The sequence below is a fragment of the Thalassospira lucentensis MCCC 1A00383 = DSM 14000 genome (assembly GCF_000421265.1).
GTDB classification, from domain to species: domain Bacteria; phylum Pseudomonadota; class Alphaproteobacteria; order Rhodospirillales; family Thalassospiraceae; genus Thalassospira; species Thalassospira lucentensis.
This window is the reverse complement of sequence record NZ_ATWN01000003.1, coordinates 1-57,671: the sequence shown is the minus strand read 5'-3', so window position 1 is coordinate 57,671 and position 57,671 is coordinate 1. Positions and strand designations below refer to the sequence as shown.

The 57,671-nt window shown below is 54.9% G+C and carries 55 protein-coding genes (1 of these 55 running past the window's edge); 21 read left to right on the top strand and 34 right to left on the bottom strand.

The window, feature by feature from the left end; all coding sequences use genetic code 11:
* Positions 1–420, top strand: the 3' portion of a protein-coding gene (locus K355_RS0107105) for a GntR family transcriptional regulator (protein ID WP_022731427.1). Its footprint begins 294 nt before the window's first position; the window shows 420 of its 714 coding nt (coding positions 295–714); its start codon lies beyond the left edge, outside the window; it ends in the stop codon at positions 418–420.
* A gap of 100 nt (positions 421–520) precedes the next feature.
* Here K355_RS0107105 and K355_RS0107100 read toward each other — a convergent pair whose 3' ends face one another.
* The gene (locus tag K355_RS0107100; protein WP_022731426.1) at positions 521–946 is read right to left on the bottom strand and encodes a nuclear transport factor 2 family protein; all 426 of its coding nucleotides are present in this window, start codon (positions 944–946) and stop codon (positions 521–523) included.
* A gap of 270 nt (positions 947–1,216) precedes the next feature.
* Here K355_RS0107100 and K355_RS0107095 point away from each other — a divergent pair, with 270 nt between their 5' ends.
* From K355_RS0107095 to K355_RS0107080, 4 genes are all read left to right on the top strand, one after another.
* Positions 1,217–2,404: an ABC transporter substrate-binding protein gene (locus tag K355_RS0107095; protein WP_022731425.1), complete on the top strand. Its 1,188-nt coding sequence runs from the start codon at positions 1,217–1,219 to the stop codon at positions 2,402–2,404.
* Positions 2,405–2,501: 97 nt separating this feature from the next.
* Positions 2,502–3,377 carry a branched-chain amino acid ABC transporter permease gene (locus tag K355_RS0107090; protein WP_022731424.1) on the top strand — a complete coding sequence of 292 codons (876 nt, stop codon included), beginning with the start codon at positions 2,502–2,504 and terminating at the stop codon, positions 3,375–3,377.
* Positions 3,377–5,932, top strand: coding sequence for a branched-chain amino acid ABC transporter ATP-binding protein/permease (locus tag K355_RS0107085; RefSeq protein WP_022731423.1), 2,556 nt, complete (start codon positions 3,377–3,379; stop codon positions 5,930–5,932). Before K355_RS0107090 ends, K355_RS0107085 begins: the two co-directional genes overlap by 1 nt.
* Before the next feature lies 1 nt (position 5,933).
* Positions 5,934–7,154: an amidohydrolase family protein gene (locus K355_RS0107080; protein ID WP_022731422.1), complete on the top strand. Its 1,221-nt coding sequence runs from the start codon at positions 5,934–5,936 to the stop codon at positions 7,152–7,154.
* On the opposite strand, the gene K355_RS0107075 is transcribed toward K355_RS0107080, so the two are convergent.
* The 7 genes from K355_RS0107075 to K355_RS0107045 all read right to left on the bottom strand — a co-directional run bounded on the left by K355_RS0107075 (position 7,155) and on the right by K355_RS0107045 (position 14,056).
* Positions 7,155–8,495 (bottom strand): sensor histidine kinase, encoded by a 1,341-nt coding sequence (locus K355_RS0107075; protein ID WP_022731421.1) that lies wholly within the window; start codon positions 8,493–8,495, stop codon positions 7,155–7,157.
* Between the two features lie 5 nt (positions 8,496–8,500).
* Positions 8,501–9,181: a response regulator transcription factor gene (locus K355_RS0107070; RefSeq protein WP_022731420.1), complete on the bottom strand. Its 681-nt coding sequence runs from the start codon at positions 9,179–9,181 to the stop codon at positions 8,501–8,503.
* A 92-nt stretch (positions 9,182–9,273) separates the two neighbouring features.
* Positions 9,274–9,888 (bottom strand): nucleotidyltransferase family protein, encoded by a 615-nt coding sequence (locus tag K355_RS0107065; protein WP_022731419.1) that lies wholly within the window; start codon positions 9,886–9,888, stop codon positions 9,274–9,276.
* Between the two features lie 13 nt (positions 9,889–9,901).
* A complete protein-coding gene (locus tag K355_RS23360; RefSeq protein WP_022731418.1) occupies positions 9,902–10,927 on the bottom strand; it encodes an XdhC family protein in 1,026 nt (341 codons plus the stop codon).
* An 86-nt stretch (positions 10,928–11,013) separates the two neighbouring features.
* Positions 11,014–13,182: a xanthine dehydrogenase family protein molybdopterin-binding subunit gene (locus tag K355_RS0107055; protein ID WP_022731417.1), complete on the bottom strand. Its 2,169-nt coding sequence runs from the start codon at positions 13,180–13,182 to the stop codon at positions 11,014–11,016.
* 3 nt (positions 13,183–13,185) lie between these two features.
* Entirely contained in the window at positions 13,186–13,647 is a 462-nt protein-coding gene (locus K355_RS0107050; RefSeq protein ID WP_022731416.1) for a (2Fe-2S)-binding protein, read from the bottom strand.
* Between the two features lie 175 nt (positions 13,648–13,822).
* Complete coding sequence (locus K355_RS0107045) at positions 13,823–14,056, bottom strand: hypothetical protein (protein ID WP_022731415.1); 234 nt, start codon at positions 14,054–14,056, stop codon at positions 13,823–13,825.
* Between the two features lie 216 nt (positions 14,057–14,272).
* Here K355_RS0107045 and K355_RS0107040 point away from each other — a divergent pair, with 216 nt between their 5' ends.
* Positions 14,273–14,710, top strand: a complete 438-nt coding sequence (locus tag K355_RS0107040; protein WP_022731414.1) for an Lrp/AsnC family transcriptional regulator — start codon at positions 14,273–14,275, stop codon at positions 14,708–14,710.
* A gap of 161 nt (positions 14,711–14,871) precedes the next feature.
* Here the strand turns inward: K355_RS0107040 and K355_RS0107035 are convergent, their stop codons facing one another.
* The 8 genes from K355_RS0107035 to K355_RS0106995 form a co-directional block, all read right to left on the bottom strand.
* The gene (locus K355_RS0107035) at positions 14,872–15,927 is read right to left on the bottom strand and encodes an ABC transporter ATP-binding protein (RefSeq protein WP_022731413.1); all 1,056 of its coding nucleotides are present in this window, start codon (positions 15,925–15,927) and stop codon (positions 14,872–14,874) included.
* A gap of 99 nt (positions 15,928–16,026) precedes the next feature.
* Positions 16,027–17,256 (bottom strand): carbohydrate ABC transporter permease, encoded by a 1,230-nt coding sequence (locus K355_RS0107030; RefSeq protein WP_022731412.1) that lies wholly within the window; start codon positions 17,254–17,256, stop codon positions 16,027–16,029.
* Positions 17,256–18,569: a carbohydrate ABC transporter permease gene (locus tag K355_RS0107025; protein WP_028791414.1), complete on the bottom strand. Its 1,314-nt coding sequence runs from the start codon at positions 18,567–18,569 to the stop codon at positions 17,256–17,258. The genes K355_RS0107030 and K355_RS0107025 overlap by 1 nt, the downstream gene beginning before the upstream one ends.
* A 72-nt stretch (positions 18,570–18,641) precedes the next feature.
* Positions 18,642–19,988, bottom strand: a complete 1,347-nt coding sequence (locus K355_RS0107020) for an ABC transporter substrate-binding protein (protein ID WP_022731409.1) — start codon at positions 19,986–19,988, stop codon at positions 18,642–18,644.
* Positions 19,985–21,109: a substrate-binding domain-containing protein gene (locus tag K355_RS23355; protein ID WP_162142286.1), complete on the bottom strand. Its 1,125-nt coding sequence runs from the start codon at positions 21,107–21,109 to the stop codon at positions 19,985–19,987. Before K355_RS23355 ends, K355_RS0107020 begins: the two co-directional genes overlap by 4 nt.
* A gap of 32 nt (positions 21,110–21,141) precedes the next feature.
* Positions 21,142–21,333, bottom strand: coding sequence for a hypothetical protein (locus K355_RS0107010; protein ID WP_022731407.1), 192 nt, complete (start codon positions 21,331–21,333; stop codon positions 21,142–21,144).
* Positions 21,334–21,610: 277 nt separating this feature from the next.
* Complete coding sequence (locus K355_RS0107000; RefSeq protein ID WP_022731405.1) at positions 21,611–22,051, bottom strand: hypothetical protein; 441 nt, start codon at positions 22,049–22,051, stop codon at positions 21,611–21,613.
* A gap of 9 nt (positions 22,052–22,060) precedes the next feature.
* A complete protein-coding gene (locus K355_RS0106995) occupies positions 22,061–22,339 on the bottom strand; it encodes an ECs_2282 family putative zinc-binding protein (RefSeq protein ID WP_022731404.1) in 279 nt (92 codons plus the stop codon).
* A gap of 307 nt (positions 22,340–22,646) precedes the next feature.
* Between K355_RS0106995 and K355_RS0106990 the strand changes: the two genes are divergently transcribed.
* Positions 22,647–23,810 (top strand): MFS transporter, encoded by a 1,164-nt coding sequence (locus K355_RS0106990; RefSeq protein WP_022731403.1) that lies wholly within the window; start codon positions 22,647–22,649, stop codon positions 23,808–23,810.
* 115 nt (positions 23,811–23,925) lie between these two features.
* On the opposite strand, the gene K355_RS0106985 is transcribed toward K355_RS0106990, so the two are convergent.
* Both K355_RS0106985 and nspC read right to left on the bottom strand, forming a co-directional pair.
* Positions 23,926–25,167 carry a saccharopine dehydrogenase family protein gene (locus K355_RS0106985; protein WP_022731402.1) on the bottom strand — a complete coding sequence of 414 codons (1,242 nt, stop codon included), beginning with the start codon at positions 25,165–25,167 and terminating at the stop codon, positions 23,926–23,928.
* Positions 25,168–25,249: 82 nt separating this feature from the next.
* The gene (gene nspC, locus K355_RS0106980) at positions 25,250–26,347 is read right to left on the bottom strand and encodes a carboxynorspermidine decarboxylase (protein WP_022731401.1); all 1,098 of its coding nucleotides are present in this window, start codon (positions 26,345–26,347) and stop codon (positions 25,250–25,252) included.
* Between the two features lie 443 nt (positions 26,348–26,790).
* Between nspC and K355_RS0106975 the strand changes: the two genes are divergently transcribed.
* Complete coding sequence (locus K355_RS0106975; protein WP_022731400.1) at positions 26,791–27,279, top strand: VOC family protein; 489 nt, start codon at positions 26,791–26,793, stop codon at positions 27,277–27,279.
* Between the two features lie 32 nt (positions 27,280–27,311).
* Here the strand turns inward: K355_RS0106975 and K355_RS0106970 are convergent, their stop codons facing one another.
* On the bottom strand, positions 27,312–28,346 hold the full coding sequence (locus K355_RS0106970; protein ID WP_022731399.1) for a LacI family DNA-binding transcriptional regulator: 1,035 nt from the start codon (positions 28,344–28,346) through the stop codon (positions 27,312–27,314).
* Positions 28,347–28,521: 175 nt separating this feature from the next.
* On the opposite strand from K355_RS0106970, the gene K355_RS0106965 reads away from it, so the two are divergent.
* The 11 genes from K355_RS0106965 (at position 28,522) to K355_RS0106910 (ending at position 40,954) form a co-directional block, all read left to right on the top strand.
* Positions 28,522–30,075, top strand: a complete 1,554-nt coding sequence (locus K355_RS0106965) for a sugar ABC transporter ATP-binding protein (protein ID WP_022731398.1) — start codon at positions 28,522–28,524, stop codon at positions 30,073–30,075.
* On the top strand, positions 30,068–31,090 hold the full coding sequence (locus K355_RS0106960; protein ID WP_022731397.1) for an ABC transporter permease: 1,023 nt from the start codon (positions 30,068–30,070) through the stop codon (positions 31,088–31,090). Before K355_RS0106965 ends, K355_RS0106960 begins: the two co-directional genes overlap by 8 nt.
* Before the next feature lie 65 nt (positions 31,091–31,155).
* Positions 31,156–32,112 carry an ABC transporter substrate-binding protein gene (locus K355_RS0106955; protein WP_022731396.1) on the top strand — a complete coding sequence of 319 codons (957 nt, stop codon included), beginning with the start codon at positions 31,156–31,158 and terminating at the stop codon, positions 32,110–32,112.
* 91 nt (positions 32,113–32,203) lie between these two features.
* The gene (locus K355_RS0106950; protein ID WP_022731395.1) at positions 32,204–33,259 is read left to right on the top strand and encodes a sugar phosphate isomerase/epimerase family protein; all 1,056 of its coding nucleotides are present in this window, start codon (positions 32,204–32,206) and stop codon (positions 33,257–33,259) included.
* Between the two features lie 70 nt (positions 33,260–33,329).
* Positions 33,330–34,493 carry a Gfo/Idh/MocA family protein gene (locus K355_RS0106945; RefSeq protein ID WP_022731394.1) on the top strand — a complete coding sequence of 388 codons (1,164 nt, stop codon included), beginning with the start codon at positions 33,330–33,332 and terminating at the stop codon, positions 34,491–34,493.
* 432 nt (positions 34,494–34,925) lie between these two features.
* Positions 34,926–35,891: a 2-hydroxyacid dehydrogenase gene (locus K355_RS0106935; protein WP_022731392.1), complete on the top strand. Its 966-nt coding sequence runs from the start codon at positions 34,926–34,928 to the stop codon at positions 35,889–35,891.
* Between the two features lie 199 nt (positions 35,892–36,090).
* Positions 36,091–37,254: a TRAP transporter substrate-binding protein gene (locus K355_RS0106930; protein ID WP_022731391.1), complete on the top strand. Its 1,164-nt coding sequence runs from the start codon at positions 36,091–36,093 to the stop codon at positions 37,252–37,254.
* A 96-nt stretch (positions 37,255–37,350) separates the two neighbouring features.
* A complete protein-coding gene (locus tag K355_RS0106925; RefSeq protein WP_028791409.1) occupies positions 37,351–37,929 on the top strand; it encodes a TRAP transporter small permease subunit in 579 nt (192 codons plus the stop codon).
* Positions 37,930–37,983: 54 nt separating this feature from the next.
* The gene (locus tag K355_RS0106920) at positions 37,984–39,405 is read left to right on the top strand and encodes a TRAP transporter large permease (protein ID WP_022731389.1); all 1,422 of its coding nucleotides are present in this window, start codon (positions 37,984–37,986) and stop codon (positions 39,403–39,405) included.
* Positions 39,406–39,416: 11 nt separating this feature from the next.
* Positions 39,417–40,769 carry an amidase gene (locus K355_RS0106915; protein ID WP_022731388.1) on the top strand — a complete coding sequence of 451 codons (1,353 nt, stop codon included), beginning with the start codon at positions 39,417–39,419 and terminating at the stop codon, positions 40,767–40,769.
* A complete protein-coding gene (locus K355_RS0106910; protein ID WP_022731387.1) occupies positions 40,769–40,954 on the top strand; it encodes a hypothetical protein in 186 nt (61 codons plus the stop codon). The genes K355_RS0106915 and K355_RS0106910 overlap by 1 nt, the downstream gene beginning before the upstream one ends.
* An 11-nt stretch (positions 40,955–40,965) precedes the next feature.
* Here the strand turns inward: K355_RS0106910 and K355_RS0106905 are convergent, their stop codons facing one another.
* The 7 genes from K355_RS0106905 to doeB all read right to left on the bottom strand — a co-directional run bounded on the left by K355_RS0106905 (position 40,966) and on the right by doeB (position 48,068).
* The gene (locus K355_RS0106905) at positions 40,966–42,144 is read right to left on the bottom strand and encodes a sulfotransferase family protein (protein WP_022731386.1); all 1,179 of its coding nucleotides are present in this window, start codon (positions 42,142–42,144) and stop codon (positions 40,966–40,968) included.
* On the bottom strand, positions 42,141–42,881 hold the full coding sequence (locus K355_RS0106900) for a hypothetical protein (RefSeq protein WP_022731385.1): 741 nt from the start codon (positions 42,879–42,881) through the stop codon (positions 42,141–42,143). Before K355_RS0106900 ends, K355_RS0106905 begins: the two co-directional genes overlap by 4 nt.
* 38 nt (positions 42,882–42,919) lie before the next feature.
* Positions 42,920–43,231, bottom strand: coding sequence for a hypothetical protein (locus K355_RS0106895; RefSeq protein ID WP_022731384.1), 312 nt, complete (start codon positions 43,229–43,231; stop codon positions 42,920–42,922).
* Complete coding sequence (locus tag K355_RS0106890; RefSeq protein WP_022731383.1) at positions 43,228–44,619, bottom strand: arylsulfotransferase family protein; 1,392 nt, start codon at positions 44,617–44,619, stop codon at positions 43,228–43,230. Before K355_RS0106890 ends, K355_RS0106895 begins: the two co-directional genes overlap by 4 nt.
* A 329-nt stretch (positions 44,620–44,948) precedes the next feature.
* The gene (locus K355_RS0106885; RefSeq protein WP_022731382.1) at positions 44,949–46,421 is read right to left on the bottom strand and encodes a hypothetical protein; all 1,473 of its coding nucleotides are present in this window, start codon (positions 46,419–46,421) and stop codon (positions 44,949–44,951) included.
* A 154-nt stretch (positions 46,422–46,575) separates the two neighbouring features.
* Entirely contained in the window at positions 46,576–47,067 is a 492-nt protein-coding gene (locus K355_RS0106880) for an Lrp/AsnC family transcriptional regulator (RefSeq protein ID WP_033368674.1), read from the bottom strand.
* A 2-nt stretch (positions 47,068–47,069) separates the two neighbouring features.
* Positions 47,070–48,068, bottom strand: coding sequence for a N(2)-acetyl-L-2,4-diaminobutanoate deacetylase DoeB (gene doeB, locus K355_RS0106875; protein WP_028791406.1), 999 nt, complete (start codon positions 48,066–48,068; stop codon positions 47,070–47,072).
* Between doeB and K355_RS26175 the strand changes: the two genes are divergently transcribed.
* Positions 48,067–48,192 carry a hypothetical protein gene (locus K355_RS26175; protein ID WP_258548866.1) on the top strand — a complete coding sequence of 42 codons (126 nt, stop codon included), beginning with the start codon at positions 48,067–48,069 and terminating at the stop codon, positions 48,190–48,192. The genes doeB and K355_RS26175 overlap by 2 nt on opposite strands.
* Before the next feature lie 10 nt (positions 48,193–48,202).
* Here K355_RS26175 and doeA read toward each other — a convergent pair whose 3' ends face one another.
* From doeA to ehuR, 7 genes are all read right to left on the bottom strand, one after another.
* On the bottom strand, positions 48,203–49,384 hold the full coding sequence (gene doeA / locus K355_RS0106870; RefSeq protein ID WP_022731379.1) for an ectoine hydrolase DoeA: 1,182 nt from the start codon (positions 49,382–49,384) through the stop codon (positions 48,203–48,205).
* Positions 49,385–49,442: 58 nt separating this feature from the next.
* Positions 49,443–50,435, bottom strand: coding sequence for an ectoine utilization protein EutC (eutC, locus tag K355_RS0106865; protein WP_022731378.1), 993 nt, complete (start codon positions 50,433–50,435; stop codon positions 49,443–49,445).
* 5 nt (positions 50,436–50,440) lie between these two features.
* Positions 50,441–51,430, bottom strand: a complete 990-nt coding sequence (eutB, locus tag K355_RS0106860) for a hydroxyectoine utilization dehydratase EutB (protein ID WP_022731377.1) — start codon at positions 51,428–51,430, stop codon at positions 50,441–50,443.
* Between the two features lie 12 nt (positions 51,431–51,442).
* Positions 51,443–52,231, bottom strand: coding sequence for a maleate cis-trans isomerase family protein (locus K355_RS0106855; protein WP_022731376.1), 789 nt, complete (start codon positions 52,229–52,231; stop codon positions 51,443–51,445).
* Between the two features lie 110 nt (positions 52,232–52,341).
* Complete coding sequence (locus K355_RS0106850) at positions 52,342–53,625, bottom strand: TRAP transporter large permease (RefSeq protein ID WP_022731375.1); 1,284 nt, start codon at positions 53,623–53,625, stop codon at positions 52,342–52,344.
* 13 nt (positions 53,626–53,638) lie between these two features.
* Complete coding sequence (locus K355_RS0106845; RefSeq protein WP_022731374.1) at positions 53,639–54,220, bottom strand: TRAP transporter small permease; 582 nt, start codon at positions 54,218–54,220, stop codon at positions 53,639–53,641.
* Positions 54,221–54,373: 153 nt separating this feature from the next.
* A complete protein-coding gene (gene ehuR, locus K355_RS0106840) occupies positions 54,374–55,771 on the bottom strand; it encodes a MocR-like ectoine utilization transcription factor EhuR (RefSeq protein ID WP_022731373.1) in 1,398 nt (465 codons plus the stop codon).
* Between the two features lie 216 nt (positions 55,772–55,987).
* Between ehuR and K355_RS0106835 the strand changes: the two genes are divergently transcribed.
* Positions 55,988–57,007, top strand: a complete 1,020-nt coding sequence (locus tag K355_RS0106835) for a TRAP transporter substrate-binding protein (RefSeq protein ID WP_022731372.1) — start codon at positions 55,988–55,990, stop codon at positions 57,005–57,007.
* A 348-nt stretch (positions 57,008–57,355) separates the two neighbouring features.
* Here the strand turns inward: K355_RS0106835 and K355_RS0106830 are convergent.
* On the bottom strand, positions 57,356–57,671 hold a 316-nt coding region (locus tag K355_RS0106830), incomplete at its 5' end, for an IS5/IS1182 family transposase (protein ID WP_022731371.1).

The window sequence follows — 57,671 nt, the reverse complement described above, 5'->3', positions numbered from 1 at the left end:
ATCAAGAATATGACGCCTGACATCATAGCCGAACTTGAAGGCCACCTTGCCAAGGAAGTCGAGGCCGAACACGCGGCCGAGCCAAAGTCGATCCGGCTGGCGACCGAGTTTCATATCCTGTTGGCAAAACTTGCTGGAAGCCCGGTTTTGCTGCGCTACGTCGAAGAAATCGGCTATCGCTGTGGTTTGACGCTGTCGCTGTATGCCCGGCCCCATTCGACCGATTGCGGCATTGCCGAACACCGCCAGATCATCGAAGCCCTGGCGACCGGCGATGAGGACACCGCGCGCAAACTGATGCGCCATCATCTTAATGCCGTTGCCGACCGGGCCCTTTTCACCACTGACGAGGGCGGGCCGCTTGTGTATCTTGATGCGCTTGAACCCTATGCCAAAAAGGTGCGTGACGGCGGCGCGTGATATACGCAAACCGCCGTACGCATAACCACCCGTCCGCAAGAGCAGGCGGTTATCAGGGATATCGGGGTGCCTTTGCATCCGTCTCACCAGCTAGCTGTGATTAGGCCCGAATGCCCTTGCGCACCAGAATGCGTTCGGCACTTTCATTCCAGACATCCATTTTGACGATCTTGCCGTTTTTGATCACGAACCGATCAACATACCGGTTGCCGTCAAACGCGGTGCCATCCGGCCATTCGCCGTACAGCCAGCCGGTGCTGTAAACCACGGTTTCGCCGTCTTTTTTGGCGACGTCAAACTGACCGAACTTCTTTTTCACCCATTTATAACGTGCCGCATTAAACGCGGTTGTGCCTGCCGGATGGTCGTATTTCTGACCATCGGTAAAGGTGATGACCACATCATCAGACATGAATGTCGCGGCCAGATCCGGGTCCGGCTTCATCGATGCATCCAGGAAATCGCGCACGGTTTTGGCTTCTGGCGGCAGGGTATCAAGCACGTTTTGTGCGGGTGTCTCAGTCATTTGGAAATCCTCATTCACGGCATTTGATCTGCGATGAGCATAATACGTGGGCAGAAAATTTGCATGCACTAATTTTATGCAATAATTGCATGCAATTTGCGTATACATAAGGCAATGCACAAATCTCACGCGGTCAAAAATCGCGTAACTAGCTGATTATATTGAATTCATGTTTTTGGCACGCCCCTTGCTGCAGTGCGAAGGTCATTTGGCGCGCACCGTGAAACTGCGACGACCAACTGTAAAAGTCATATAATCAGGGAGTCTCACATGCCTATTTCTTCGCCTATCCCGAAACTCACGCGCCGTGCCGCCCTTCTGGGTGCTGCGGCGGTGCTGATGTTTTCCGCCGTCTTGCCCGCCCATAACGCCCGTGCCGAAGATACCGTCAAGCTCGGCCTTGTTGCTGCGCTAAGTGGTCAATCGGCCAAGTCGGGTGAGGCGATTACGCGTGGTATTATGCTTGCGATTGACAAGATCAATGCCGACGGTGGCGTTCTTGGCAAACCGCTTGAACTTGTATCGCGTGATGATGAAGGCAACCCGGGCAAAGGTCTGGTTGCGGCACGTGAACTAGCCCAGCGCGAAGGTGTTGCTGCGATCATTGGGGGTCTTGATACGCCGGTTTCCTTTGCCATTGTACCGTTCGTTAATCAGCAGAAAATTCCGTTCATCGGCCCGTGGGCAGCAGGCACCGGGATCACCAAAAACGGTGCGGATGAAAACTATGTCTTTCGTGTTTCCGCCGTTGATGAATATGTCGACGAAGCAATCACTGAATATCTGATCGCCAATTACGGTGCCAAAAAGCCGGGCATGATCCTGATCAACAACCCGTGGGGCGAGTCCAACGAAAAGGGTTTACTGAAAGCACTTGATAAACGTGGTATGGAACATGCCGGGATTGAAAAGTTTGAATCAAACGACGTTGACGTTGTCCCGCAGTTGACCCGCCTAAAAGAAAACGGTGCAGATTCCCTGTTTGTCGTGGCCAACGTTGCCCCGACCGCACAGGTGATCAAATCGCTTGATCGCATGGGTTGGGATGTGCCGATTTCTTCGCATTGGGGCCCGGCCGGTGGTCGTTTCACCGAACTTGCCGGTAAATCTGGCGAAAAGGTCCATTTCATTCAGACCTATCTGTTTACCGATGCGGCCGATCCGATGTTTGTCAAGCTTCAGGAAAAATTCCCTGAGATCAAAACGCTGGCCGATGTTACCCCGGCAACCGGTATTGCCAATGCCTATGACGCGACCCTTTTGACGGCTGCTGCGATTGAAAAGGCAGGCTCGACCGATGGTGCGGCCATTCGCCAAGCCATGTACGAGATTTCGGGCATCAAAGGCATGATCAAAACCTATGACATGCCGTTCACGCCCGATGATCAGGACGCGCTTGGTCCCGAAGACTACACCTTCGCGCATTTCGTCGAAGGTCAGATCATTCCGATCAAATAATCGATCTTTTTTCACCCCTTGCGGTGCTTCGTGCCGCAAGGGTTTTTATCCCTTTGAACGCTGCACCTATGTGCAATCGACAAGCAGGTAACCGGCAATGACACTCTTAATCGCAGCCCTGATTACCGGCATCGGTCTTGGCAGTATGTACGGACTGGTCGCACTCGGATTTCAGATCACCTATTCGGTGTCCTCAAAAGTCAATTTCGCGCAAGGCAGCATGGTGATGCTGGGTGCCGTATTGGGGTTTGTGTTTTGTGAACAATACGGACTGCCGGTCATTGTGGGCTATCCGCTGGCGATCCTGTGTTGTGGTGTGGCCGGTATTCTGGTCGAGTTTTTCCTTGTCCGCCCATTTGCCATTCGCAATTCCGAAGCCTGGTTAATGGCAACGGTTGCGGGCGGTATCCTGCTTGATAACGTGGTGCTGTTCACCTTTGGCAATGAGCCGCGCACGTTGCCGTCAAACCTTGTCGGTGAAAGCTGGAATGTGTTTGGCACCGGGGTGTATCCCCAACAAATCCTGATCCCGATTGCCGCCATTGGTGTTGCGCTGGCCTTGCACGCACTGTTTCGTCATACCCGTCAGGGGCGCGCGCTTTTGGCTGTGGTGCAAAACCTTCAGGCCGCCAAGCTGATGGGCATTAACACCACCGTCATGGTGACCGGATCATTTGCCATTTCATCGATGCTGGCGGGCTGTGCCGGGCTTTTGATCGCGCCGCTGTTTTCCGTACATTCGGACATGGGCACATTGTTTGGTCTAAAGGCCTTTGCAGTCGCCATTCTGGGCGGCATGACATCGGCCTATGCGGTGATGCTGGCCGGATTTATCTATGGGCTGGTCGAGGCCGGTGTCACCACCTACCTCGGCTCGTCCTATACCTTCATTGTCGTGTTTGCCTTGGTGATCGCGGTCCTGACCATCAAACCAAGTGGCCTGTTTGGCCGTGCTGCGATCAAAAAGGTCTGATGATGAAAAGCCTTCCCAAATTTAAAAATCCCATCCCGAAATTGAACAAACCTGTTGCACTCGATTGCACGATCATTCTCGCCGTCATCGGTGGTCTGATCGGCGTTTCGATCACCGGCGGATATACCCAGTTCATCATTGGCCTTGTCGCCATCACCACAGTTTTATGTGTGGGTCTGAACGTTCTGTATGGTTTGACCGGCCTTGTGTCGCTTGGCCAAGTTGGCTTTTTTGCCATTGGTGCCTACGCCAGTGCGATCCTGACATTGGCCGGGGTGAATTTCTGGTTCTCGTTGATTGCCGCGACCATAATTGCCGCGATTGCGGGCTGTGTGCTGGCCATATCGGCGGTGCGGATGGCCGGGCCGTTTTTGGCGATGGTAACCATTGCCTTTGCCTTCATTGTCGAGCATGGCGCGATTGAATGGCGGTCTTTGACTGGTGGGCAAAATGGTCTGATGGGCTTTCCGATGCCCCAAATCGGGTCCTATGTCTTTGCCGAGCGTGATCTTGTGATGCTGTGCGTGATTGTCGGCGGGATTGGCTTGCTGGCGTTCCGGCGTCTGGCCGTTAGTGGCTGGGGCATGGCCATGACCAGCATGCGCGATGCCGAAATCGCCGCAAGTTCCCTTGGCTATAACGCCTTTGCGGTCAAGGCATCGGGCTTTGCCATTGCGGCTGCCATGGCCGGTCTGGCGGGTGCGTTGTACGCACCTTTGATGATGTTTATCGCGCCTTCGAACTTCCCGATCAGCCAGTCGATCCTCTATCTTTTCGCCGTCATTCTGGGCGGTGCGGGCACGGTGCTGGGGCCGCTTGTCGGGGCGTCTGTTTCGGTTCTGTTGCCAGAACTCCTGTCTGATTTTGCCGAATACCGCCTGCTGATTTTCGGTGCCCTTTTGATTGTGGTGCTTCTGATTGCACCGCGCGGGTTGGTTGGGGTTGTTCAACGCTTCATCCCGATTGCCAAACGCGGTGTGAAGGCCATTCCCTCCGCCGAGATTGAAGCGGGTCTCAAAGCATACCCAAAATCCGATGGGTTAACCGTCGATGATGTGTCGATTGCCTTTGGCGGGGTAAAGGCCGTCAACAGCGTTTCCTTTGCCGCCAAACCGGGGCAGGTAACCTCGATCATTGGTCCAAACGGGGCGGGTAAAACCACCCTTTTGAACATCATCAGCGGTTTTTACAAACCGACCGAAGGGGCGGTGCGCATCGGTGATCAGGACATCGCCGGACGCCCCACCGACTTTGCCGCACGCAGTGGCATTGCGCGCACCTATCAGGCAACCCGTCTGTTTGAAAACATGTCCGTGATCGACAATGTGATCGCGGGCCTTCCGGTCGGGCGGTTTGGCGCACCGTTTTCGGTGATTGCATCGGACAAAAACCGCAGCCACGCGGCTGGGCTGTTGGCATTTTGCGGCTATGTTGGTGATATTGATGCCCGGGCCGGTGATTTGCCGCATGTGGATCGCCGATTGGTCGAAATTGCCCGGTCACTTGCCACCAAACCCGGCGTGTTGCTGCTTGATGAACCCGCCGCTGGTTTGATGCATGCCGATAAGGTGTCACTGGCCAAACTGTTGCGGCAATTGGCCTATGCCGGGATCACGGTTGTGTTGGTCGAACATGACATGGAAATGGTCATGGGCATTTCCGACCATATTCTGGCGGTTGATGCCGGAACCCCGATCATTTTTGGCTCGCCGCAGGCGGTGCAAAACGATCCACAGGTGATCGCGGCCTATCTTGGCGATGGTGAAATGAAGGCCCGCCCGCGTCCCATTCCGTTCGAACCCGGTGCATCCCCGGTGATTGAAACCCTGCGTCTGACGGCGGGATATGGTGCCGCACCGGTTCTGCAATCGGTTGACCTAAAAGTCCAACAGGGCGAAATGGTCGCGCTTTTAGGCGCAAACGGGGCGGGTAAATCAACCTTCCTGACCGCCCTTGCCGGGCTGTTGCGCCCGGTCAAAGGCAGCATCGTTTTAAACAACGAATATATCCATACGCTGGCTCCTCATCAGATCGTCGAGCAGGGCCTGATCCTTGTCCCCGAAGGACGGCAGGTCTTCCCCGAACTGACCGTGCGCGAAAACATCGAACTGGGTGCCTATAAACAACCAAAACCGGTCAGTAAGGACGAACTCGAAGCGATCCTGAAACGCTTCCCGCGCCTGCGTGATCGCATCAACAGTCTGGCCGGGCATTTGTCGGGCGGTGAACAGCAAATGATGGCAATTGCGCGTGGATTGGTGGCAAAGCCAAAGGCACTTTTGCTTGATGAGCCATCCCTTGGTTTGGCCCCGGCCATGACCGAGGAACTCTATGCCATTCTGGGTGAGCTGCGTGATGACGGGGTGACGATCCTTCTGGTCGATCAGATGGCAACCATGGCGCTTTCCGTGGCCGATTACGCCTATGTCCTTGAACAGGGACAGGTGGTTGCCCAAGGCAAGGCGTCCGAACTTCGCCGCGATGAACGCCTGATTGCCGCCTATCTTGGCGGTGCTGAACAAACCACACAAGAACCCAAAAAGGTTGCACAGTAAGATGCTTGATTATTTGGTGAGGAACGCCTGCCTGCCCGGTGAAAATACGCTGGTTGATATTGCCGTTGGCCAAGGAAAGATTATCGAAATTGCCGCGTCACTGACCGGCGATGCCCCGTTCTTTGACGTCGCGGGCCAATTGGTCAGCACCGGCTTTGTTGAAAGCCACCTGCATCTTGATAAGGCCTGTATCCTCGATCGGGCCAAAAACAAAACTGGGACGCTGCAGGGTGCAATCAGCGCGGTGGCCAACGCCAAAAGTGGCTTTACCGAAGATGACATTTACGCCCGTGGCGCGCGTGTGCTTGAAAAGGCGGTTACCGAGGGCACAAATGCCGTGCGCACCCAAGTTGAAATTGATCCGGGTATTGGCTTGTCGGGCTTTAACGCGATTAAACGCCTAAAGGCCGACTACGTCTGGGCGATGGATATTGAAATCTGCGTCTTCCCGCAGGAAGGCCTGCTTAATTATCCGGGGACCGAAGAATTACTGCGCGAAGCCCTTGATAACGGTGCGGATTTGCTTGGCGGATGTCCCTATATGGATACCGATCCAGAAGGTCAGATTTTGCGCCTGTTTGAAATGGCGCGCGACTATGACGTTGATCTGGATTTCCATCTTGATTTCGATCTTGATGCCAGTTGGCGACATCTGGACGAGGTCGCCAGAAAATCCATCGCCTTTGGTTGGCAAGGACGGGTGATGATTGGCCATGTGACCAAATTATCCGTCCTGCCCAAGGCACAACTTGATGACACGATTGCGCTGATGCGCGATGCCGGGATTGGCTTGACGGTTTTACCGGCAACCGATCTTTTCCTGACCGGGCGCGATCATGACCATTCAGTACCACACGGGGTCGCACCGGCGCACAAACTGGCCGCACAGGGTGTGTGTTGCACGATTGCGACCAATAATGTCCTGAACCCGTTTACGCCCTATGGCGATTGTTCGCTGTCGCGCATGGCAAATCTTTATGCCAATGTCAGCCAACTTTCGACCGAGGCGGAACTTGAAACCTGCTTTGCCATGGTCGCCGATGCCCCGGCAAAATTGCTGGGCCGATCCAGCAAAATCGCGGTGGGTGAGGCCGCAAGTTTTATTGTCCTGCCTGCCAAAAGCCGCGCACAGGTCATCTCGGAAATCAGTCGTCCGATTTGGGGGATGAAGGATGGCCGGGTGACGTTTACCCATCCGGCGGCGACCATATTCCATCCGTGATCAGCTTGTCACAAGTTCCGGTTCTGGTTTGACCAGCGTATCGGGGCCGGGGTCAAAGGTCACCGACATGCCACCATTTTGAAGGTGGGTCGGCGTGCAATGCCAGTTCAGGCGTGCGCAAATACGCCGGACAAGTTGCAGGCCGATGCCCTCACCCTGCGGGGTTGCACATTCACCCGTGCAGGTCGAAATTGTGTTTTTGACGGTCAATGCCGTCCCCTTTAGCGTGATGGTCACCTGCCCCTTGGGGGTGTGTTGAAACGCATTGCGGATCAAGTTGGATATGACGATCATCAAGGCCGCCCGTGACGTGGCAATCACGGTGTCTTCGCTGTCGGGGGTAAAGCTGCATGTGACGTGCTTGCCGTCGGTCAAATAGGAAAGGTCACTGATTTCCTGTTCGATGAAGGCTGCGAAACTGATGTGTTCGGTGCTGCCGACCGGCGCGTTGTCCCGGCCCAGCCACAACAATGTTTCCAGCAGTTGCTGCATATTCCGGTTTGCCCGTTTGATCCGCGTCATCACCCGCGACTGGGTCTGGTTAAGCGGGCTTTTTTCCAGCAATTCAACATTGCCAGACACAATGGTCACAGGGGTGCGAAGCTCGTGACTGGCTTGGCGCAGGAATTCACGTTCACGCGCAACAAACTGGTCAATCTGATTGACCGACCGATGCAATTCACGCGCAACGTCATTCAGTTCTTCGAACCCGAAATCAGGGATCGGGTCGGCCAGCCGTTCGGTCGTCAAATTGTTCGCCCAGTCTTGCAGGTTTTCAGACGGCTTGGTCAGGCGTTTGCCAATGATCCACAGGAACCATGCAAAAATGCCAATAACCGCCATGGCAAACGGGATCGAAAGCAAAGCCAGATTGTGCAGGCGTTCAAAAAAGACGCTTTCGCCATCGCCGACATGATAGGTCTGCAAAATCAGGATTTCGCGACCATCGGCAAGCTGGTGGGGAAAGACCAGAAAGATCGGATTTTCCGGGTCTTTCTGGTCGGCATATTGATCCGTGTTGATATAGAAAAGTTCGTTAAGTTCAAGGTCATTGGGGCGTGCATGCGCGCGCAGCTCTGCGGGCAGTTCGTCAAACCGTTCAAAGGATTCAATGTTGAACCCCTTGGGCAACGGAGCATCCGGGTCGCGGGCAAGCTGATCGTCATATTGTTCGGCAATCAGTTGAAGCTGAAAGGCCGCGACCATCCATTTGCCATAGAGCATATAGAAATTCAGCACCGCAGTATAAAGAACCAGCGTGACCACCAATCCCAGCAAGACGTAATTGCGCACAAAGCGCGAAAAGGATCGGGTTTTGGGGGCACAACAGGTGGTGTTCATAACAGTTACTCGCGCAGGGCCACGCCCTGGCCCGGAATGGTGTGAATCAGATTTTGCTCAAACGGTTTGTCGATCCGATGGCGCAATTTGTAAAGATGCGTTTTCAGCGCATTGGTATCGGGCGGGTCTCCCTGCCACAGCGCCATCGACAAACGCGATCGGGTGACAACCCGTGGACTGTTTTGCGCAAGGACCTCCAAAATGGTCCAGCCGGTCGGCGATACATTGATATTTTGACCTGACCGGACAACCGACCGGTTTTCAAAATCAATCATCAAATCGCGCAGGGCAAACCGTTTGACCTCGCCACTGCGCCGACGTGACAGGACCCGCGTACGCAGCAAAAGTTCTTCAAGCTCAAACGGCTTAACCAGATAGTCATCCGCCCCGGCATGAAACCCTTCGACCTTGTCTTCGAGTGTATCGCGTGCGGTCAGCATCAAAACCGGGGTGTCGATGCCTTCATCGCGCAGGGCCCGGCAAATGCTGATACCATCGCGAAACGGCAACATGACATCAAGCAGGATGACGTCATATTCGCCAGTCAGCGCGCGCTGGTACGCGGTTTCCCCGTCATAGGCATGGTCGCACTCAACGCCTTCTATCGTCAGATAATCACTGATGGTGGCGGCGATATCCATGTTGTCCTCGACCAGAAGGACCATGATGTTTGCAGTTGCTTTCATTCACGTCGTCTCTTTTCCTGCGGCGGTCAAGTATGCCGCACTTCCAATCGGGGGGCTGCCCGAAACATTCATGTCGTCGCCAAATCGCTTATTTAGGTGTTCTGCGCGCGCATTGCGATCAGATCATCTTGTGTATCGATATCATCTGCCGCATTTGGCAGCTCCACACCAATCACTTCATGGTGCGCCCCATTCAGAACCTTGCGTGCGCCGGCCTGCCCATTGAGCACTGCGAGCGATTTAAAGATATGTGCCGGGAAAATCGCCGGAACACCAAATCCGTCATCATGGCGGGTGGCCACGATATTCTGACCGTCGAACGCGGCAATCAGTTTATCATAATCGGCACGGCCAAGACGGACCTGATCACACAGTGCGATCAAAACGCCATCATAAGGCCCGTGATGCTGGATTTCCGCCATACCGGCCGCGATGGAACTGCCCATGCCCGATGCCCAATTGTCATTCGTGATAATATGGGCAGGCGCGTTGATCGCAGGCGCGATTTCGTCTTGAAACGCACCCAGAACAACAAACAAATCTGCCCCGGCAATCGTGCTTAATGCCTCGATGGTGTGGCAGATCATTGGGTTGCCGTTGATATCGGCAAGCTGTTTGCGTCCGCCAAACCGTGCACTTTCACCTGCGGCAAGAAGCAGCACGGCAAGATGATGTTGCGGGGGCTCGGCCTTGGCAGATGTGTTCATCACGCTAACGATATCATTCTGCGGCACGCGCCATGGCGGGAACAGCGGAAACGGCGGGCACGGCACTTTGTTTAAACAGCCCGGCATGAATCCCCGACAGCATCGAAAGGGCAATGCTTTCTGGCAGTTGCCCGCCGATATCAAGACCGGCGGGACTGGAAATATCAAATGCCAGATCAGAACGGGTGATCCCGGCGTGTTTCAACACCTCGGCAAAGCGATGATTTGGTCCCAGCGCCGACAGATGTTTGATTGGTGTGTTTTTAACGACCGCAAGGGCATCGCCATCAATGCTGATGCTATGGGCCATCAGGATAACAGCATCGACTTTGGCCTCAAACACGTGGCGGGCAAGATCATCGTCAATCTTGCGCAAAATCGTATCTGCATGTGCGAAATGTTCGGCACGCGCATTGGCCGCACGCGGATCAACAAGTGTGGTTTGCCATCCCATTTCATGGGCGATGTTAATCACAGGGCGCGCATCAAGCCCGCCACCTATCACCAGAACATGGGGTTCAGGGCGGATCGGTGTGATCAGCCAGTCACCATCGGCGCGCTTTTCAATATGGGCGGACTGTTGTGCGGTGTCGTGTCCGGTGATATCGCCGGTTTCAAAATGCCCTGCAACGTCGCCGACTTTCTGGAAATAAAGGCCACTTTCCCGATGTGTCAAAGCGTGATGTAAATCGGACAGGCCGAGATCATTTTGGGCGGTGACAGGTTGCAACATGATGTAGACCGTGCCGCCGCAGCCCACACCAAGCTTGAACGACAGATCATCTTCGTCATTGCCATCATAGACCAGCATCACCGCCTTGCCGGTGATCATGGCCTTGCGGGCATTGCGGATAATATCGGCCTCAAGACAGCCACCACTAAGCAGGCCGAACTGCTGTCCATGACCATTGATCAGCATCATCGCCCCGGCCTTGCGGTAGGCCGAGCCGTCGGTGCGATACACCGTGCCCAGAACCCATTCGGTGGCGTCACGGTTCGCATGCCAGGCGTTTAGCATCGCAGAAAGTTGGTTGCTCATTATCTGTTCCCTTCAAGGGAAAAGGGGCTGCCCGGAGAACACAAGGGAGGGGGGGGGAAGAAATTTGGTTCTCCGGGCAGTATGCCTTACACGAAGTCGAAACCGGCTTTGGTCATGGGAAGATCCATGATCCGCTTTCCGGTTTGTGCAAAAATGGCGTTGGCGACAGCCGGTCCGGTCGGGGGAACGCCCGGTTCGCCAACACCGGTTGGTGCATTGTTTGACGGAACAATTGCGACTTCGATTTCAGGCATCTCTTCGTTGCGCAGAAGCTCATAGTCCGGGAAGTTGTATTGATCGACTTCCCCGTCGGTCAGTGTGATCTGATTGCGCAAGATGGCGCAGAGCGCAAAGCCAGCGCCGCCTTCCATCTGTGCCCGGATCACGTCGGGGTTGATGGCAACCCCGCATTCGACGGCCATGAACAGTTTGTTGACGTGCACACTGGTTTCCTCAACCGTGATATCGGCAACAACCGCAACACATGTATTAAACGAAAGGTGGCTGGCAAAGCCGCGCTTATCGCCTTTTTTCCAGCCCGATATTTTACGGACCAGTTTGATGGCTTCGATCATGCGGGCCTGATTGGCCGTACCACCATCGAGCATCGACAGACGCATCTCAATCGGGTCTTGCCCGGTTTGGGTGGCGACCATATCCATCAGGCTTTCCATGACAAACCCGGTATGGGTATGTCCCACCGAACGCCACCAGTTGATCGGAACCGGGGTTTGGAAATCGCTGAGGCCAATGCCGAAATTCGGCACGTTATACAGGCTTTCAGCAACCCCTTCGGCGGACGTTGGGTCAATGTCGTTTTGAACCATACCGGCCATCGGCGTGCCTTTGACAATGGATTTGACCGCAAGCCGGTGGTCCCAGCCGATGATTTTGCCATCGGCATCAAGACCGATTTTCGCCCGGTGGGCCGACATCGGACGGTAATAACCGCCTTTAATGTCGTCTTCGCGGCTCCAGACCAGTTTGACCGGAACCTTGCGCCCGGAAACGGCAAAGGCCATCGCGGCTTCGGTATTGTAGTCAGACGTGGCATTGGCACGACGGCCAAATGATCCACCGGCATAAAGCGTTTTGACCTCGACCTGTGACGGGTCAAGTTCAAGCACGGCGGCGACCATTGGCTGGGTAAAGGTCGGGAACTGGCAACCATCATGGACGCGAACACCATTTTCGGTGGGTTCAATCGTGCAGTTTTCCGGTTCCAGCGGCGCATGTGCGAGGAACGGGAAATCGAATTCGGCGTCAATCGTTGTGGCCGCATCGGCCAAAATCGGGGCGACGGAGGCCAAGGGGACTTCGTGATTGACGTCAAATTGCGGGGCATCAAGCATCGCCTTATGGTCGGCGATCATGGCATCGGTGCTGCGCGTTTCAGCCGCACTGAAATCCCACTCAACCGACAGCGCATCACGGGCCTGAAACGCGGCCCACGTGTTTTTGCCAAACGCCACCACACCTGCCTTGTTGGGCAGAACCTGTGCGGCGATGAAACCACCGACGTCTTTGGCACCACTATCGTCAAACGACACAACCGTGCCGCCAAATTTCGGGCTGCGCATGATCGCGGCATAAATCATGCCGGGCAGATTGACATCCATGGCAAACATCGCGGTGCCATTGGTTTTGCCGGTATTGTCCTTGCGGTGCAGTTTTTCGCTGCCAATCAGTTTGAACTGATCGGGGGTTTTGACCGTTGGTTTTTCGATCGCTTCAAGTGTTGCGGCGATGGCGACAAATTCACCGAAATGCGCAGAATTGCCACCCGATGTCAGCATGCCGTTTTCAACCGAAATGCTACTGGCGTCCACACCCCATTTCTGGGCGGCTGCACGGACCAAAAGATCACGCGCTGCTGCACCGGCTTCGCGATACTGCATGAACGAGTTGGCGATTGAGGTCGACCCACCGGTCCCCTGTGCGCCAAAGAACAGGTTTTTATACCGTTCGGTATTGGCCGGTGCGAAATCGATGGCAACCGCATCCCAGTCGGCGTCAAGTTCTTCGGCGACCAATGTGGTCAGCCCGGTGGTCGTGCCCTGACCCATTTCGAAATGTTTGATGATGACAGTCACCGTGCCATCGGCATCAATTTTAACAAACGGGTTCAAATCGGTGGCGGCGGATGCGGTGCTGCCCGCAGCCAAAACGCCCTTGGCGTTTACACCGACCAAAAGGGCGGTAGTGCCAGCAGCCGATGCTTTGAGGAAACCACGGCGTGAAACGTTGATTGTCATGACTTAGGCCTCCAGCTTTTGCGATGCGAGCTTGATGGCTTCGTTAATGCGGACATAGGTCACACACCGGCACGCATTGCCGTACATGTATTCCTTGATGTCTGCATCGGTCGGGCTGGGGTTTTCGGTCAAAAGACCGATGGCCGACATGATCTGACCGGACTGACACCAGCCACATTGCACCACATCCTTTTCACGCCAAGCGGCCTGAACGGCCTCGGCAACTTTGTCGGTTGCCCCTTCGATGGTGGTGATTTCGGTTTCAACCGCATCCTCGACAAAGGTCTGGCAAGACCGGGTCGGATAGCCATCGACATGCACCGTACAGGCGCCGCAATAGGCAACGCCGCAGCCAAATTTGGTGCCGGTAAGCTGTAGTTCGTCGCGCAGAACCCAAAGCAGCGGGGTGCCCGGTTCGGCGTCAACGGTTCGGGATTCACCATTGATCTTAAGCTGATATTGCATGACCGCCTCATCTCTCTCTTTTGGCTTGTTGGCTGATCATTGCGGGGCTGTGGGTAACCGACGGGTAACCACCCCGAAAAGAAAAAAGCCTGCCGATACAGGATATGTACCGGCAGGCTTTTCATCACATCGGCAAACAGGGTGGGGCGCCAGTTTGCCGATGGGGAATGGGTAATCAGTTGGGCAGACGACCATGTTCGCAGGCAAATTGAACGTCGCGGCGTGCAATGCCGATGTCATCAAGAATTTCGCGCGGGGCCGACCGCAGCATTTGGGTGTCGCGGGCGATCTTGTATGCGTGGGCCCATTTGCGGGGCAAAAGGACGAGCCAGCGCCAGACAGATGCGCCTGAAACCGGCGCAACATTGGTGGTGGCGACGAGGGGATCAGTCGTAACATGTGCTGGCATGATGCTGGCTCGCTAGTTTGTTTGCTAATAAGGGGTTAGAGTTTCCTCTGAACCCACAGATAAACTACGCCTGCGATATGTTGTTTGGCGCGCAAACTTCGCCATTCGGTGCGAGATTTCCGCAAAAATTTTGCAAAAACGATTTTCTTTCGCTGGCGGCTTGGGTCATCCTTGTTTACAGGGAGTTACATCATGATGAACCGGGAAGACTGAACCGTGGCGGAGCTTGATAAATTCGACCATCGCCTGCTTGAACTGTTGCAGGAAAACAGCCGTTTGACCGGCAGCGAGCTTGCCGACCGTGTCGGGCTGTCGTCCGCGGCCTGTTTGCGCCGGGTTCAGCGGTTGCGCGAAACCGGCGTGATTGAACGCGATGTTGCGATTGTGTCGCCTAAGGTTTTTGGTAAAAAGATGATGGTTATCGTGCTTTTGACCATGGAGCGCGACCGGCCGGATCGGTATATGTTGATGCGTGAGGCGTTTGCGAAAATGCCCGAAGTTGTCCAATGTCATCATGTGACGGGGGCACATGATTTTGTGTTGCGAATTCAAGTCACTGACATGGAAGAATACAGCGCATTTGTCGACCGGGTGTTTCATGAACCCTATATCAAACGCTATGAAAGTCTGGCGGTTCTGGGGTCGCTGAAGTAGCGGTTCGGGCTGTTTTTATTATTCATGTTTTTTGAATAATCATCTTTATTATTCATTTTAAGCAAATAACCAAATGGCGAACCAAGGACCCGACGACGGCCCGCCATTTGGGTGACATTTGACCGCATTTTAATTGTATGAGGATTAAAATGCGTCATCGATCAGGCCGGAATGGTTTTTTCGGCGGCATCGAACAGATGCACATTTTCCGATCCGAATGTCAGCCCGATCCTATCGCCGACAGAAGCGTCGGAATGGCCGACGATGCGCACGGTGAAAAGTCCGACGTCGGTGACATTGACATAGGCAAAGCTGTCCGAGCCGAGATGTTCCATCACATCAATCTGACCGACAAGGATGCCGTCCTTTTCCGCACACAGCGACATATGTTCGGGGCGGATGCCCATTTTGGTTGCGCCATCGGCATTGCGGGCAATATCGGACGTGTTGCCATCACCAAATGTCAGCGTACTTCCCGTGCCGGTGCAATCGACGACATTCATTTTCGGTGAGCCGATGAATTGCGCGACAAACAGGTTGCCCGGATGACGATAAAGATCAAGCGGGGAGCCGATTTGTTCGATCTGGCCTGCTTGCAGCACGACAATTTTGTCGGCCAGCGTCATGGCTTCGACCTGATCATGGGTGACATAGACCATGGTCGCACCAAGCTTTTGATGCAGACGGGCGATTTCAAGGCGCATTTCAACGCGCAAAGCGGCATCAAGGTTTGACAGCGGTTCATCAAACAAAAACGCACGCGGCTCGCGGACAATGGCGCGGCCAATCGCCACGCGTTGACGTTGCCCACCCGACAGGGCCTTGGGTTTGCGATCCAGATAATCTTCGAGTTTGAGAGTTGCAGCGGCCTCATCGACCTTGGCGGTGATGTCGGATTTGGGCATGCCCGCCACGGTCAGCGCAAAGCCCATGTTTTCGCGCACCGACTTGTGCGGATAAAGGGCATAGGACTGAAACACCATGGAAAGTTCACGTTCGGCGGGCGGTTTGCCGGTGACGTCATCGCCATCAATGATGATCTGGCCGTCGCTGGCTTCGACCAGACCGGAAATAAGGCGCAGCAAGGTGGATTTGCCACAGCCTGACGGGCCGACGAAAATCACCAACTCGCCTTCGTCGATTTGAAGGTCGATGCCTTTGATAACCTCGACACCGCCAAATGATTTACGGATGTCTTTGAGTTCGATCTGACCCATTTTATTTGGCCTCCTGATCTTTGGCGGTGGGCGTTTTTTTTATGGATGGTGTGGATGGTGCGAAATGCCGTACGGGCATTTGATGCATTGATGATCTGATCATCCCTTGACACTCCCGGCCGTCAGGCCCTGAACAAGGAAGCGTTCAAACCACAGGAAAATCGCCAAGATCGGGACCGTGGCAATCACCGCACCAGCCATAAGGTGCTGACGGGGAACTTCCGAGGAATTGAGCGAGACAACCCCGCGTGACAGGGTGAAGATGCCCGGATCATCCAGGAACATGAAGGCAAACAGGAACTCGTTCCAGGCAATCATGAAGACATAGAGCGATACCGATGCCAGTGCGGGCAGGGCGAGTGGCAAGGTGATTTTCCAGATCACGCCAAGGCGCGACAGGCCATCCATCACACCGGCTTCTTCAAGTTCGGCGGGAATGCCGCGAAAATATCCCTGAAGCATGTAAAGAGCGACGGGAACCGTGGTGGCCGGATAGACTATCAAAAGCCCAACCAGCGAGTTGCGCAGGCCAAGCTGGCTAAACACCGCATAAAGCGGGATCACCAGAACGATCATGGGTACGAGATAGATCAGCAGGATCGAGCTTGAAAGCACGGTCTGGCCGGGGAATTTCAACCGGGCGACCGCATAGGCACCCGGAATGGAAAAGGCCAGCGTGATGATCACGGTCGAGACCGAGACAATGGTCGATGTCAGAAGGAAACTGCCAAAATTGAACTGGGTAAACAGTTCGACGTAGCTGTCGGTCAGGCTGGCAAAGCCCTGTGTCAGGTCAATTGACAGATCCAGCGGGTTTAAAAACAGGTCTTGCTGGTTTTTGAGGCTGGTCATCACCATCACATAGAAGGGCAGGATGACAATCACGCTGAAAAACACAAAGCCAAGCCCCTTGAACACGCGCACAATGACAAGATCAAAGCTGTAGCGTTTGAGCATCCCCGAATGCGCATCCATCAGACACATGCGGTTGGCAAAGGTGATGGCCAGTGCAATCAGGCCAACGCCAAAGGCCTGAGTGGCAGAATTTTGGGAGAATGACAGGCTGAACGGCATGGCAAAGGACACCAGCATCATCGCAATCACCACCGCGGCAAAGGCGACAAGATATAATCCCGGTGTGCGGTTTTTAGGCGCGCGCGAGATAATGATCGCGGCATTGACCGCCCCGGCAAGCGCACCCGCCGACATGATCGGGGTGGCGGCAAGACCGGTAATCAGGGTCAGTGAGATGCCGGTAATGACAATGGCAATCACGCCCCAGATCAGGCCCGAAATCAGGGCAAGTAGAAGACCCGTACCAATACGCATTACTGATCCTCCCGATGGACGAATTTGAAGTAGAACACGGCAAAGACCAGAAGCAGGATGAAGATGGCGACGGCCACGGCCGCCCCGGCCCCAAGGTTTGAAAGGGCAAAGCCCTGTTCATAGACATCAACGGTCAGGGTCCGCGTGCCCGCAGCCCCGCCGGTCAGAAGGAAGATGTCGTCGAATTTGTTGAACGTCCAAATGAAGCGCAGCAAAAACAGGGTCGATAGAATGCCCAGAAGCTGCGGCAGGGAGATGTGCCAGAACTGTTGCAGCGGGGAGGCACCATCGACCTCGGCGGCCTCATACATGTCTGAGGAGATCGACTGCATCCGGGCGAGAATAAACAGGAACGACAGCGGGAAATACCGCCATGCTTCAAAGGCGATCACGGTGGCAAGGGCCAACGGGAATTCAATGGTCAGGCCAAAGATATCAATCGGAAGGGCGCGTTGGCCAAAGAAGTTTACCCCGGCATCGGTGACGTTCATGCGTTGCAAAATCGCATTAAACGTACCGTTAAACGGATCAAGCAGGATCACCCATGTAAAGGCGACCGCGATCACGGGGGCGACATAGGGAAACAGGAAAAGGCCGCGAATGATTGAGCGGCCCTTAAAGGGCTTGTTTAAAATCTGGGCGGCAAACAGGCCAAGCACCAGTGCGCCCAAGGTGCCAAAGACGGTATAGGCAATGGTGACCCAAAGCACGCTCCAGAATTCGCGGGAATCAAAGATGCGCGCAAAGTTATCGAGCGTGAACTGGTTGTTGGTGAGAATGTTTTCGGAAGTGCCGGTCAAGGTTGGTTCGCTGTCGCGGGGCGACACCGGATTGGCGGCAAAATCGGCATTAGCGGTGGCTTTGAGTTCAAGGCGTTGACGGTCCCCGCCTTCAAGCCGGTCGAGACGGCAGGTGACATTTTGACCGGTGATTTCACAGGCGGGGTCAATGTCGGTGACGGTGATGCCAGACGGCAGGGTATCGGTCAGCACAACGTCGTCAATCGCCCCGGTTTGCGATGAATTTCGCATGCGGTACTGAATGCGAAATTCTTCGCCCGCGACATCCATGTCGCCGCGGATACGTTCGGACACCACAGGGGTTGGCGGGCGCAAATCGGACAGTTTGACCGGCTTTACCGAAATCCAGAAATTGGCCAGCAACGGAAACAGGACAATGCCCATCACAATCAAAAAGGTCGGCGCCAGCATCCAAAGCGCAAGTTTTGCTTCGCGCCGGGCCATGGGGCCGAGTTTTGATTTTTTGGGCGGTGCTGTTGCGGATGGTGTCTGGGTGCTGTGGGACGTTGTCATCGTCTTTGGTCCGTTGTGAAAACCAGATATTCGGGGCGGCCCAAAATCAGCCCGCCCCGAATTCAAGATCGTTTATTCGACGGCGGCGATTTCTTCGTTGATCAAATCAGCCGTTGCCGATGCATCACGTTCGCCGTCGATATATTCGCGGACCAGCGTGTTGATGATCTGGCTGTTGATGATGCGCGATGCCTTGGCCAACTGGCCTTCGGCGACACCCCAACGGTTTGCCGTTTCAAGCCCCGAAACGATTTCGTGGATCACGGCCGGATCATACAGCTCGGACAGCGGTTTTTTGCGATCCACGCCAACCGGCAGGGTTGACCACATATCGACGAATTTTTCCGGTTCGTCGGCAGTACCATTGCGGACCGGGAATTTGCCTTCGGGGGCGATGGACAATGTATTGCCATAGCCCTCGTCCATCGAGAATTTGACGAATTCTTCGGCGGCATCGGTATCGGCGTCATTGGTGATGCCGAAATAGTTGATGTCCCCCCATGCGGCACCATCCGGGTTGGACGGGCCGGTCAGACGGGTGACGATGCCGGTTTTCGATGCCAGTTCGCCCGATGTCGGGTCATCGTTGATGGTAGGCGGGGCGCTGTCACGCAGGCCCGCCAGTTCATCCAGAATGAAGGGCGACCAGATGATCATCGCCGCCTGACCGGCGAAATAGACTTCGCGCGATTGTTTCCAGTACAGATCACCGGGGGGCGATGCCTTGGCGATGGATTTATAGAATTCGAGTGCTTCGACCAGCTTGGCCTTGTCAAATCCGACAGAGCCATCCTTGGCAACCGGGGTTGCGCCATTGGCCAGAAGCACATGTTCGAGCACCTGACTCATGAAGTTGTCGTCGATCTTGGTCGCGGCGACAAAGCCATACATTTCCGGCGGATTGTGCAGTTTTTCCAGCGCCTTTTGAATGTTGGCGTAGCTGTTGGGGGCCTCTAACCCGGCTTCGTCAAACAGATCCTTGCGGTATAGCACCATCTGGGTCCAGCCATCGGACGGAACGGCGGCGGTTTCACCATCAAAATCGGCCATCGACAAGGCGGCCGGGGCAAAGGTATCAGCCCCAAGATCGCGGATGACTTCGTTGTTGGCTTCGGTATCAAGGATACCAGCCTCGGACCATGGCAGGACATATTGCAGGGTCAGATAAATCACATCAGGCAAATCACCGGCGGCATAGGCGGCCGTGGCCCGTGTGCCGAGTTCGGATTCGGTGACCGGAATGACTTCGACGGCGGTGCCGGTTTTTTCCTCAAACGCCTTGGCCATTTCCTGTTGCTTGGCAAGGCGGTCTGGTTGTTCTTCGATGGTCCAGAAACGCAGCTGCGCACTTGCCATGCTGGTGGAAACCAGCAGGCCGACGGCTGCGAGAGTCAATGCACGCGTAAACCTTGTTTTCATGAGATGCCTCCCTTGGCATTGGCGACCGGCATGGATGCCGGTTTGGCACTAACTGCCAGCTTTGGCGCTGGCGGATTGGCTGATCCACGGATGGTCAGCGTTGCTTCCCACAAGATTTGGGAAAACTCGGATGCGGGCGCGTTGGCCTCTTTGGTCTCGTTGGCCTGTTCGACAACAATGCGGCCAACCGCGCGGCCGACCTGATAACTGGCCTGGCTCATGGTGGTCAGGCCGGGGTGGATGGCCTCCCCCATGGGCAGGCCATCAAAACCGATAACCGATATTTCTTCGCCAACCGTAATCCCGGCATGGGCCAGCGCATGGATCGCACCAATGGCGACCGCATCGGTGACGCACAGGATTGCGGTGGGGCGGTCGGGATGTTTGAGGAGGTCGGCAACGGCGTGCCGGGCGGCCATTTCATCGGTGATGCCGTCATGAAGGTAGCCGTCAAGAACATCGCAGCCATGGGTTTTTGCCGCGCTCAGATATCCGGACCGGCGTTGCCACGCATAGTTCAGGTCGGGATCGCCACCGAGATAGGCGATCTTGTGATGGCCCAAACCAACAAGATGGTCCATGGCATCGACAAAGGCCTTTTCATTGTCGATATCGAGCCACGCATAATCGTCGCAGTCTTCGGTGCGGCCTTGCACAACAAAGGGGATATGCGATTTGCGCAGATAGTCGATGCGCGGGTCGTGGCGCCGTGTGCGGGCAATGACAAAACCACCCACCTTGCCGGACCGGATCAGGCGGTCCATGACTTCGACCTCGTCATGGCCCTCGGGGACGGCGGCAACCAGCAAATCCCAGTCCGACAGGGCAAGCTCGGTCGCCAGCCCGTCAAGGATTTCGGCCAGAAACGGATCAATTTGATGACCATGGCGGGCGGGCAGGACAAAACCGACGGTTTCAACCACACCACGCGCCAAACGCCGGGCGGTGGTGGAGGGGCGATAACCCAGTTCATCGGCGGCCTTGCGCACGCGCGCGATGGTTTTGTCGGCAATGTCGGGATAGTTGTTCAGCGCGCGCGAAACCGTGCCCTCGGACAGGCCAAGGTGCTTTGCCAGTCTGGCAATCGACATGGTTTGCGGGCGTTGCCGAACGCGTGACACAGGGCCTCCCTTGTTTTTATTCAGATCCTTTTTCATTTCATCGCCTTTTTGACGATGTTTTTGCTGCCGAAACCGCTTTCGGGGAGGTGAAACGCTATCCGAAAGCGGTTTCGGTTGTCAAACAGTTGATTTTGAAGGGTTTGTTTTGCGGTGCGGTAGCGGGGGTGGGCTGTTCGTAAGGGTGGGGGCTTTTTCAGGGAAATTTGGCGCTCCCCGTCGGTCATGAGACGCCCTTAGCCAATGGTATTGTTTTTTGCCGCCGGATATTTTGTGCGCCGCCCTTTCCGGCGCGGGATGCGCCCATGGCGTCATTTCCTGACCACAAGGTCAGGACTCGATACCATTCATGATCAGATGCCGGAATATTGAAGAAGGGGGGACACTCCCCTTTTTGCTTTGCTTTTTGCTTTGACAGTTGCAGGCGCGAACGTCTGCGGCGCGTCGCAAGCCAACGCCCCAGTCGACGCAAAGTCGGCCCAATGGCCATGCGCAATCCCGTGGTCACAACGTCAGATAGCTGGGTTTCTCATTACTGTCCGAATGATCGTCTGCCCATTTCAGCAACACCGCATGCTTGCGCGGTGTCCGCATATGGACGTGTGCAATCAGGTCAACCGAATCGTGCTGTTCCAGCACTTCCATGGGAAATTTGTCGCGGATCTCCTGATCTGGAATCAGGCCATTGCTGTCCGGGAACTCGATCTGGACGTTCCTCGCTGCGGCCTTGCCTCGGTTAAAGATCTTTACCCGGTACTTACTGTTTCCCAGCTTGACGACTTTTGCGCCAATATCGGCCTTCTTTTCTTCCAACGCTTCTGCTTGACTTTTCTTTAAGCTATGTCGGAGTAGAGGAATCTGGCGCCAGTTGAACCAGAAGTTCATCCCTAATGACAGCGCAGCGATCAGTAGGGCAATCAGCGAGATGATGTCGCTGAATTCCATCATCATCCCCTATTTGAACTTGATGTGCTTGTTGCCGCGGAATGCCTTTTTCAGGGTATTTCGCATCTCTTTCGCGAAGTCGCGGGTAATCTCTTGGCCCATCTCCTTCACGTGCTCGTTAATGTTTTCGCCATTCTCCTCAATCAATTCGTCCCTCGTGAACCTACGGCCGCAGCCCGCGCAGTGGGCTGAATCGACGATTTCATCGCTGTTTTCGAATTCGAACTGGTCGCTACCACAGATCGGGCACAGCAACGTGACCGAGCGGTTGTACTTCTCGGCATCCATCCAATCGTCCTTCCATTCAATCCTAGTATTTCCTCTATGCCGTGGCAGGATCATAGCACAACCCAAGCTAGCGGATGAGTGCATTCTAAAGCACCTCGTCTTTATTATGGAACTTGGGCACGGCAATAACGTGATCGGACGGAAAAAGGGGACCGGAAAAAGGGGACAGTCCCCTTTTGCTTTCCTTTTGCTTTCCCGTCCCCTTTTTGCTTTTATCGTTTGAGGCATGCCTTGAAGTCGGGGTTCGTTTTTATCTGCTAAGTATCGAATTTCCTTGCCTAAAACAGGCCAAATCATATCACATGGCATGATGACACAGCAAAATGCCGAAATTAATCCGAATGCCATTGCGCAAGTAAAGGTTCTGGCCTTGCTTGGGGCGGTGTTGCTTGTCGGGGCAAACTCATTTGTTTTAAGCCCAATCTTGTCTGAGGTCGCCTTTAGCCTTGCGACCGAGACCTATCACGTGGCGTGGGCGATTTCGGCGTTTGGCGCGGCGACGGCGGTGTCAGCCCTGACCTTGGCGGGGATGATTGACCGGATGTCGGTTGGCCGTGTTTTGGGCAGTGCGGCACTTTTGTTGGCGGTCGCACAGGTTTCAAGCGGGTTGAGTGAGCATTGGATATGGCTGTGTCTGTCGCAGGCGCTGGCCGGGGTGGCGGTCGGTATTTTGTTGCCCGGATCCTATGCCACGGCAACGGCAACGGCCCCCAAGGGACGCGAAGCCGCGCGGCTGGGCGTGGTTCTGACCGGCTGGGCGTTATCGTTGGTGGTGGCGGTTCCGGCGGCGGCGTTTATTACCGAGCATGTTGGCTGGCGGATGGTTTATTTCCTGATGGCCGGATTGTCGGTGCTGGTGGCCGGTATTTTGGTGGTTTTGCTGTCAGACATACGCGGCGGGGTCAGCACGCGGACATCGCCGCTGCGGGCGCTTCGCCTGCCCGGCGTTTGGCCGCTTTTGGCGGTGATGCTGGTATATATGACTGCCTTTTACGGCAGTTTTGCCTTTTTCGGGGTTGGTATCCGCCACGCCTTTGACCTTACGGCGCAAGGAAGCGGTGTTTTCGTCCTGGCCTATGGGGTGGGATTTGGCGTGATGGGATTTGTTTTGGGCATGGTGTCGCCCAAAATCACACGCGGCTATCTGTGTTTGGTTTTGCTCGCCATCGCCACAAGCTATGGCACGTGGGGATTGACCCTGCAAAGCCAGATCAGTGCCGTGGCGGGAACCGCCATTTGGGGGATGTTAAACCAGCTTGGTCTGAATGCGCTGGTGGTGTCGTTGAACCGGCAGGCATCCGACGCACGCGGTGCGGTGATGGGGCTGAATAGTGCGGTGACCTATTCGGCGGTGTTTGCCGGGCCGATGGTCATGGGGCCGATTTATGCCGCATCTGGCTTTACGTTGGTGACGGGGGTTGGCGCGGTTTTGGTGCTGGGGGGCGTTATCGTCAGTTGGAAAACGGTCTGATCGATCTGATCGATCTGATCCATCGGGGCGACAAGCGAGATAGACCCATAAAAAGAATGGCGGGCCATATGGATTTGGCCCGCCATTTTACGTTTTAGATCAGCGCATAAACCGCTTAGCTGAAATCGAGTGCGCGGTCGCCATTGGCATCCTTGATGCGGGTCGGAAGGCCCATGCCGTTCAGAAGATTGAGGAACGGCTTGGCGGGCAGGTCTTCGACGTTGGCCATTTTTTTGACGTCCCATTCGCCCGTCGCGATCAGCATGGCGGCGGCCACCGGCGGTACGCCAGCGGTGTAGGAAATGCCTTGGCTGCCGACTTCGTTAAAGGCGTCTTTGTGATCGGCGACATTATAGATCAGGACTTCGGTTTCCTTGCCGTCCTTCGTGCCCTTGACCAGATCACCGATGCAGGTTTTGCCGGTATATTCCGGGGCCAGCGAGCTTGGGTCCGGCAGGCAGGCTTTTACGACCTTAAGCGGGATGACTTCCTGTCCCTCGGCCGTGGTCACGGGCTGTTCGGACAGAAGGCCGATGCTGTTAAGCACGGTGAAGACATTGACGTAGTGATCGCCAAATCCCATCCAGAAGCGGACGTTCGGTACGTCAAGGTTCTGCGACAGGGAATGGACTTCGTCATGGCCGGTCATGAAGGTCTGGCTTTCGCCGACCACGGGCATGTCCCAGATTTTCTTGATTTCGAACATCTTGTTGGACTGCCATTTGCTGTCCTGCCAAGAATAGACCGTGCCGGTAAATTCGCGGAAGTTGATTTCCGGGTCGAAATTGGTGGCAAAATATTTGCCGTGGCTGCCGGCATTGATGTCGATGATGTCGATCGAGTCAATTTTATCGAAGTAATCTTCGACCGCCAGTTTGGCATAGGCGTTTACAACACCCGGATCAAACCCGATGCCAAGGATCGCGGTCACGCCTGCTTTTGCGCATTCTTCGCGGCGTTTCCATTCATAGTTGGCATACCATGGCGGGGTTTCGCAGATTTTGTCCTGTTCTTCGTGGATGGCGGTATCAAGATAGGCAACGCCAGTTTTGATACAGGCCGACATGACGGGCATGTTCACGAACGGAGATCCGACATTAATGACGATCTGGCTTCCGGTTTTTTCGATCAGGGCTGCGGTCGCATCAACATCGGTGGCATCCAAGGCGTGACCTTCAAGAACGCCGGGGTTCTTAAGTGCCTTCTTTTCGTGGATGCTGTCGATGATCTGCTGACACTTCACAGCAGTGCGTGAGGCGATATGAATATCGCCCAGCACGTCGTTATGCTGTGCACATTTATGGGCAACCACCTGGGCGACGCCACCGGCACCAATAATCAGAACATTCTTTTTCATGTCGGGCCAAAAACTCCCTTGTTTGAGAGGTGGGGGCAGGTTTTGTTCTGCCCCGGTTCGCTATGAAAACAGCCCTTTCGGGTTACGAAAGGCTTGAGACGAAGTCAGTAAAGTCAAATTCGCGAATAACGCGTTCTGTACCGTCGAGTTCCCGGATGACGATGGACGGCATGCCGACCCCGTTAAACCAGTTCTTTTTGACCATGGTGTAGCCCGCGGCATCGTCAATCGAGATGCGGTCGCCGACCTTGATTTCATGTTCAAAATTAAAGTCGCCAAAAACGTCCCCGGCAAGGCAGGATTTGCCACAAATCATGTACGCATGATCGCCGGTGTTGGGCAGCACCTTGGCATTTTCGCGGTAGATCAGAAGGTCGAGCATGTGGGCTTCGATTGAGCTATCGACGATGGCCAGATTCTTGCCGTTAAACAGGGTATCAAGCACGGTGACCTCAAGCGTTGTGCTTTTGGTGATCGAGGCTTCGCCGGGCTCGAGATAGACCTGCACGCCGAATTTTTGCGCGAAGGCCCGAAGGCGCGCACAGAATTTATCGAGCGGGTAATTTTCGCCGGTAAAGTGGATGCCGCCACCCAGACTGACCCATTCAACACGCGACAAAAGCGATCCGAACTTTTGTTCGATGTTCCCCAACATGCGATCAAACAGATCGAAATCGTCATTTTCGCAGTTGTTGTGGATCATGAAGCCGGAAATTTGATCCATCACGGCTTCGACCTTGGCAACATCCCATTCGCCAAGGCGCGAAAACGGGCGGGCAGGATCGGCGAGATCAAAGCTTGAGGTCGAAACCTGCGGGTTTAGGCGCAGGCCGCGCACGATGTTTGAGGCCTTATCGCCAAAGCGGGTTAGCTGGCTGATGGAATTGAAAATGATCTTGTCGGCATTTTCGATCACCTCGCCAATTTCGCCGTCCGAATAGGCGACACTATAGGCGTGGGTTTCCTTGCCGAATTTTTCGCGGCCCAGTTTGACTTCATAAAGCGATGACGACGTGGTGCCGTCCATATAGTCGGCCATGAAATCAAATACCGACCATGTGGCAAAGCATTTGAGGGCCAGAAGCGCCTTTGCCCCGGAATGTTCGCGCACATAGGCGATCTTTTCCATGTTGCGCAAAAGCTTGGACTTGTCGATCAGGTAATATGGCGTTGCGGGCATGGGCGGCTCTCTACAACTATGTCACGGGGATGTGGGATGATTGGGGGCTTTGGCATAAAACGCCAAAGCCGGACGGTCCATCAGGCGCACCAACAAAGGTGCGATCCTCTAATGGTCGGCGAAACGCTGCGTCATCCATGATCCGGAGACGGATAAACTATGGTCATTCATCGTTTATGTCCCCCATCAAGGGCGGTGATGCCAAATGCGCGTCATTTGAATATGGGTAACAACGCGCGCGATTGCCGGTATGTTCCGCAAGGCGACCCAATAGCAGTGGGGGGCAAGGGGGTCAATACGGTAATCGGCCTATATGTACTGTGATTTCGCACATGGTTGCATGTTGTGATTTCATGACGATTTCAAAAGCAGGACATCGGATTGATTTTGGAGCGAAATTCACCATCTGTTGAGAAGGGTAAATAAGACCAACGGAGGCATACATGACAGCTGCACCAGTCAGTGTCGATCATCTTGCATTTCCAACCCGTGATCTTGCGGCGACAGACGCGTTTTACTTGAATGTCATGGGGGCAACACTTGTTCATGCGGAAAGTGGCTATAGCCCGTCATGGAAAAGCGATTACCTGCTGATCACCTATGCCTTGAGCGACGGCACGCGACTATCCTTTTATGACTGGCCGGCCGATAACGGGCCGTATGCCGATGATCCGCAGATGCCCGATGATGTGTTTCATATCGGGTTGCGGTGTCGGTCGGCGCGCGATGTGATTGCGTGGCAGAACCACCTGTTTCAGCACAAGATTGTCTATCATAACGAAGATGATGGCACGTCACGCCGCCTTTTTGTGCGCGATCCCAATGGCATCCGGTTTAAGATTTTTGCATCTGAAAGTGCCAAGTCCGACGAGGACCACGAAGGCCGCGCACGGGCGGTTTATGATGAGTGGCGTAACATCGGCAACGGTTAAGGAACCTGACGTCAGGGCCGCTCATTTGGATGTCAGCCTTGCGGGCAGGGGCCGGTACTTTGCCGGATGATCAATTCGGTCGGGACAATGACCGGATCGGTTTTGCCGGTTTTGTTCGGAGTCTTGGGATCAAGGCGATCAAGCAACAGGGTAATGGCCTGTTCGCCCAGACGGCGGCGCGGTTGGCGCACGGTGGTCAGCGGCGGGTCATAGGCCGCGGCCAGATGAATATCATCAAAGCCAAACACCGAGACGTCTTCTGGCACGCGCAGGCCAAGTTCCTTGGCGGCAACAATCACGCCGATGGCCATGCCGTCACTGGCACAAAACAGCCCGGTCGGGCGTGTTTTGGCATCGGCCAGAAGGCTGCGCCCGGCGGCAATCCCGGCATCGATTGAATAATCCCCGACAAAGGTCAGTTTGGGATCAATTGCAATGCCATGTTCGCTCAAGGCCCGGCGGTATCCGGCAGTGCGATCCACGGTCAGGATGTTGTTGTCCGGTCCGGCCACATTGGCGATCTTGCGGTGGCCATGGTTTATCAGGTGGGTGGTGGCCTCAAAGGCGGCCTGTTCATTGTCGATAATCACCGTGGGCAGACCACATCCGGGGATGCGTTCGCAGGCAATGACGACCGGCGGGGTGGCATTGGCCGGGGAATTGGCCAGCGGGGCCGGAAGACGCCCGTTCAAAAGGATCATCGCGTCGGCCTGATTGCTGCGCAGATAGGCGGCATAGGTGGCTTCGCGGTCGGGGTCGTTTTGAGTATCACCAATCAGGACATTATAGCCCGCCTTGCTCGCCCCTTGTTCAATGCCAGAGAGGATTGCTGAAAAAAACGGGTTTCCGATGTCTGGCACTAGCAAAAGAATCATGCCCGAGCGGTTCAAACGCAGGTTTCGGGCCATGACATTGGCGGTATAGCCGGTGGTCGCAATCGCGGCCTGCACTTTTTCGCGTGTGGTTTGGGAAACCACATCAGGTTTGTGCAAAGCCCGGCTGACAGTGGCAATCGATACCCCTGCGTGGCGGGCAACATCTTCAATCGTCGCGATTTTTTCGTGCATGCTTCTTCCTACTCCGCCGGTCACAGGCTGTCCAGCGGCATTCAACACGGTGGTGCGCTGGGTGATTTTGGTCACTGTTACGCAAATGTAAAGGTTTACATGAAAAATGAAAACGTTTACAGAGAAGGTAACCAACAGATGATCGCGAAAATGCGACGCTAGGGAGGATATATTCATGACGGATGCGGCCGTTCACGCCGTTGATCCCGATCAGGAGGGGTGCTCGCGCCTGTCCGGTCGGCAGATTTGCAAGTCATTCGGATCGGCACAGGTGCTTTTCGATGTTTCCATCGATCTGCATGCGGGCGAGGTCCATGCGCTTTTGGGCGAAAATGGTGCGGGCAAATCCACACTGGTTAAAATTCTTTCGGGCTATCATCAGCCAACCAGTGGCGAGTTGATCCTTGATCAGGCGCCGGTCAGTTTCGTTGATAGCGAAGTTGGCGAAGGCCATGGCGTGATCCTGATCCATCAGGAATTGAACCTTGCCGAGCAGCTTACCGTCGAAGAAAACATCTTTCTGGGCCGTGAAATCAAACGCGGCTGGTTCCTTGATAAGGCAACCATGCGCGCACAGGCGCAGGAGCTTCTGGACCAGTTGCAATGTGATGTCGATCCACGCGCACGCATTCGCGATCTTGCGGTGTCGGACCGTCAGATGGTTGAGATCGCCAAGGCGCTTTCGAAAAAGGCCGATATCCTGATTTTGGATGAGCCGACCGCGGTTTTGACGGGGCGCGAGGTTGAGATCCTGTTTGATCAGATCAGGCGCCTGCGCGAACAAGGTGTCGCGATCCTGTACATTTCCCACAAGCTTGATGAAATCAAGGCGATTGCCGACCGGGTGACGGTGCTGCGCGATGGCCGCCATATCACGACCGAAACGGTGGCCGAGCTTGAAAAGGACGATATGGCGCGACTTATGGTCGGACGCGATATCAAACAGATGTTCCCCGACCGGGTCCCCGATCACAGTGCCGAAATCGTATTGTCGGTGCGCGATGTTTCGGTGGACGGGCAGGTGCGCGACGCCAGTTTTGATCTGAGGCGCGGCGAGGTTCTTGGCTTTGCCGGGATTGTTGGCGCGGGGCGCACAGCCCTTATGGAAGCCATCATCGGGTTGCGTGAGCGCAGCAGCGGGCGCATTGAGCGCAACGGTGAGCCTGTCAAAATCAACAGTCTGCAAGATGCCAAGAAATGCGGCATTGCCTATTTGACCAAGGACCGCAAAGGCAGCGGGTTGCTGCTTAATATGGATATGCGGCCCAATTTGACGTTGCTGGCCCTTGAGAAATTCGGGCGGGTGTTCATTGACCGCAAGGCCGAGGAAGCCGCCCTTGAGACCGCCATTGAGGCGTTTGATATCCGGGCGGCTGATCGCAAATCAAAGGTCGGTGATTTTTCCGGCGGCAACCAGCAGAAATTGCTTCTGGCCAAGGTTATGGAAACCGATCCGGACATCGTGATCATCGATGAGCCGACACGCGGCATCGATATCGGCACCAAAAGCGAGATTTATCATTTCATCGGCGATCTTACCGATCGCGGAAAATCCGTCATTCTTCTGTCGTCCGAGATGCCCGAAATGCTTGGCCTGTCTGACCGTATTGCGGTGATGGCAGGGGGGCGCATTACCGGCATTCTCATGGGGGATGGCCGCAATGAGCATGAGATCATGCGGCACGCGACAGGAATCTCAGGCAAGCAGGGAGCGTCTGTTCATGAGTAGCGTTGAGCGCAACGAAGCACCGACAAAGAAGACTTCGGGCGGCTTTAGCATTGATTTTAAAGCGCTGGGCCCGTTTTTGGCGCTGGTTGGTCTGTTTGTTTTGGGGACGGCGATTAATGACGCCTTTCTGAGCGGCGGCAACCTGTCGAACATCTTCACCCGTGCGGCCTTTATCGGCATCATCGCGGTGGGGGCGACATTCGTGATTACCGCCGGCGGCATTGACCTTTCGGTCGGGTCGATGGCGGCGTTTATTTCAGGGGCCATGATTGTCGTGATGAACGGTCTGGTCGAGACACTTGGGGCCGGGGTTGAAACCGTGCTGCTGGGGGTCGTGCTCAGCGTGATCCTTGGCATCGGTGCCGGGGCGATCAACGGGCTTGTCAGCACCAAGGGCAAGATCGAAGCGTTCATTGTTACCCTTGGCACCATGGGGATTTACAGATCGCTTGTGACCTATATGGCCGACGGCGGGACCTTGTCGCTGGATTTTGATATCCGCGGTGTGTATCGCCCGGTTTATTACGGCGACATTCTGGGCATTCCCGTACCGGTTCTGGTGTTCTTTGCCGTCGCGGTGGCCGGGTATGTTTTGCTTAACATGACGCCGTTTGGCCGCAAATGTTTTGCCATTGGATCGAACGAGCAGGTCGCGCGTTATTCGGCCATCCATGTCGACCGTATCAAGACCCTGACCTATGTCATTCAGGGGCTGTGTGTGTCGATTGCGACGATCATTTATGTGCCGCGTCTGGGGTCGGCATCAAGTTCAACCGGGGTTCTGTGGGAACTTGAAGCGATTGCAGCCGTGATCATTGGCGGCACCATGCTTAAGGGTGGCTATGGCCGCATCTGGGGCACGGTTGTTGGTGCGATCATGCTGACCACGATTGGTAATATTCTGAATTTGACGGATGCGATCAGTAACTATCTGAACGGAGCAGTTCAGGGGCTGATTATCATCGTTGCCGTGTTCCTGCAACGTGGGGACTGGCGACGCAAAAAGAGCAAATAACCGGCGATCAACGTCCGGGATGAATGTGAAAATGCATCATTTTTTTTGATCAGGAGGAAGCGTTGATGAAAACGTTTACAAAATATCTGGGGGCCGCCTGTGTTCTGGGCCTTGGCCTTGTGTCTACCGGTGCGATGGCACAGGAAAAAATTAAGATCGGTGTTTCCATTCCAGCAGCGACCCATGGCTGGGCCGGTGGTCTGAACTGGCATGCCGAGCAGGCCGAAAAACGGATTGAAGCCACCTATCCGAACATCGATGTCATCGTTGTTTCGGCAAACGGCGCAACCGAGCAGGCCAACGATCTTGAAGATCTGGTGTCGGTTCAAAACATTGATGCACTTGTGGTGTTGCCGTTTGAGTCTGATCCGCTGACCGTTCCGGTTCAGCAGGTTAAAGAAGCTGGCAAGTTTGTTACCGTGGTTGACCGTGGTTTGTCCCTGCCGGGGATTGAGGACGTTTATGTTGCGGGTAATAACCCGGAACTGGGCCGTGTATCGGGTGAATACATCCGTAAACGCCTCGATGACGAAGGCAAGATCGTTATCCTGCGCGGTATTCCGACCACGGTTGATACCGAACGTGTGGATGCGTTTATCGAATCCATCGAAGGATCAAACATCGAAGTGCTTGATATGAAGCACGCCAACTGGAACCGCGATGATGGCTATGAAGTCATGCAGGACTTCCTGTCGCGTTTCCCGCAAATCGATGCTGTCTGGGCACAGGATGATGACATCGCGCTTGGCGTGATCGAAGCTGTCAAACAGGCTGACCGTACCGACGAGATGTTCATCGTTGGCGGTGCTGGCATGAAAGACATCATCAAACGCGTGATGGATGGCGACAAACTGACGCCGATTGACGTTCTGTATCCGCCGGCAATGATCGCAACCGCGATGGAACTGACCGCGCTGAAATTCACGTCCAGCATCCCGGTTGAAGGCCGTTATATCCTTGGTGCGACTGTCGTTACGCAAGAAAACGCCAAGAACTTCTATTTCCCTGACAGCCCGTTCTAAGGCTGGAACTGCAAACGGGACCGGGTGGCACGATGGTTGCCCGGTCCCGACCTTTCCCATTTAACACTGCCACAGCGCTAAGAGGTTATCGATGAAAACGCTCAAGGGACCGGCATTGTTTCTTGCGCAGTTCGCAGGTGACGACGCCCCGTTTAACAGTCTTGATTCCATCGGCAAATGGGCTGCGTCACTCGGCTACAAAGGGGTGCAGATCCCAAGCTGGGACAAACGCCTGTTTGATGTTGAACGCGCAGCACAAAGCAAGGATTACTGCGACGAGGTCAAAGGGACACTTGGCGCACATGGTGTGGAAGTAACCGAACTTTCGACCCATTTACAGGGTCAGCTTGTTGCGGTTCATCCGGCCTATGATGAAATGTTTGACGGCTTTGCCGTGCCCGAAGTACGCGGCAATCCCAAAGCCCGTCAGGAATGGGCGGTCAATCAGGTTAAAGCAGCCCTTAAGGCATCGCAAAATATGGGCATCAATGCCCACGCAACATTTTCCGGCGCACTTGCCTGGCCATATGTCTATCCATGGCCGCAACGCCCGGCCGGTTTGATTGAAACCGCGTTTGATGAATTGGCGGCACGCTGGACCCCGATCCTCAATGTTGCAGAGGAATGCGGCGTTGATGTTTGCTATGAAATTCATCCGGGCGAAGACCTGTTTGACGGGGTAACGTTTGAGATGTTCCTTGAGCGGGTGAACAACCACGCCCGCGCGAACATTTTGTATGACCCAAGCCACTTCGTGCTTCAGCAGCTTGACTACCTTGATTTCATTGACATTTATGCCGACCGTATTCGCATGTTCCATGTCAAGGATGCCGAGTTTAACCCGACCGGACGCCAAGGCGTTTATTCGGGCTATCAGGGCTGGGCAAACCGGGCGGGGCGTTTCAGGTCGCTTGGCGATGGTCAGGTTGATTTTGGGGCGATTTTCTCAAAACTGGCCGCGATTGATTTTGATGGCTGGGCCGTGCTGGAATGGGAATGTGCGCTTAAACATCCCGAAGACGGCGCACGCGAAGGGGCGGAGTTCATCAAGAACCATATCATTCGCGTGACGGAAAAGGCATTTGACGATTTTGCCGATGGTGGCACGGACGAGGCGGCCAATCGCCGTATTCTTGGACTAAGTTAAGGTCTGGTCATATGGTGTCTGATCTGGTGTGATCAGACACCAACAGGCAACACGATATTTGGAGGCAGACATGAGCAAAACGACCCCCCTTAACCGTCGCATTCGACTGGGTATGGTTGGCGGCGGCCACGGGGCATTTATCGGGGCGGTGCATCGCATTGCCGCCCGGCTTGATGATCGTTATGAACTGGTCGCAGGCGCGTTATCGTCCAAGCCAGATGTTGCCCGTGCGTCGGCCGAGGAACTGTTTATTGCAGCCGATCGTAGCTACGACAGTTTTGAGGCGATGGCAAAACAGGAAGCCGCGCGCGACGATGGCATTGATGTGTGCGCGATTGTCACGCCAAACCATGTTCATTTTCCCGCCGCCATGGCGATGCTTGATGCCGGTATTCATGTCATCTGTGACAAGCCGCTTTGCTTGACCGTGGATGAAGCCGAACAGCTTGCAGCCAAGGTCAAGGAAACCGGTCTTCTGTTTGCGCTAACCCATAATTACACCGCCTATCCGATGGTGCGCGAAGCCCGCCAGATGGTTGCCGATGGCAAGCTTGGCGATATCCGCTTGGTGCAGGTTGAATATCCGCAAGGCTGGATGGCAACCCGTGTGGAAGATACCGATAACAAACAGGCCAGTTGGCGGGCCGATCCGGCCAAGGCGGGCATGGGCGGTGCGCTGGGCGATATTGGCACCCATGCGCATAACCTTGCAAATTTCGTCTCGGGCTTGGAAATCAGCGAGCTGTGTGCCGATGTGGATGCGATTGTTGCGGGCCGCAAGCTTGACGACAATGTGCAAATCCTGATGCGCTATGCCAATGGCGCGCGCGGGATGCTGTGGGCCAGTCAGGTTGCCGTGGGCCATGAAAACGGCCTGAAATTGCGGGTTTACGGCGACAAAGGCGGGATTGAATGGGCGCAGGAGCACCCCAATCATCTGCATTTCCGCCCGCTTGACGGCCGTCCGGAATTGATGACGCGCGGTGGGGCTGGCATCGGTGCCGAGGGGCTTCGCGGTGTGCGTGTACCGCCGGGACATCCGGAAGGATATCTTGAAGGGTTTGCCAACCTTTACACCGATTTTGCCGACCAACTTGGTGCGTTTTTAAATGGCACCGCGCCAGATGCCGCATCGCTTTTGGTGCCGGGCATCCAGGAAGGTCTAAACGGCATGAAATTTGTCGAAGCCGTCGTGCGTTCCGGACGGGAAGGGGCAACGTGGGTTCGACTTTAAGGGGGCAGGTTTTCTGGGGAAACCTGTGACCACACAAGGAACTTAACCGTGTTCTTCCCGCCGACGTGTGTCGGTTGCAGGCCGTTGCTTTTATCAAGCAACGGCCTTTTTTTATGGCTCTTGGGCCGATTTAACGGCGTCTTTCGCGGTCATGGGCGGTTTTCATCGGGAACTTTGCCGATGGGACAGGGCAGGCAGATGATGCCGACTCGGGTGGATAAGGCGATCTAAGGGCTTGTTTGATCATGGTTTCCGGGCCGTGCGCGACAGCCATCTTTTGGCAAAGACGCAGGATGCCGCGTGTTGGTTTTCCACGAAGTGAAAAAGAATAGCCCTTTGATTGATCGCCTATTGATGGAATTTCCGTATAGGTGTTTGCTTGAAAAATAATAAATAAACCAGTCCTATCAGGGAAACACCGGGAGCGTTTTAATGCCCGACAAGCCAAGGCTTCTTATCACACGTAAACTAACCGATGCTGTTTTGATACGAGCCGCACGCGATTACGATGTGACTGTTAATGCCGACGACCACGTTTTTGCGACCGATGAGCTGATTGCCAAATGTCAGGATGTGGACGCGGTGCTTCCGTGTCATTCCGAGCATTTTTCTGCCGATGTGATCAGCGCATTGCCAGAACGGTTAAAAATCATCGCCAATCATTCGGTGGGGGTTGATCATGTTGATCTGGTAGCCGCCAAGGATGCCGGGGTTGTTGTGACCAATACGCCGGACGTTTTGTCCGATGCGACGGCCGAAATTGCCATGCTGTGTATGCTGGGTGCGGCACGTCGCGGGGCGGAAGGCGATGCAATGATCCGGGCCGGGAAATGGGATTTCTGGTCGCCAGCCTTTATGGTCGGGCGGCAAGTGACCGGCAAGCGGTTTGGCGTTCTTGGGATGGGACGTGTCGGGCAGGTGGCGGCCGAACGTGCGCGCGGTTTTGGAATGATAGTTCACTATCACAATCGCAAACCCGTTCCCGAGCATCTGGCCAAAGGGGCCGTGTTCCATGACACGGTCGAAGGATTGTTTGCCAATTCCGATGTGTTGTCGCTGCATTGCCCCGCCACACCGCAAACCACCGGAATCATTAACAAAGACACGATTGCATTGTTGCCTGATCGCGCGATCCTTGTGAATACGGCGCGTGGCAATCTGGTCGATGAGGCGGCCCTTGCCGATGCGCTTGAAAGTGGGAAACTGTTTGCGGCCGGGTTGGATGTGTTTTGCGATGAACCGGGTGGAAATCAACGGATTAGCGCGTTGAAAAACGTTTTCCTGTTGCCACATGTAGGTTCCGCGACCGAGGAAACGCGCGATGCGATGGGGTATCGCGCGCTTGATAATCTTGATGCTTATTTTAAGGGTCGTGAACCGGGTGACCGGGTGGCCTAACAAGGCGGGTTAACCGTCAAATATCAGTGAATTCAAAGCTTTAACAATAACAAAATGCGTGCCGGTTTTTGGTCCCGAAACGGGGAAAGCGCATCGACATGATCTTCAACAAAAAGGTCAGGGGCTTTTGAAGGCTGAATTTACCGTTCGTTTGTGGGCAATGGTTGTCGATTTATGACGGTATTTCTGGGAGGAAGTAATGAATACGAAAGATAAATCTGAAGGCAAGAAGTCCGTCGAAGTGTCGCGTCGTTCGTTCCTGACCAAGGGTGCGACCGGTGTGGTTGCCGGTGGTGCCGTAGCATCAGGGCTGTTCGCAGCCCCTGCTGTTCATGCACAGCCAGCACCGATGGTGTTGAAAATGCAGACGTCCTGGCCGTCATCTGACATCTGGATGACGTTTGCTCAACAATATGTTGATCGTGTTGAAGCCATGTCGGGTGGTCGTTTGAAAATCGACTTGCTGCCTGCTGGTGCGGTTGTTGCCGCGTTTCAGGTTCTCGACGGTGTCAATGACGGCGTGATTGATATTGCCCATTCCGTACCGGTTTACTGGTACGGCAAAAACAAGGCCGCATCGCTGTTTGGGACTGGTCCGGTGTTTGGTGGTTCTGCCACCACCATGCTGAGCTGGTACTATGCCGGGGGTGGTCAGGAGTTCTACCGCGAGCTGACCCAGGACGTTATGGGACTTGATATTGTTGGTCGTCTGGGCTTCCCGATGCCAGCACAGCCTTTCGGCTGGTTCAAGAAGCAGGTGAATGCGGTTAGCGATATCGAAGGCCTTAAGTACCGTACGGTTGGTCTGGCAGCAGACCTTCTGCAGTCTATGGGTATGTCCGTTGCCCAGCTTCCGGGCGGTGAGATTGTGCCGGCGATGGAACGTGGCGTGATTGACGCGTTCGAGTTTAACAACCCGTCGTCTGATATGCGTTTTGGCGCACAGGATGTGGCGAAAAACTACTATCTGTCGTCATACCATCAGGCATCTGAAAGCTTCGAGTTCCTGTTTAACAAAGGGCTTCTTGAAGACATGGACCCGGATCTGCAGGCCATCTTGCTGCACAGTGTTGAGGCGGCTTCGACGTCAAACACCGCCCTTGCCATGGACAACTATTCCGCCGACTTGCAGAAACTGCAAGACGAAGGCGTGGAAGTTCACCGGACGTCAAAAGACATCCTGGCAGCACAACTTGAGGCCTGGGACAAACTGATCCCGACGCTTGAAGAAGATTCGTTCATGAAACGGGTTCTTGATAGCCAGCGTGCATGGGTGGAACGTGTGACCTATTACGAACTGATGAACTCACCTGATTATCAGCTCGCATACGAACACTACTTCCCGGGCAAACTGAAACTCTGATCAACCCATAGGTTTTTCAGTGTTTAGATGACCCTGACCACCCCGTCTGCCCGGTTCGGCGGGCGGGGTGGTCAAGATGCGAACGGACAAGGTTTCATGATCAGATTTATCGAATTTGCGGACAAGCTGTCGGCGTGGTTTGGCAAGGCGTTTGGGTGGCTTATCATCCTGATGACGCTTGGCATGAGTTATGAAGTGGCTTCGCGATACCTATTTAATGCGCCGACGACCTGGTCGCTGGATGTGTCATTTATCATGTATGGCACGATGTTCATGATGGGCGGGGCCTATACCCTGTCACGCGGTGGGCATGTGCGTGGGGATTTCCTGTATCGTCTTTGGAAACCCAGAACGCAGGGCATGGTTGATCTGGTTCTTTATCTGTTTTTCTTCTTCCCCGGTGTGATCGCGCTGATCTTTTCGGGTTGGAAATATGCCGCCCGGTCCTGGGGATATGGCGAGGTCAGTGTGAACAGCCCGGCGGGCGTTCCGATCTTTCAATTCAAGGCCGTTATTGTTGCCGCGGGCATTCTTCTGTTCATTCAGGGCATCGCACAGGTGATGCGCTGCATCATGTGTATCCGTGAAGGGTACTGGCGCAATGCAGAAGACGATGTCCAGGAAACCGAAGAACTTCTGATGAAGCAGGGTGTCGCCAAAAGCGATGGGTCCTGAACTTCGGATTGACTTGGACCCCAACAGTGATTGCCCCCGAACGGAGCTGCCAAAGTGATTGACGCACATGTCGCCCTAATGATGCTGGGCATCTTTATTATCCTCGTATTTCTGGGCTTTCCGGTGGCCTTTACCCTGATGGCTTTGGGGATTGGTTTTGGATATTACGCCTATTTCGATGACGGTCGGATGTGGCGGGCCTTTAACCGACTTGCCGAAGACAGTGACACCCTGACATCCGCGATTACGTGGTTTGAAGGGGCGTTTAACAACCGAATATTCGATTTATTTATCAACCAAACCTATACGGTGATGTCCAACGAGGTCCTGACAGCGGTGCCGTTGTTCCTGTTTATGGGCTACATCGTTGAACGGTCAAACATCGTCAATCGGTTGTTTAGCACCCTGAATGTTGCCGCGCGCAATATCCCTGGATCGCTTGGGGTTGCGGCCCTTGTGACCTGTGCGTTGTTTGCAACCGCGACCGGGATTGTGGGTGCGGTTGTGACCCTGATGGGGATGCTGGCCCTGCCGGCGATGCTCAAGGCACGTTATGACAAAAGCTTTGCTGCGGGGATTATTTGTGCCGGCGGGACGCTTGGCATTCTGATCCCGCCGTCGATCATGTTGATTGTTTATGCCGCCGCATCGGGTGTTTCCATTGTGCGGCTTTATGCCGGGGCGTTGTTGCCGGGCCTGACACTGGTGGGTTTGTATCTTCTGTATATCGTTTGCCGTTCGATGTTGCAGCCAAAAGCAGCCCCGCGTCCGACCAAGGAAGAAGTTCCTGAAGTGCCGCTGCCCAAAGTTTTGTGGATGCTGGCAACCTCGTTCTTCCCGTTGGCGTTCCTGATCCTGTCGGTTTTGGGATCGATCCTGTTTGGGTTGGCAACACCGACCGAGGCGGCATCGATTGGCGCACTTGGTGGTATCATTCTGGCGGCGTCTTACCGCGCGTTGACGTTTGACCGGTTGCGTGAGTCGGTTTACCTGACGGTGCGGACATCGGCGATGGTGTGCTGGTTGTTTGTCGGGTCTTATACGTTCTCCTCGGTGTTTTCCTATCTTGGCGGGGAGCATGTTATTTCCGAGTTCGTCAGTGGACTTGATCTGACACCATTGCAGTTCCTGCTGTTGGCGCAACTGATCATCTTCTTGCTTGGCTGGCCTTTGGAATGGTCGGAAATCATTATTATCTTTGTTCCGATCTTCCTGCCATTGCTGCCGCTGTTTGATATTGATCCGCTGTTCTTTGGTATTCTGGTGGCGTTGAACTTGCAGACCTCGTTCCTGACCCCGCCTATGGCGATGTCGGCGTATTATCTTAAGGGGGTTGCCCCTCCGGGGATATTGTTGACCGATATCTTTAAGGGGATCATGCCGTTCCTGTTCATGGTGATTGTCAGCATGGTGTTGATGTACACTTTCCCGCAGATCGTTTTCCATCTGCCTGATCTGTTCTATGGCGCACGTTAAGGGAAATTGTAATGAGTAATATCAATCCACTTCTGACACTTGATGTTGTCGAACTGCGCGACCGCCTGGCTTCCGGGGCGGTGCGTGCAGTCGAATATGTCGAGGCGTGCCTTGCGCGTATCGAAGAGATCGAACCACAGGTGCGGGCATGGGCATGGCTTGATAGTGATTTTGCCATTGCCCAGGCCCGTGCGCTTGATGCGCGGCGTCAATCAGGGGCCGCTATTGGCCCGTTGCATGGTTTGCCGGTGGGGCTGAAAGACGTCATTGATACCGCACGCATTCCGACGTCCAACGGCACCCCGTTGGACGAGGGGCGTGTTCCGGAAGAAGATGCGGTTCTGGTGGCACGGCTTAAAGCCGCCGGGGCGATTATCATGGGCAAGACGGTGTCGACCGAGCTTGCCTTTATGCATCCATCCAAAACCCGCAACCCGCACAATCCGGAGCATACACCCGGTGGGTCGTCTGCCGGGTCGGCGGCGGCGGTGGCCGCAGCCATGGTCCCACTTGCGGTGGGCACCCAAACCGGGGGATCGGTGATCCGGCCCGCATCGTTTTGCGGTGTGGTCGGGTTCAAGCCGAGTTTTGGTGCGATTGCCCGAACCGGGGTTTTACCGCAAAGCCCGACCCTTGATACCATTGGTGTGTTTGCCAATTCGATCAATGGGGCGGCGATGGTGGCTGAAAGCCTGTTTGGCTATGACGCGGGCGATCCCTATACATCGCCAAGCCCGACGCCAAGGTTGCTTGATGTTGCCAAAAGCGATCCGTTGGTCACCCCGATGTTTGCCTTTATCCGGCCGCCACAGTTCGATGAACTGGCCGATGAGGAAACGGTGATGGCGTTTCGCGAAATCACCGGTGTTTTGGGCGATCAGTGCTTTGAAGCGCCGTTGCCCAAGGCGTTTGATGATGCGGCGGCCTTGCGGGCCAAGATCAATTTCGCCGAGATGGCCAAGCATTACTATTCTTATGAAAAGCGTGGCCGTGCGCAATTGTCGCCCGAAATCGTTGCCGCCATCGACAAGGGCAATGATGTGACGGCCCGCGATTACCTTGCCGCCCTTGACTGGCGGGGATTGTTTAATGCCGGGTTGGAGGAAGTTTTCCAGCGGTGTGACGTGATCATCACACCGGCGGCCACCGGGCAAGCACCGGCGAACTTAAACACCACGGGGGATGCGATCTTTAACGGGCTTTGGACGTTTTGTGGCACGCCCGCGATCACCATTCCGTTGCTGTGGTCGCAAAACGGCATGCCGATGGGCGTTCAGCTTGTCGGGAAGATTGGCAATGACGCACGTTTGCTGCGGACCGCAAACTGGTTGAAAACATATCTCAGCACGCAGGGAGATGCCTGATGACGGGTGATATTCTAAACCGCGCGATGGCGCTTCTGGCTTTTGTGATCCTTACCGGATTTGTTGCTATTTTGATCGCGTATGTCCCGCGTTGGGATCTGGCGATCATGGCGATGATTATGCTTGTGCTTGCCGGGTGGGATTTCTTCCATACGGCGACGGGCCGCAAAAGCGACCATCATTGATTTTAAGAACGTCAGGCCTGCCGTGTTTCGGCGGGCCTGACGTCATAGCCAAACCGTTTGGCGGCGATCATTGTAATGTCGCGGATTTGGTCGATTTCATCGTCGCCGAAATTCGGGCGATAGTAACTTGGGGCATGGATCGTCGGGGCCACGCGGTCAATGATTGGCTGGGCATCGGCAAGCCCGGTGTGATCAAACAGCGCACGCAACTTACCCGCAGGATCAGCCACCAGATCCTCGTAGCGCATCACAAGCGTTGCCTTTTCAAGTGCTTTGTTCACGGTTAACCGGTCTGCCAGATAATGATGCAGGTTGGACCAATAGTGCGCCCATCCTTCGATTTCCTTGCCGTTTTTCCACAGATTCATGATGTCGAGGGTTGCGTGCAAATCCCCGGTGTTGATCGGGCGGCGATCCAGCCCAAATTCGAAATGTCCGACACGCTGCATATGGGCAACCGCACGGGGATTGTTCTGTTCCCCGGCACAGAAAAGATTGTGTTGCTTGATCAGGGATGCGATGTGCCAAACCGGATCGCGGACCGGTAAAACAAAGCGCGCATCGGGAAACAGCGACAACAGATATTCCATCCGGGTGACGAGATAGTTTGCCTTGGATACATAGCGCGTGCCGCCCCGAACATGGATCAGTTTTCGGATATGGTCACGGTAGAATGCCTCAAACGCGGGGTTGCTGATGTGTTCATCAAGCGTGTTGTTGTCCCCAATGTCATGGAGATGACGGAAAAACGCCATCCAGATCATTTCCTCGAACGCTTCGGGGCTTTCGGGGGTGATGTTGATGCCATCGGCATGGGTGCGTTCAACAGCCACGTTCTTTTTGCCCGGTGCGAGATCGACAAAGCGGTTCCAGAACCACGGGGTAAAAACAGGCGGGTAATCGCGATACTGATGGGTGGCGGCATCGGGGTGCTGGGCAAGGGTTTCAAGCAGAATTGTACTGCCTGAACGTGCCAGACCGGCCACGAAAATCGGTTTTTCAATCTGGATATCTGCGATGGCATCAGCGGCCATTTTCGTTTCGAAATTGCCAAGCCGGATCCATTTGGCCGGGTGACGGGCGATCAGGCCGCTGAGCCAGTGATCCCAACCCGAAACGTGGAATGCTTCGGGTTTTGGCGATTTTTGCGTGGTGATCTTGTCGGAAGTGGTGTCGATTATATTGGTCATTCGATCCGAAATCCTTTCTTGATCCCCAGTGACGCCAACAACAGGGCGACAAAGAATGTCAGTTCCCAACCACGTGCCCAGCCCGGACCAAAGGCGATGATTTCCTGTGCGGGCAGGTCAAAGCGAAGCTGCGTCACGGGTGTGTCGTCGGGCAGATATCCCGCCGGATTGCCAATCAAATGGTTCCACCAGACCTTTTGGTGCATCACCGGAATGGCTGCGGCCGGGGCAATGACATGGGTTTGTCCGTCAAGGGTTCCGGGGATCTGGACGGTTGGACAGCTGCTGTCTTGGGCGTCGGAGTTAATGCCGACCTGCTCAATCGGGGTGCCTTGCGGCTCGACCGAAATTGTCACGGTCTGATCGGGGGCCGGACAGCGATACCCATATTGCCCGTCCAGCCAGACAATCATGGCAAGGGCGGGCATGGACGCCAGAACCGCCGGACCGATCACAAAGCCCACCAGTTTGAAGGAATGCCCAAGCTGTGCCCTGGCCAGACGCATGCCGTGGGCGAAGTCTTCGCCATCGTCGTCGGTCATGGCTTTCTGGGCGGTTTTGACATCGGCCTTGATCTGTTTGATCCGGGTTTGCGGTGATAACATCCGATACAGGACCATGGAAATGACTGCACAGAGCAGCCCCCAGATCAGCACGCGCCCAAACGGGCCAATGGCGTCGCCCATCAAGTCGTCCAGAGTTGTGAATGCCGGGGCGGGCCAGTCAAAAAGTCCCATTATGTGCCGTCCTGTTGTACGTCAGTGATGCGGTGCGTTCACGAACTTGAATGTTTTGTGCTTTCGGTCGTGCTGCTTTGCGCCGTCGTGCGATTGGCTTTGCGTTTGCGCATCATTTTGCGAATGGGCCACATCAGAACGAAGCCAACCGCAACAAGGATCGCGGCCAAGACAGCCCAAAGGGCGGACAGAAGGCTTAACCCCGCACCCGGCCCGACATAGGCATGGGCAGGAAAGGCGGTTAGCAGCATGGCACAGGAAAGGGCCGCCGTGGTGCCGATGGTGAGCATTCTTGAGCTGGGCGCAGACATACGTTGGGCATGCGTCATTGCGTTTTGGGTCTGTTTCATTGTGCGTCTCCGGTGTTGGAGGCAGGGACAGTGTCGCGATACAGGGCCGCACGCGCATCGGTGATGCGTTCGGCCTGCGACACAACGGGGATCAGTTTTTTGTCGGGATTATCAGGATCGTCGCGACGGATCGGATTGTGGAATTCCCACACGATGTCACTGGTCGGGGTGACTTCAAACAGTCGGCCGCCGCTTGATTCCGTAATCAGTGTATTGCCATTGGGCAGGCGTTGCTGATCAGCACGGATGTTGCTGTCAAACTTATGAGTTGCCGTGCCCTTGTACTGCCACGTGATGGCGTTGGTTACTGGATCAATTTGCAAAACGCGTGATTGTCCGGCATCCGGGTCGGCAAGCTGCCCCTGATTGTCAAACAGCAAGATATCGCCGTTGGGCAAAACATCGGGGTCATGCTGCCCCAGCCATGAACCACGGGTGGCCCAGACAATTTTTTCCGCATCCATATCAAGCACGGCGATGATGCCAAGATCGCGGAAGGACACAACAACGTCGCCTTCCTTGCCATAGGCAAAGTTCTTTGCGGTGTCGGCGTCAATCAACTGGATTGTATTGGTGTGAAGAATGTCTTCATTGGCGAAATACGGCGCGAAATCAACCATGTTGGCGTAGCTTGAATTGATCAGCGCATCAAGGATCGAGACCTTTTTGATCTCCTTGCCCTCGGGCGAGAGGATCACCGCGAAATCATCCAGACGCGGCGGGGTCAGTTGTTTGCGGTTGGCGTAGGTGTTGAACCGGAATTCCTGTGTCAGGGCATAGACCCGGCCATCATCGGCAATGGAAAAATCATGGTGGGCGGTGCCAAGGTATTTCCAGACCAGATTAGAATCACGGTCCATCTTGGCCATGCCATAACCATATGGCGTGTCACCCGCCGCCGTGTATTGGACAATCAGATCGCCATCGGGGGCCATCTTGGCGGTGTGCCAATGCATGAAGTCGTCTTTTTGCGGATTGGGGATCGGGGATGTCTCATCGTGGATCATGCTAAAGGGCATGCGCCATTCATGGACAATATTGCCATCCATATCGATCAGCACCGCATGCGGACCATCGCCCGATGAATAAAGTGTCAGGCCATTTTGCGCGCGATTGGCATCGTGGATGGTAATGCCGGTCTGATCGCTTCTGGCTTCGGCCCAGAAATCAAGCCGTTCGACATCGGTGTATTTGGTGCGCTGTTCCCAAAGGGCCGTCCCGGCACGCCACGCATTTTTCATCGATTGATACGGCGGCACTTCTGCCAGCACGACAAACGCGCCCAGACCAAAGCTGATCGCGGCAATACCAACAAAAAAGGCAGAAATAAAAACGCGATCGCCGCCATTATTGGCGGCGGTTTGATCTTCTTGATCGGAACCAGACACGCATAACCTCCATATCATTTGAAACGGAGGTTACGGGGCAGTACAGGCAAATTTGCGGCCATTTTTCCGACGATTATGGCTTTTTGGCCGGTATTTTGTCGCCGTTTCGCCTTAAACGTAAATGGTAAATATGGTTTTTCGCGTGTGGTTTTGGCTGATTGTCTTAACGATTGAGGGCGGAGGCATTTCACCCGTTCCACGTGATTTGCGTGGCACCGCTGCCGACCATTTCAGCCCCGGCCAGCTTGCCATGGTTCGTCGCTGGCCAAGGAAGATGGCGTTAAATAGTTTTGCCGTCATTTTGAATGTTCACGCATTCGCAATGTGCTTTATTTTCGGTATTCCACACCGTCAAAGACCAGAACGTCACGGTCAAACTGGCAAGGTACGGTGCCGGACGGTATCGTCATACGTTGAAGAACCTCGCCGGTTGCAGCATTGCTATAGGTTCCAATGCCATCATAGGTCACGGAAATGCTGTCGGGGGTGGTGGTATAAGTGAAATCGATTTCAAACCGGTATTTTGCGGCACCGCCAAAGGTGTAGCTGATAAAATTACCGCGTCCCTGGCCGGGCGTGTCTAGCGTCAATGTCGAATTACCGGTCGTGTCGTGAAATGTTCCACTTGCCTGTCTGCAGCCGGTTTCGGTCGCCTGAGGGGCATCGATTGTTTGTTGCTGGGGCTGTTTGACGTCTTTGGCGGCAGTTTGAAGATCCCTTTCGATCAAGAGATCAAGTTCTGCCGCCGAAGCCAATCTTGTCCCGGCATGGTAATAACATTCGCCGATGGGCACGGTTTTGCCGCCGCACGAAAATGTCCCGGTTTGGTTCGGGAACATTTCGCCCGATGGAAGATCGATCCAGCCATCCGCTGCGAACATAACCCGTCCGGCTCCAAAAGGACGCTCGTTGCGCAAAGCACCTTTCCATGACGTTCCGTCAACCATACGCAGCAAACCGTCAGCCGGGGTGAAAACTTGATAACGCCCGGTAAATTCCTGACCGTCGGGCCAAATGGTGCGTGTTTCCGGTGCGAGTTGATAGATGCCGTTTAGACGAACGATGGTGCCATCCGTCGTGCGGTTGTCGGCAAACTGTATGCGGCCCGATATGCCGGTATCTTCAAGGGCAGCATTGCCGATGGTGGCAAATTCCTTTCCGGCTTCTGATATCGTGGCAGTCCCGGTGCCGACATGCTTGCCATACTGTTGTGGGCCGCGATATTCAAAGCGGTAGCCACCTGTATCCTGAATGGTCTGGGGACTGTAAGTCGATGATATCGGGGTCAGCAATGCGGGGATGTTTTTTGCCTGCAGATAGAGTGCAGGGTCGGCAATATTGTTGATTTTCACATCGTCAAACAACAGCCCGAAGTCGGCGTAAATGACAGTGATCTGTGCAGGATGGACATCGATCCAGCCGCTATATTGCAGATTACCCAGTCGATAGACATTGATTGCATACCGGTCAGGCCAGACTTCAAACCGCTGGATTTGCCCCGATGATAATTGGTTCGATATAAACGGGATGAACCCGGCATTGTTGGCAGCATGGGTGACTTGAAGTTGCCATCCGTAATATCCGCCAATGCCGGAATTGTTCAATTCGAAACTGATCAGGGCGGTTTCGGAGAGATTGGCAACGGTTTGTTGCGGGGCGGATGATGGGGCGGATGAAAGGGCGGGTGCGGTACCTTGAACAGGGGGTGTGGATGTGTCGCCGGTTGTTGTCTGACATCCGATCAGTCCGACCATACACACGCCAATCAGCAGGGCTTTTGCGCCCCAATTGCCAACAATCATCCCCGCCCCCTGCGCGATAAAACCCGAAAGCTGATTTCGCCACAGTTTCAAAAAAAAGAAAAGAATTATAGCGCGGGCCAGCCTGAACTTGATCAGGCCGGCCCGTGACGTTCACATAACCATTGAAAGCCCAACACCACGACAAGAACAGCGGTTATTTCCGTTCCGGGGACTCAACCAGATTTTCAATCGGGGTGATGGCGGTGGTTTTGACCTTTTTGGTGACGATATAGGTGAAATAGCGATCAATACCGATATCAGACACCAGAAGGCGGTCGATCAGGCGTTGATAGGCATCAACATCGTGACAGAGCACCTTGAGCATGTAGTCGACCCCGCCGCCCAAGCCATAGCATTCGACGATTTCGGGGATGTCCTGCACGGCTTTCTCGAAAATCTGGAAATCATCGTGCTGATGATGGCGCAGGGTGACTTCGGTCAGCACCAAGGTTGGTTTGACCAGTTTTTCCAGATTGATATGGGCGTGATAGCCCGAAATCACCCCAAGGTCTTCGAGGCGTTTCAGGCGTTCCCAGCATGGACTTGGCGACAGGTTGACCGCCTCGGCCAGTTTGACCTTGGTGATGCGCCCTTCGCGTTGCAGGGTTTTGAGTATTTTAAGATCCAGCTCATCAAGCCTGATCATGGTCACAGCACCTTTGCAATCACGGCCAGACAATCACCCATCTTGATCAGGCCGGGGAAGTGACGGCACGATAATATCCCGTCACGCGATGCATGATATTCGCGCGGGGCTGTGCCGGTGCGCTCCACATCATAAATGCGGGCAATCAGATCACCCTTTTTGACCATGTCGCCCAGATCAACGCAGGGCTCAAACAGGCCGACGTCTTGAGACGCGACAAAGCAATCATCGCCGGGCATATCAAGCATGGCAGTGCCATTCGGGGCGGCTTCAATTTCACCGCCGACAATTCCGGCATGGATCAGAATATTGCGCACACCGCGATCGGCAATGGCCATGCGTTCTGCCGTGGTGGAGCCGCCGCCGCCAAGTTCGGTGGTGACAAAGGTTTTGCCGGCTTCTTCGACGACGGTGTCGAACATGCCAACTGCATCGAGTTCGAGCATCATCATCGAATAGGGCGCGCCAAATGCCTTCATCGCCGCAACGCAGCGGGCTTCCTGTTCCTTGTCGGGCAGGACGTGGGCCGCGGCAAACGGGATGAAATCAAGCGTCTTGCCACCCGAATGGATATCGAGAACGATGTCTGCCTCGGGCACGAGATAGCGCAGGACGTAATCGGCGATTTTCTGGGTGACTGTGCCATCGGGTTTGCCCGGATAGGACCGGTTCATATTGCCCGCATCAATGGGCGATGTCCGCGAGGCTGCGCGAAATGCCGGATAGTTCATGGCGGGCAGAATGATCACGCGCCCGGTGACGTCGGCCGGGGTAAGGGAGCCTGCCAGTTTGAACAGGGACACGAGGCCCTCGTACTCATCGCCGTGATTGCCGCCGGTCAGAAGGGCGGTGGGGCCAGCCCCATTGCGGATAACCGTGATGGGGATCATCACAGCCCCCCATGCGGAATCGTCACGCGAATAGGGCAGCTTTAAAAAGCCGTGGTGGATGCCATCGCGATCAAGCGGGATCGTCGGGCTGATGGGGGAGGCTTTTGTCATGGTCGTATCCTTGAAGGGCCGAATGTCGCGACCGTCGAAATTCGGCATTGGTACTGTTGCACCGGGGACGAGCGGCTTGGCATATTGCCGTTTGGAACGTCGGCCCGGTGCGGTGTTGGTGTGATCGCCGGTGGCTAGTTCTTCACAAACAGCTGCCGTGGGTAACTGGTCAGTGTTTTGCTGCCGGTTTCCGTGATCATCATGCTTTCGGTGATTTCGATCCCCCAGTCATCAAACCAGAGACCCGGCATGAAGTGGAAGGTCATGCCTGGTTCAAGAACCGTTTTATCACCGGGACGCAAACTCATGGTGCGCTCGCCCCAGTCGGGCGGATAGGACAGCCCGATTGGATAGCCACAGCGGCTGTCTTTTTCGATGCCGTATTTTTGCAGAACGCCAAAGAAGGCAAGTGCGATGTCTTCGCAGACGTTGCCCGGTTTGGCGGCCTCAAGCCCGGCCTGAAGGCCTTCGATCAGGGCACTTTCAGCATCAAGGAACCTTTGGTCCGGATCGCCAAGGAAAATCGTGCGCGACAGTGGCGCGTGATAGCGGCGATAACATCCGGCAATTTCAAAAAACGTCCCCGAATTGCCCGGAATGGGTTTTTCATCCCATGTCAGATGCGGTGCACCGGCATCCGCACCCGATGGCAGAAGCGGGACAATTGCGGGGTAATCCCCGCCAATTCCGTCCACACCGGCGATGCCGGTACGGAAGATTTCCGCGACCAGTTCGTTTTTCTTCATGCCCGGTTCGACGATTTCGAAAATACGTTCATGCATGTTTTCAACAATGCGGGCGGCCTGACGCATATAGAAAATTTCGGTTTCCGATTTGATGGCGCGTTGCCAGTTTACAAGGGCGGTGGCGTCGGAAAACGTTGCATTGGGCAAATGGGCCTGCAGTTGCAGGAAAGCCTTGGCGGAGAAATAGTAATTGTCCATTTCAACGCCAATTCTGCGCGATCCCCATCCGCGATGTTCAATCACCTCGGACAGATAATCCATCGGATGATGTGTGGTCGATTGGACATAATAATCAGCATAGGGAATGATGCGATCATGGGTCATATAGACCGTACGCTTCGCCCCGTTTCCGTCCTGGGAACGTCCAAACCAGATTGGATCATCCTCAATCGGAACAAGCACACATTGATGGACATAAAATGACCAGCCGTCATAGCCGGTCAGCCAGGCCATGTTTGACGGATCGGACACGATCAACAGATCAAGTCCTTTCTCCACCATGGCTTTTTTGGTTTTCTCCAGACGCTCGGCATATTCCTCACGCGTGAAATTCAATTCAACCTGGCTCATCGCAGGCCTCCAGAAAAAGGCGGGGTTTCAGCTTTCCTGACCCATGTTCCTTTTGTTGTTACGAAGATACCTCTATCCCGGCTGCTGCTGCGTCACAGCGGCTTCGGGCGAGGGTGGCGATTGCGGTGTCCTGAACACCAGTCCCGGTCAGGTCACAGATGGTAATCTGATCATCGGATGTTCTGCCAGAAGCATTTCCGGCAATGACCTGTCCAAGTTCGGGGAATGTCGCGTCAGCCGTCACAATGCCGGCATCAATGGCGTGATGAAGTTCACCAAGGATGCGGGTTTGTGCCTGACTGTCGCAGACATAAAGATCGGCCTGCCCGATCAGGGCAGGGTCAATTTCGTTTTTATGTTCGGCGTCCGAACCCATGGCGGTGACATGGGTGCCCGGTTTGACCCAATCGGCCATCAAAACCGGTTCGCGTGCGGGGGTTGTGGTGACGATGATGTCGGCATTGGCCGCCGCATCCTTGCCATCACTGGTGGCGGAAACCGGAATGCCAAGTTCAAGCGATGCCTTTTTGGCACAGGCTTCTGCCTTGGCCAGATCACGGGCCCAGATGGTGGCCGATGTGATGTTGCGCACCAGTGTCAGGGCCTTGAGCTGCAATCGTGCCTGTACGCCAGCGCCGTAAATCGTGGCGTGTTTGGCATCCTTGCGTGCGAGATGGTTTGCCGCAACACCACCGGCGGCGGCGGTTCGGATATCGGTCAGGTAGCCGTTATCAAGAAGGACGGCCTCTAACATGCCGGTTTTCGATGAAAACAGGTTCATCAACCCGTTGACCGACGGCAGGCCGAGTTTGGGATTGTCAAAAAAGCCGGGGCTTATTTTAATCGCAAAGCCATCCAGACCGGGAACATAGGCGGTTTTGACATCGACCTCGCCGTTATAATCGTCAATGTCGAGACGCAGGATCGGCGGCATGCGGACATCCTTGGTTGCCAGTGCAACAAAGGCGTTTTGCACGCAATCAATGGCATCGTGATCAAGGTCGATGACCTTGCGAAGATCGGTTTCGGTGAGGATTCTGATGTTTGGCATAGGGGTTACTCCGCCATCAGGTCGACGTCTTCGCCGCCAACGATCCGTTTGTGCAGCGCCATGTCGATGTTGCAGCCCGTGGTTAGAGCAACCGTGCGCCCCGGATTATCAATCAACCCGGCGCGAAGGGCTGCAATGCCCACAGCGCCCGATCCTTCGATGACCTGTTGATCATCGTGGTAGGCCGCCCGGATGCCATCGGCGATCTGGGCTTCATTGACCAGAACAAAATCATCGGTCAGATCGCCGCACATATCAAATGTGTATTGGTTGTTTTCGCCAATGCCGCCGCCCAGGCTATCGGCCAGTGTCGGCAGTTCCTTGACCGCGGTCGGTTTGCCTTCTTGCAGGCTTGTGATCATGGCACAGCCGCGTTCCATGGTGATCCCGACCACACGAATGTTGGGATTGATCGATTTTGCGACCAGTGCAACACCGGCCAAAAGACCACCACCCGACAGGGGCACAAGCAGGGTATCGACATCGGGAAGGGCTTCGATGATTTCAAGGCCGAGCGTTCCCTGACCGGCGATGATGTGCGCATGGTCAAAGGGCGGGAGCATGGTCAGGCCTTCTTCGGCGACAAGACGGTCAACTTCGTGTTGGGCCTCGTCCTGTGACTGACCGATGATGCGGACTTCGGCCCCTTGGGCGCGGATGCCATCGACCTTGTTTTGCGGTACGAGTTCTGACATGCAGATGACCGAACGGACCCCGGCATTGTGCGCGGCATAGGCCAGCGCCCGGCCATAGTTGCCGGTTGAGACACCGACAACGCCCTTGGCCTTTTGCGCGTCGGTCAGGCGCAAGACAGCATTGGCCGCCCCGCGCAGCTTGAAGCTGCCGGTGTATTGTTGCTGTTCGCATTTCAGCCAGACGGGGCTTCCGATCCGCTCGGAAAGCGACGTGGACGGACGCAACGGCGTATGGATCACGTGGCCCGCGATGGTTTTGCGGGCAGAAAGAACATCAGCAAATGTGATGGGGTCTTTCATGGCGACCTCGACTTATTTTAAAGGTTGTGGGGCATGGTCAAACAGGGTTCCGAACCCTGTGACCGGCTTTGTGTATTTCATCAGATGAAGGGCATGCCAGATCAGGGCCTGATTGCTGGTGATTACGGGCTTGCCCAATTTTTGTTCGGCCTCGGCCACGATTTCGGCGGAGCGGATGGCGGTGCAGGAAATAAACACTGCATCGGCATCAGGCGTATCGGCGTTAAGGGCGGCCTTAAGAATGGCGTCGGGTGGAAGGGCTGTCATATCGAAATCATTGTCCAGACCAAAGCCCATCACACGGGTTGTCGTAAACCCCTTGTCGATAAAGCCATCCGCGACCGAGCGGGTCACATCGGCAAGATAGGGGGTGACGATGGCAATTTTTTGCGCACCGACTGCCTTTAAGGCCAATTCGCCAGCCAGAAGCGGGTTGGTCACGGAGACACCTGGCATCCCCTGATTAATCAGGGCGGCGATTTTGTCTGAGCCGGTGACGGCAGTGCCTGATGTGCAGCCAAATATGGCAACATCAACACCGTAGCCGGGCAGCAAAGTGCGTGCGGCACGGGGCAGGTCATTGGCCATGGCGCGCAGGTTTTCGACCGTAACCGGGTTGGCATTTTCAATCCGGGTGGTGAACAGGCGCACGTCAGCAGGCAGGATGCCGCGCAGGTCATCCTCGCTGTTGAAATCGGTGGCAAGTGTAATCAATCCGATCCGCCCTGCTGGTCCGACAGGATCGGGCGAATAGGACAGGTTTACCGGCTCTGGCGTGACCGCTGGGGATACGGACATCATCCTGAACTCCAAGAGGCGGGGTGGTCCAAACCATGTTGTTTGGACCACCCCTGTTTCGGTTTCGTGTTTAGGTCGTTCGGGCGAACCCGGTTCTTGCTGATTTGCCGGACTTAATGGAAGGCAAGCTCAGGCAGGAACAATGCAATTTGCGGCACAAGCACCAGGATAACTGCTGCTAACAGCAACATGATGATGAAGGGTGGCGTGCCGCGAATGACCTCCGCATAAGGTCGTCGGAAAATCGCGATGGCGGTAAAGATATCGCAGCCAAACGGCGGTGTGGCCGAGCCGATGGCCACCTGAAGGGTGACAAGTGTCCCCACCAGAACCGGGTTAAGGCCCGCCGCATGTACCAACGGCATGAATATCGGGGTCAGAACCAGGATCACGACAATCGGATCGACAAACATGCACCCGATGAAGAATGCGATGCAGATTGCGGCCAGAACAACGTATTCGTTGGCCCCTTCGAGCCCCAGCGCACCAATCACATGTTGCGGGATCTGGGCAAAGGAAATCACGAACGAGAATGTCGTGCCCGCCCCGACCAGAATAAACACAACGGCGGTGATCAGGCCGGTCGATCTGGCAATATCAAGCAGTTCAGACCATTTGACCGATTTGAAAATCAGCACTTCAAGAATGATGGCATAAACGACGGAGACAGCGGCAACCTCGGTCGGGCTGACCCAGCCCAGATAGATGCCGCCCACGATCAGAACCGGGAACATGATCGCCGGACCGGCATAGATCACGGCCTTACCCCGTTCAGCCCAGGTCATGCGCGGGATGGTCGGGATGTTGTTCTTTTTGGCGTAATACATGCAGTAGGCCGAGAACATGATCAGGATCAAGATCCCCGGGCCGATACCCGCCAGGAAAAGCTCACCGATGGAGACTTTGCCGACAACACCAAACACGATCATGCCGATGGAGGGCGGGATCAGAAAGGCGATGTCACTGGCGTTGATGATCAGGGCCATGGCGAATTTGTCTTCGTAGCCAGCCTTGAGCATTTTCGGGCGCAGCGGGCCGCCCATGGCAACCACGGTTGCCTGTGTCGAGCCAGAGACCGCGCCAAACATGGTGCAGCCAAGGGCGGTGGTGACGGCAAGACCGCCGCGCACATGACCGACAAAGGTCATGGCAAGGTCAATCAGCCGGTTGGCGGTATGCCCCTTTGTCACGATATCGGCGGCAAAGATGAACATCGGTACAGCGATAAGTGCGACCGGGGATATGCCCGTCACCATTTGCTGAATGAGGATGCGTTCGGGGATGGGCATATAAAAGGCAAACGCCACGACGCTGGCGGTGGCAAGCGGGACCATCATGGGGAAGCCGAGTACGAGCAGTACAAGCATCACCAGAAGGATTGTGGTTCCAAGATCCATTTTTCCGTTCTCCTTACAGGTGAATGTCTTCAGCTTCGAACGTATCTTCGACCCGGTAGGACAGATGTGTCCCCGGCCTGAAGATGTTCGTTGCTGCGGCAAGGACGAACTGGATGCCCGTGACGGTCAGGCCGAATGGAACCCAGAGGACGGTGAAATAGTATGGAATACGCAACGCAGGCGTCAGTCGGTTGGACTGGATCAGAGACGAGACGTAATCAATTGAATACCACGCCAGCAGGAACAACAGCGATGCTGTGCCAAGTGTGATGATAATCATCATGACCTTGCTGGCCTTGGGGCCGAGCATATCGGTAAAGGCCGACATGCGAATATGGCGCCCCATGCGGGCGGCCTCGCTGATGCCGACGAATGTGACGAGAATGATCAAAAATTGATTGAGTTCTTCGGAAAAGAAAATGCTCGAACTAAAGACAAGACGCATGATCACGTTGGCGACGGTATTGACCGCCATGATCACAATGCTCCAGCCAAGAAGCTGACGCTCGATCACGGACAACCCGTCATCAAGGCGTTTTAGAATACCCAACACCCCACCACCCGGGGCGGGGGTTTCCCCATTTGAAGCTGACATACGACCTCCTTGATGCGCGTGCGAGACATTATAAAAAACGCTGTGTGCAGTGATCGGTTCCCTCCCGCACATGTCGTCTTCGCTTCACGCGTGAAGGATCAGAATAAAAACGCTTTGTGACGGTTCAATCACATTTTTGTCATGAGACAAAAATCAATACATAACGTCGAAGGCATGGACACCCGGCATTTGGTCCATTGTGTGGCGGATCTGCATCAAGCCATGATGCAATGCCGGGGTATCAATCGCCCCGCCAAGGCACACCCGAATGGCATTGGGACGGGGGACCTTAACGGTCATGAATGGGTCGGAAATCGTAACAGCCACGCCATTTTTTCGCAGTTCAGAAGCAAACCATTCTTCCTGCCAATGGGCGGGGATACGCACCCATGCACTCAGCGATGTCGGGTGATGACGGACAACCGCATCACCAAGAATTTCGGCGACAAGGGCCTGTCGTTCACGCATCAGGGCGCGCTGGACTGTGACGGCCTGATCGACGGTTCCATCGGCAATCCAGCGGGCGCCGATCTCGGCCATCAATGGAGTCCCCATCCAGCCGGTGACGCGCAAAACGCTGCTGGCACGGATTGAAAGATGCTGCGGGACGGTCAGAAAACCGGTGCGCAGGCCCGGCATGACAATCTTGGTCAGGCTTGAAACGTGAAAACCAAGCTTGGGCAGGAAGCTTGTGATCGGTGGCAGGTTTTGTTCCAGAAGTGGGCGATAGACGTCATCTTCAATGACGTAAACCCCGTAATGTTCGGCGATCTCGGCAATTTTTTTACGCCGCTCCAGCCCCATTAAGCAGTTGGTTGGATTGGTGAAAATCGGTGTGACGACAAGGGCGCGGACTTGGCGTTGATGGCATTCGCGTTCAAAGGCCTCAGGCAGGATGCCCTGTTCATCTGTGGGAAGCGCCCCCAGCTTGAAGCGAAGGATGCTGGCGGTGCCGATCACCCCATGGTCGGTCAGGCTTTCGGTCAGGACAACATCATCAGGCTGCACAATGGTGGCAAGGGCGGTAAACACCCCCTGCGCGGCACCATTGGTGATCAGAAGGTTGGGGATGGTGCAGTCGATCCCCATGCTTGCCAGCCATTTGGAGCCGATTTCGCGGTGATATTCGAAACCGGCAACCGGACGGCAGCTTTCCATCCAGCCATGCATTGTTTCCTCGGCCAGGCGGGCATGCATCTGGCGCGACAGATCATTGTGAAAGTCGGTATAGGCGGTTCGAACAATCGACAGATCAATCAGGTCGGGTTGGCGGTTATCAAGGATAAAGGAGGACGCGCGGTCGGTCAGGCGGGCCTGAACGAATGTGCCGCGTCGTCGTTCGGATCTGAGGTATCCCTGACGTTCGACTTCCTTGTAGGCGGCACTGACGGTCTGAACGCTGACTTTGAGGCGGTAGGCCAGTTCACGGTGGGTGGGCATGCGGACATCATGTCGGAGTCGTCCCGATTCGATGTCGGTGATGATTGCTTCTACCAGTGCCTTGTATTTGGGCCCGGTTTCGCCACTTAGATCGATGTCAGGCAACCACATTATGCTTTTCCACCCTTTAATTTGGCCTGACCCTAACATGACCTGCGGGTAAATGTGTAGACGTCAAAGTTATTATGTCCTGATACAAAACTAGCATTGACCTGATGCAGGAACATTTCAACACTTCGCACGTTCATAAAATTGATGTGCCAATCATAACGCCGTCGTAACCGGGCAGATCCCGGACGTTGTGCGTACAATAAGGGAGACTTCGATATGAGTTTGAACAAACTCCTCAAGGCGACCCTGTCTGCTGCCGCTTTGTTCGCAGTAGCTGGAACCGCCGCCCATGCAGAAGAATGGAAATTTGCCCACGAAGAAAGCCCGGGCGATGTTCAGGATCTGTATGCACAGGAATTCAAACGCCTGGTTGAAGAAAAAACCGATGGCGACGTGTCCGTGACCATCTACACCTATGGTCAGCTCGGTACGGAAAATGACATTACCGAATTGACGTCTGCGGGTGCGGTTCAGTTCTCGAACGCATCGCCGGGTCACTTGGGTACGTTCGTGCCTGAAATTCAGGTCTTTGGCGTGCCGTACCTGTTGTCGCAGGACAACGAGGTCAACAAAAAAGTCCTGTCGGGCAGCCCGACCATTTATGACGGCCTGAGCAAGGATTTCGAGTCCAAGGGTCTCAAGCTTTATACCATGTACCCGGAAGGGGAAATGGTTTGGACCACCAAGAAAGAAGTTGAAAAACCGGCTGATTTCGACGGTGTGAAATTCCGCGTGATGACCTCGCCGATCCTGATCGAGAGCTATAAATCCTTTGGCGCCGATCCGGTTGCCCTGCCGTGGGGTGAAGTTTATTCGGGTCTTCAGACCAGCGTTATCGACGCACAGGTTAACCCGATCTTCTTCGTTGAAAGTGCAAAATTCTACGAAGTTACCGACTATCTGATCTATGCCGGTCAGCAGCAGTACACCACCACCGTGGTCTCGAATGCTGACTTCTATGCCGGTCTGTCAGATGAGCGTAAAGAGATGCTTGCCGAGGTCAAAGCTGAGCTTGATGACTTCATCTATGATGCGCAGACCAAGGCAAACGAAGCAGCCCTTGACCGTATCAAGGAAGCCAAGCCGGACATCAAGGTCATTCGCCTTGATGACGAACAGCGTGCCGCGTTTAAAGAAGCTTCCAAAGGCATTGGCGCAAGCCTTGTCGACGAAGTTGGTGGCGACACCCAGGAAGTTCTTGATGCGCTTCGTAAGGAATTCGGTACCGCGATGTAAGGCTTTCGCCTTAATCACGTAACGACTTCACAAAACCCCCGCAGATTTTTCTGCGGGGGTTTTTGTTTGTGCCACGGTCGAGATGATCCAAAGAACGAGATCAGGTGTCGCTAGGGTCTGAACCCACTCGAATGTTTAAAATGGCATCAGAACAAGCAAGACATGCAAGGAAATCTTCGCCGCGCGGGGTATTGCCCCGGGCAAGGGGATTGACGCCGCAGGTCGCAGAGTGTCCTGATGTCCTTCGGATCGGAGGAATTTGCAAGGTTATGCTCCTGATATCCGCACAAATTCCTCGCGACCATTTCAAGCATTCAATTGGGTTCAGACCCTAGGGTCCAGACTCATTCAAATCCAGTAGCAAACGAGCGCAGCAAGGCATAATGCGGCCATGAAGTTGTTAGCATTCTTGTCGTAGCGAGTGGCAATCCGTCGGAAGTCTTTCAGACGGCCAAACATGCGCTCAATGACATTACGTCCGCGATAGCGCTTCCGGTTGAAGGCATATGGTTGCTTGCGATTGGCCTTGTTGGGGATGACGGGCTTGATCTTTCTCCGTATGAGCCAGGCCCGCCAGTGGTCCGCGTCATAGGCCTTGTCGGCAAGTAGATACCTCGCTGGAGGAAGGTGATTGGCGAGCATCACGGCTCCGGTGATGTCGGCA

Coding starts and splice junctions, on each gene's coding strand:
- K355_RS0107100 (WP_022731426.1), bottom strand. CDS start 946: ATGACTGAGACACCCGCACAAAACGTGCTTGATACCCTGCCGCCAGAA.
- K355_RS0107095 (WP_022731425.1), top strand. CDS start 1,217: ATGCCTATTTCTTCGCCTATCCCGAAACTCACGCGCCGTGCCGCCCTT.
- K355_RS0107090 (WP_022731424.1), top strand. CDS start 2,502: ATGACACTCTTAATCGCAGCCCTGATTACCGGCATCGGTCTTGGCAGT.
- K355_RS0107085 (WP_022731423.1), top strand. CDS start 3,377: ATGATGAAAAGCCTTCCCAAATTTAAAAATCCCATCCCGAAATTGAAC.
- K355_RS0107080 (WP_022731422.1), top strand. CDS start 5,934: ATGCTTGATTATTTGGTGAGGAACGCCTGCCTGCCCGGTGAAAATACG.
- K355_RS0107075 (WP_022731421.1), bottom strand. CDS start 8,495: ATGAACACCACCTGTTGTGCCCCCAAAACCCGATCCTTTTCGCGCTTT.
- K355_RS0107070 (WP_022731420.1), bottom strand. CDS start 9,181: ATGAAAGCAACTGCAAACATCATGGTCCTTCTGGTCGAGGACAACATG.
- K355_RS0107065 (WP_022731419.1), bottom strand. CDS start 9,888: ATGAACACATCTGCCAAGGCCGAGCCCCCGCAACATCATCTTGCCGTG.
- K355_RS23360 (WP_022731418.1), bottom strand. CDS start 10,927: ATGAGCAACCAACTTTCTGCGATGCTAAACGCCTGGCATGCGAACCGT.
- K355_RS0107055 (WP_022731417.1), bottom strand. CDS start 13,182: ATGACAATCAACGTTTCACGCCGTGGTTTCCTCAAAGCATCGGCTGCT.
- K355_RS0107050 (WP_022731416.1), bottom strand. CDS start 13,647: ATGCAATATCAGCTTAAGATCAATGGTGAATCCCGAACCGTTGACGCC.
- K355_RS0107045 (WP_022731415.1), bottom strand. CDS start 14,056: ATGCCAGCACATGTTACGACTGATCCCCTCGTCGCCACCACCAATGTT.
- K355_RS0107035 (WP_022731413.1), bottom strand. CDS start 15,927: ATGGGTCAGATCGAACTCAAAGACATCCGTAAATCATTTGGCGGTGTC.
- K355_RS0107030 (WP_022731412.1), bottom strand. CDS start 17,256: ATGCGTATTGGTACGGGTCTTCTACTTGCCCTGATTTCGGGCCTGATC.
- K355_RS0107025 (WP_028791414.1), bottom strand. CDS start 18,569: ATGACAACGTCCCACAGCACCCAGACACCATCCGCAACAGCACCGCCC.
- K355_RS0107020 (WP_022731409.1), bottom strand. CDS start 19,988: ATGAAAACAAGGTTTACGCGTGCATTGACTCTCGCAGCCGTCGGCCTG.
- K355_RS0107010 (WP_022731407.1), bottom strand. CDS start 21,333: ATGACCGACGGGGAGCGCCAAATTTCCCTGAAAAAGCCCCCACCCTTA.
- K355_RS0107000 (WP_022731405.1), bottom strand. CDS start 22,051: ATGGAATTCAGCGACATCATCTCGCTGATTGCCCTACTGATCGCTGCG.
- K355_RS0106995 (WP_022731404.1), bottom strand. CDS start 22,339: ATGGATGCCGAGAAGTACAACCGCTCGGTCACGTTGCTGTGCCCGATC.
- K355_RS0106990 (WP_022731403.1), top strand. CDS start 22,647: ATGATGACACAGCAAAATGCCGAAATTAATCCGAATGCCATTGCGCAA.
- K355_RS0106985 (WP_022731402.1), bottom strand. CDS start 25,167: ATGAAAAAGAATGTTCTGATTATTGGTGCCGGTGGCGTCGCCCAGGTG.
- nspC (WP_022731401.1), bottom strand. CDS start 26,347: ATGCCCGCAACGCCATATTACCTGATCGACAAGTCCAAGCTTTTGCGC.
- K355_RS0106975 (WP_022731400.1), top strand. CDS start 26,791: ATGACAGCTGCACCAGTCAGTGTCGATCATCTTGCATTTCCAACCCGT.
- K355_RS0106970 (WP_022731399.1), bottom strand. CDS start 28,346: ATGCACGAAAAAATCGCGACGATTGAAGATGTTGCCCGCCACGCAGGG.
- K355_RS0106965 (WP_022731398.1), top strand. CDS start 28,522: ATGACGGATGCGGCCGTTCACGCCGTTGATCCCGATCAGGAGGGGTGC.
- K355_RS0106960 (WP_022731397.1), top strand. CDS start 30,068: ATGAGTAGCGTTGAGCGCAACGAAGCACCGACAAAGAAGACTTCGGGC.
- K355_RS0106955 (WP_022731396.1), top strand. CDS start 31,156: ATGAAAACGTTTACAAAATATCTGGGGGCCGCCTGTGTTCTGGGCCTT.
- K355_RS0106950 (WP_022731395.1), top strand. CDS start 32,204: ATGAAAACGCTCAAGGGACCGGCATTGTTTCTTGCGCAGTTCGCAGGT.
- K355_RS0106945 (WP_022731394.1), top strand. CDS start 33,330: ATGAGCAAAACGACCCCCCTTAACCGTCGCATTCGACTGGGTATGGTT.
- K355_RS0106935 (WP_022731392.1), top strand. CDS start 34,926: ATGCCCGACAAGCCAAGGCTTCTTATCACACGTAAACTAACCGATGCT.
- K355_RS0106930 (WP_022731391.1), top strand. CDS start 36,091: ATGAATACGAAAGATAAATCTGAAGGCAAGAAGTCCGTCGAAGTGTCG.
- K355_RS0106925 (WP_028791409.1), top strand. CDS start 37,351: ATGATCAGATTTATCGAATTTGCGGACAAGCTGTCGGCGTGGTTTGGC.
- K355_RS0106915 (WP_022731388.1), top strand. CDS start 39,417: ATGAGTAATATCAATCCACTTCTGACACTTGATGTTGTCGAACTGCGC.
- K355_RS0106910 (WP_022731387.1), top strand. CDS start 40,769: ATGACGGGTGATATTCTAAACCGCGCGATGGCGCTTCTGGCTTTTGTG.
- K355_RS0106905 (WP_022731386.1), bottom strand. CDS start 42,144: ATGACCAATATAATCGACACCACTTCCGACAAGATCACCACGCAAAAA.
- K355_RS0106900 (WP_022731385.1), bottom strand. CDS start 42,881: ATGGGACTTTTTGACTGGCCCGCCCCGGCATTCACAACTCTGGACGAC.
- K355_RS0106895 (WP_022731384.1), bottom strand. CDS start 43,231: ATGAAACAGACCCAAAACGCAATGACGCATGCCCAACGTATGTCTGCG.
- K355_RS0106885 (WP_022731382.1), bottom strand. CDS start 46,421: ATGATTGTTGGCAATTGGGGCGCAAAAGCCCTGCTGATTGGCGTGTGT.
- K355_RS0106880 (WP_033368674.1), bottom strand. CDS start 47,067: ATGATCAGGCTTGATGAGCTGGATCTTAAAATACTCAAAACCCTGCAA.
- K355_RS26175 (WP_258548866.1), top strand. CDS start 48,067: ATGGTCGTATCCTTGAAGGGCCGAATGTCGCGACCGTCGAAATTCGGC.
- doeB (WP_028791406.1), bottom strand. CDS start 48,068: ATGACAAAAGCCTCCCCCATCAGCCCGACGATCCCGCTTGATCGCGAT.
- doeA (WP_022731379.1), bottom strand. CDS start 49,384: ATGAGCCAGGTTGAATTGAATTTCACGCGTGAGGAATATGCCGAGCGT.
- eutC (WP_022731378.1), bottom strand. CDS start 50,435: ATGCCAAACATCAGAATCCTCACCGAAACCGATCTTCGCAAGGTCATC.
- eutB (WP_022731377.1), bottom strand. CDS start 51,430: ATGAAAGACCCCATCACATTTGCTGATGTTCTTTCTGCCCGCAAAACC.
- K355_RS0106855 (WP_022731376.1), bottom strand. CDS start 52,231: ATGATGTCCGTATCCCCAGCGGTCACGCCAGAGCCGGTAAACCTGTCC.
- K355_RS0106850 (WP_022731375.1), bottom strand. CDS start 53,625: ATGGATCTTGGAACCACAATCCTTCTGGTGATGCTTGTACTGCTCGTA.
- K355_RS0106845 (WP_022731374.1), bottom strand. CDS start 54,220: ATGTCAGCTTCAAATGGGGAAACCCCCGCCCCGGGTGGTGGGGTGTTG.
- ehuR (WP_022731373.1), bottom strand. CDS start 55,771: ATGTGGTTGCCTGACATCGATCTAAGTGGCGAAACCGGGCCCAAATAC.
- K355_RS0106835 (WP_022731372.1), top strand. CDS start 55,988: ATGAGTTTGAACAAACTCCTCAAGGCGACCCTGTCTGCTGCCGCTTTG.